At 55.8% G+C, this 56,812-nt stretch carries 53 protein-coding genes; 33 read left to right on the top strand and 20 right to left on the bottom strand.

The features are described from left to right. Positions 1-193: 193 nt before the first annotated feature. The 5 genes from B9A24_RS04875 to B9A24_RS04895 form a co-directional block, all read right to left on the bottom strand. Positions 194-1,474 (bottom strand): M16 family metallopeptidase, encoded by a 1,281-nt coding sequence (locus B9A24_RS04875; protein ID WP_084444058.1) that lies wholly within the window; start codon positions 1,472-1,474, stop codon positions 194-196. An 8-nt stretch (positions 1,475-1,482) separates the two neighbouring features. Then, positions 1,483-2,700: a type IX secretion system outer membrane channel protein PorV gene (porV, locus tag B9A24_RS04880; RefSeq protein ID WP_084444059.1), complete on the bottom strand. Its 1,218-nt coding sequence runs from the start codon at positions 2,698-2,700 to the stop codon at positions 1,483-1,485. A 46-nt stretch (positions 2,701-2,746) separates the two neighbouring features. Then, the gene (gene porU, locus B9A24_RS04885) at positions 2,747-6,703 is read right to left on the bottom strand and encodes a type IX secretion system sortase PorU (RefSeq protein ID WP_084444060.1); all 3,957 of its coding nucleotides are present in this window, start codon (positions 6,701-6,703) and stop codon (positions 2,747-2,749) included. A gap of 117 nt (positions 6,704-6,820) precedes the next feature. Continuing rightward, positions 6,821-7,510 carry a CDP-alcohol phosphatidyltransferase family protein gene (locus B9A24_RS04890; RefSeq protein WP_084444061.1) on the bottom strand — a complete coding sequence of 230 codons (690 nt, stop codon included), beginning with the start codon at positions 7,508-7,510 and terminating at the stop codon, positions 6,821-6,823. A 19-nt stretch (positions 7,511-7,529) separates the two neighbouring features. Beyond that, the gene (locus tag B9A24_RS04895) at positions 7,530-8,165 is read right to left on the bottom strand and encodes an MBL fold metallo-hydrolase (RefSeq protein ID WP_084444062.1); all 636 of its coding nucleotides are present in this window, start codon (positions 8,163-8,165) and stop codon (positions 7,530-7,532) included. Positions 8,166-8,946: 781 nt separating this feature from the next. Between B9A24_RS04895 and B9A24_RS04905 the strand changes: the two genes are divergently transcribed. From B9A24_RS04905 to B9A24_RS04985, 17 genes are all read left to right on the top strand, one after another. Next, on the top strand, positions 8,947-10,047 hold the full coding sequence (locus tag B9A24_RS04905; protein WP_084444064.1) for an NAD(P)/FAD-dependent oxidoreductase: 1,101 nt from the start codon (positions 8,947-8,949) through the stop codon (positions 10,045-10,047). A 47-nt stretch (positions 10,048-10,094) separates the two neighbouring features. Then, complete coding sequence (locus B9A24_RS04910) at positions 10,095-13,358, top strand: PD40 domain-containing protein (RefSeq protein ID WP_159451944.1); 3,264 nt, start codon at positions 10,095-10,097, stop codon at positions 13,356-13,358. Between the two features lie 224 nt (positions 13,359-13,582). Beyond that, complete coding sequence (locus B9A24_RS04915) at positions 13,583-14,224, top strand: heme exporter protein CcmB (protein ID WP_084444066.1); 642 nt, start codon at positions 13,583-13,585, stop codon at positions 14,222-14,224. Positions 14,225-14,385: 161 nt separating this feature from the next. Then, positions 14,386-15,057, top strand: coding sequence for a cytochrome c biogenesis protein (locus B9A24_RS04920; protein WP_084444158.1), 672 nt, complete (start codon positions 14,386-14,388; stop codon positions 15,055-15,057). Next, positions 15,038-15,265, top strand: coding sequence for a CcmD family protein (locus tag B9A24_RS04925; protein WP_200813867.1), 228 nt, complete (start codon positions 15,038-15,040; stop codon positions 15,263-15,265). The genes B9A24_RS04920 and B9A24_RS04925 overlap by 20 nt, the downstream gene beginning before the upstream one ends. 85 nt (positions 15,266-15,350) lie before the next feature. After that, positions 15,351-15,779 carry a cytochrome c maturation protein CcmE domain-containing protein gene (locus B9A24_RS04930; RefSeq protein WP_084444067.1) on the top strand — a complete coding sequence of 143 codons (429 nt, stop codon included), beginning with the start codon at positions 15,351-15,353 and terminating at the stop codon, positions 15,777-15,779. A gap of 105 nt (positions 15,780-15,884) precedes the next feature. Further along, entirely contained in the window at positions 15,885-16,787 is a 903-nt protein-coding gene (locus B9A24_RS04935) for a hypothetical protein (protein ID WP_143434763.1), read from the top strand. Positions 16,788-16,845: 58 nt separating this feature from the next. After that, a complete protein-coding gene (ccsA, locus tag B9A24_RS04940) occupies positions 16,846-19,452 on the top strand; it encodes a cytochrome c biogenesis protein CcsA (RefSeq protein ID WP_084444069.1) in 2,607 nt (868 codons plus the stop codon). 84 nt (positions 19,453-19,536) lie between these two features. Further along, a complete protein-coding gene (locus tag B9A24_RS04945; RefSeq protein WP_084444070.1) occupies positions 19,537-20,373 on the top strand; it encodes a Rossmann-like and DUF2520 domain-containing protein in 837 nt (278 codons plus the stop codon). Between the two features lie 65 nt (positions 20,374-20,438). Beyond that, positions 20,439-20,771, top strand: coding sequence for a 2Fe-2S iron-sulfur cluster-binding protein (locus B9A24_RS04950; RefSeq protein WP_084444071.1), 333 nt, complete (start codon positions 20,439-20,441; stop codon positions 20,769-20,771). 133 nt (positions 20,772-20,904) lie between these two features. Next, the gene (iscX, locus tag B9A24_RS04955) at positions 20,905-21,141 is read left to right on the top strand and encodes a Fe-S cluster assembly protein IscX (RefSeq protein WP_084444072.1); all 237 of its coding nucleotides are present in this window, start codon (positions 20,905-20,907) and stop codon (positions 21,139-21,141) included. Between the two features lie 113 nt (positions 21,142-21,254). After that, entirely contained in the window at positions 21,255-21,758 is a 504-nt protein-coding gene (locus B9A24_RS04960; protein ID WP_084444073.1) for a KdsC family phosphatase, read from the top strand. A gap of 137 nt (positions 21,759-21,895) precedes the next feature. Beyond that, positions 21,896-22,090, top strand: coding sequence for a cold-shock protein (locus tag B9A24_RS04965; protein WP_084444074.1), 195 nt, complete (start codon positions 21,896-21,898; stop codon positions 22,088-22,090). 136 nt (positions 22,091-22,226) lie between these two features. Continuing rightward, positions 22,227-23,144 (top strand): geranylgeranylglycerol-phosphate geranylgeranyltransferase, encoded by a 918-nt coding sequence (locus B9A24_RS04970; RefSeq protein WP_084444075.1) that lies wholly within the window; start codon positions 22,227-22,229, stop codon positions 23,142-23,144. Positions 23,145-23,255: 111 nt separating this feature from the next. After that, complete coding sequence (locus B9A24_RS04975; protein ID WP_084444076.1) at positions 23,256-24,452, top strand: BamA/TamA family outer membrane protein; 1,197 nt, start codon at positions 23,256-23,258, stop codon at positions 24,450-24,452. 208 nt (positions 24,453-24,660) lie between these two features. Next, positions 24,661-25,827 (top strand): BamA/TamA family outer membrane protein, encoded by a 1,167-nt coding sequence (locus B9A24_RS04980; protein ID WP_159451945.1) that lies wholly within the window; start codon positions 24,661-24,663, stop codon positions 25,825-25,827. Positions 25,828-25,962: 135 nt separating this feature from the next. Further along, positions 25,963-27,171: a glycosyltransferase family 2 protein gene (locus B9A24_RS04985; RefSeq protein WP_084444078.1), complete on the top strand. Its 1,209-nt coding sequence runs from the start codon at positions 25,963-25,965 to the stop codon at positions 27,169-27,171. Here B9A24_RS04985 and B9A24_RS04990 read toward each other — a convergent pair. The 6 genes from B9A24_RS04990 to B9A24_RS05010 form a co-directional block, all read right to left on the bottom strand. Continuing rightward, positions 27,168-27,767, bottom strand: coding sequence for a class I SAM-dependent DNA methyltransferase (locus tag B9A24_RS04990; RefSeq protein WP_084444079.1), 600 nt, complete (start codon positions 27,765-27,767; stop codon positions 27,168-27,170). The genes B9A24_RS04985 and B9A24_RS04990 overlap by 4 nt on opposite strands. Then, on the bottom strand, positions 27,764-28,528 hold the full coding sequence (locus tag B9A24_RS04995) for a PIG-L deacetylase family protein (protein ID WP_084444080.1): 765 nt from the start codon (positions 28,526-28,528) through the stop codon (positions 27,764-27,766). The genes B9A24_RS04990 and B9A24_RS04995 overlap by 4 nt, the downstream gene beginning before the upstream one ends. A 17-nt stretch (positions 28,529-28,545) precedes the next feature. Next, on the bottom strand, positions 28,546-29,742 hold the full coding sequence (locus B9A24_RS05000) for an acyl-CoA dehydrogenase family protein (RefSeq protein ID WP_084444081.1): 1,197 nt from the start codon (positions 29,740-29,742) through the stop codon (positions 28,546-28,548). A 116-nt stretch (positions 29,743-29,858) separates the two neighbouring features. After that, the gene (locus B9A24_RS05005) at positions 29,859-30,665 is read right to left on the bottom strand and encodes an outer membrane beta-barrel protein (protein ID WP_159451946.1); all 807 of its coding nucleotides are present in this window, start codon (positions 30,663-30,665) and stop codon (positions 29,859-29,861) included. After that, positions 30,601-30,855 (bottom strand): hypothetical protein, encoded by a 255-nt coding sequence (locus tag B9A24_RS21985; protein ID WP_159451947.1) that lies wholly within the window; start codon positions 30,853-30,855, stop codon positions 30,601-30,603. The genes B9A24_RS05005 and B9A24_RS21985 overlap by 65 nt, the downstream gene beginning before the upstream one ends. Next, complete coding sequence (locus B9A24_RS05010) at positions 30,852-31,118, bottom strand: hypothetical protein (protein WP_143434764.1); 267 nt, start codon at positions 31,116-31,118, stop codon at positions 30,852-30,854. The genes B9A24_RS21985 and B9A24_RS05010 overlap by 4 nt, the downstream gene beginning before the upstream one ends. A gap of 173 nt (positions 31,119-31,291) precedes the next feature. On the opposite strand from B9A24_RS05010, the gene purH reads away from it, so the two are divergent. The 6 genes from purH (at position 31,292) to rodA (ending at position 39,057) form a co-directional block, all read left to right on the top strand. Next, positions 31,292-32,827, top strand: coding sequence for a bifunctional phosphoribosylaminoimidazolecarboxamide formyltransferase/IMP cyclohydrolase (gene purH, locus B9A24_RS05015; RefSeq protein ID WP_084444084.1), 1,536 nt, complete (start codon positions 31,292-31,294; stop codon positions 32,825-32,827). Positions 32,828-33,072: 245 nt separating this feature from the next. Continuing rightward, entirely contained in the window at positions 33,073-34,098 is a 1,026-nt protein-coding gene (locus B9A24_RS05020; protein ID WP_084444085.1) for a rod shape-determining protein, read from the top strand. A gap of 126 nt (positions 34,099-34,224) precedes the next feature. Continuing rightward, positions 34,225-35,139 (top strand): rod shape-determining protein MreC, encoded by a 915-nt coding sequence (mreC, locus tag B9A24_RS05025; RefSeq protein ID WP_084444086.1) that lies wholly within the window; start codon positions 34,225-34,227, stop codon positions 35,137-35,139. Continuing rightward, on the top strand, positions 35,136-35,663 hold the full coding sequence (locus B9A24_RS05030) for a hypothetical protein (RefSeq protein WP_084444087.1): 528 nt from the start codon (positions 35,136-35,138) through the stop codon (positions 35,661-35,663). Before mreC ends, B9A24_RS05030 begins: the two co-directional genes overlap by 4 nt. 141 nt (positions 35,664-35,804) lie before the next feature. Continuing rightward, complete coding sequence (gene mrdA, locus B9A24_RS05035; RefSeq protein WP_234996995.1) at positions 35,805-37,613, top strand: penicillin-binding protein 2; 1,809 nt, start codon at positions 35,805-35,807, stop codon at positions 37,611-37,613. 148 nt (positions 37,614-37,761) lie between these two features. Continuing rightward, the gene (rodA, locus tag B9A24_RS05040) at positions 37,762-39,057 is read left to right on the top strand and encodes a rod shape-determining protein RodA (protein WP_234996997.1); all 1,296 of its coding nucleotides are present in this window, start codon (positions 37,762-37,764) and stop codon (positions 39,055-39,057) included. 97 nt (positions 39,058-39,154) lie between these two features. On the opposite strand, the gene B9A24_RS05045 is transcribed toward rodA, so the two are convergent. Continuing rightward, positions 39,155-40,459 carry a hypothetical protein gene (locus B9A24_RS05045; RefSeq protein WP_084444090.1) on the bottom strand — a complete coding sequence of 435 codons (1,305 nt, stop codon included), beginning with the start codon at positions 40,457-40,459 and terminating at the stop codon, positions 39,155-39,157. A gap of 35 nt (positions 40,460-40,494) precedes the next feature. On the opposite strand from B9A24_RS05045, the gene B9A24_RS05050 reads away from it, so the two are divergent. The 4 genes from B9A24_RS05050 (at position 40,495) to recO (ending at position 44,851) form a co-directional block, all read left to right on the top strand. Next, entirely contained in the window at positions 40,495-40,821 is a 327-nt protein-coding gene (locus B9A24_RS05050; RefSeq protein ID WP_084444091.1) for a 2Fe-2S iron-sulfur cluster-binding protein, read from the top strand. Positions 40,822-40,996: 175 nt separating this feature from the next. Beyond that, positions 40,997-41,626, top strand: coding sequence for a thymidine kinase (locus B9A24_RS05055; RefSeq protein WP_084444092.1), 630 nt, complete (start codon positions 40,997-40,999; stop codon positions 41,624-41,626). A 38-nt stretch (positions 41,627-41,664) separates the two neighbouring features. Then, positions 41,665-44,031: a type IX secretion system anionic LPS delivery protein PorZ gene (gene porZ / locus B9A24_RS05060; RefSeq protein ID WP_084444093.1), complete on the top strand. Its 2,367-nt coding sequence runs from the start codon at positions 41,665-41,667 to the stop codon at positions 44,029-44,031. A 97-nt stretch (positions 44,032-44,128) separates the two neighbouring features. Further along, positions 44,129-44,851 (top strand): DNA repair protein RecO, encoded by a 723-nt coding sequence (gene recO, locus B9A24_RS05065; protein ID WP_084444094.1) that lies wholly within the window; start codon positions 44,129-44,131, stop codon positions 44,849-44,851. A gap of 49 nt (positions 44,852-44,900) precedes the next feature. Here the strand turns inward: recO and B9A24_RS05070 are convergent, their stop codons facing one another. The 5 genes from B9A24_RS05070 to B9A24_RS05090 form a co-directional block, all read right to left on the bottom strand. Then, on the bottom strand, positions 44,901-45,362 hold the full coding sequence (locus B9A24_RS05070) for an FKBP-type peptidyl-prolyl cis-trans isomerase (protein WP_084444095.1): 462 nt from the start codon (positions 45,360-45,362) through the stop codon (positions 44,901-44,903). Beyond that, complete coding sequence (locus B9A24_RS05075) at positions 45,359-45,922, bottom strand: FKBP-type peptidyl-prolyl cis-trans isomerase (RefSeq protein WP_084444096.1); 564 nt, start codon at positions 45,920-45,922, stop codon at positions 45,359-45,361. The genes B9A24_RS05070 and B9A24_RS05075 overlap by 4 nt, the downstream gene beginning before the upstream one ends. A 58-nt stretch (positions 45,923-45,980) precedes the next feature. Next, positions 45,981-46,475, bottom strand: coding sequence for an FKBP-type peptidyl-prolyl cis-trans isomerase (locus tag B9A24_RS05080; protein WP_084444097.1), 495 nt, complete (start codon positions 46,473-46,475; stop codon positions 45,981-45,983). Positions 46,476-46,552: 77 nt separating this feature from the next. Further along, positions 46,553-47,509 carry an FKBP-type peptidyl-prolyl cis-trans isomerase gene (locus tag B9A24_RS05085; RefSeq protein WP_084444098.1) on the bottom strand — a complete coding sequence of 319 codons (957 nt, stop codon included), beginning with the start codon at positions 47,507-47,509 and terminating at the stop codon, positions 46,553-46,555. 37 nt (positions 47,510-47,546) lie between these two features. Beyond that, positions 47,547-48,590, bottom strand: a complete 1,044-nt coding sequence (locus tag B9A24_RS05090) for a DHH family phosphoesterase (RefSeq protein WP_084444099.1) — start codon at positions 48,588-48,590, stop codon at positions 47,547-47,549. A 508-nt stretch (positions 48,591-49,098) separates the two neighbouring features. Between B9A24_RS05090 and B9A24_RS05095 the strand changes: the two genes are divergently transcribed. Next, a complete protein-coding gene (locus tag B9A24_RS05095) occupies positions 49,099-49,518 on the top strand; it encodes a nucleoside-diphosphate kinase (RefSeq protein WP_084444100.1) in 420 nt (139 codons plus the stop codon). Between the two features lie 188 nt (positions 49,519-49,706). Here the strand turns inward: B9A24_RS05095 and B9A24_RS05100 are convergent, their stop codons facing one another. Together B9A24_RS05100 and B9A24_RS05105 are read right to left on the bottom strand one after the other, a co-directional pair. After that, positions 49,707-50,996: a nucleoside permease gene (locus B9A24_RS05100; protein ID WP_084444101.1), complete on the bottom strand. Its 1,290-nt coding sequence runs from the start codon at positions 50,994-50,996 to the stop codon at positions 49,707-49,709. 42 nt (positions 50,997-51,038) lie between these two features. Beyond that, positions 51,039-51,263 carry a hypothetical protein gene (locus B9A24_RS05105; protein ID WP_143434765.1) on the bottom strand — a complete coding sequence of 75 codons (225 nt, stop codon included), beginning with the start codon at positions 51,261-51,263 and terminating at the stop codon, positions 51,039-51,041. Positions 51,264-51,332: 69 nt separating this feature from the next. Between B9A24_RS05105 and B9A24_RS05110 the strand changes: the two genes are divergently transcribed. From B9A24_RS05110 to B9A24_RS05130, 5 genes are all read left to right on the top strand, one after another. Next, a complete protein-coding gene (locus B9A24_RS05110) occupies positions 51,333-51,938 on the top strand; it encodes a hypothetical protein (protein WP_084444103.1) in 606 nt (201 codons plus the stop codon). 42 nt (positions 51,939-51,980) lie between these two features. Beyond that, the gene (locus tag B9A24_RS05115) at positions 51,981-52,574 is read left to right on the top strand and encodes a hypothetical protein (protein WP_143434766.1); all 594 of its coding nucleotides are present in this window, start codon (positions 51,981-51,983) and stop codon (positions 52,572-52,574) included. Continuing rightward, positions 52,558-52,854 carry a winged helix-turn-helix domain-containing protein gene (locus B9A24_RS05120; RefSeq protein WP_234996999.1) on the top strand — a complete coding sequence of 99 codons (297 nt, stop codon included), beginning with the start codon at positions 52,558-52,560 and terminating at the stop codon, positions 52,852-52,854. The genes B9A24_RS05115 and B9A24_RS05120 overlap by 17 nt, the downstream gene beginning before the upstream one ends. A 101-nt stretch (positions 52,855-52,955) precedes the next feature. Beyond that, positions 52,956-53,696 carry a hypothetical protein gene (locus B9A24_RS05125; RefSeq protein ID WP_084444105.1) on the top strand — a complete coding sequence of 247 codons (741 nt, stop codon included), beginning with the start codon at positions 52,956-52,958 and terminating at the stop codon, positions 53,694-53,696. Positions 53,697-53,808: 112 nt separating this feature from the next. After that, the gene (locus B9A24_RS05130; RefSeq protein ID WP_084444106.1) at positions 53,809-55,992 is read left to right on the top strand and encodes a TonB-dependent receptor; all 2,184 of its coding nucleotides are present in this window, start codon (positions 53,809-53,811) and stop codon (positions 55,990-55,992) included. A gap of 187 nt (positions 55,993-56,179) precedes the next feature. Here the strand turns inward: B9A24_RS05130 and B9A24_RS05135 are convergent, their stop codons facing one another. After that, complete coding sequence (locus B9A24_RS05135; protein WP_084444107.1) at positions 56,180-56,785, bottom strand: superoxide dismutase; 606 nt, start codon at positions 56,783-56,785, stop codon at positions 56,180-56,182. Positions 56,786-56,812 lie beyond the last annotated feature (27 nt).

The following is a 56,812-nucleotide window of genomic DNA, read 5'->3' on the forward strand; positions in this document are numbered from 1 at the left end:
GTTTTGGGCTCGCATTGAAGATGCTCGGGCAGGATATCTAGCAATCTTATTTAGTATTACCCTTCATATTACTCAAATAAGCGAATGTATAGTCATATGTAATAAGAGCCCCGGCAGCGTAACGTGTCGGGGCTCTTATTACAACAACTGGGAACTGATGATGGTATAGGTTTAGGAGCTTTGAAGCCAAACTTCATTTAACTGGTCCAGCAACTACCTCTATCATGTTCTCAGGTGATAAGTATGTCTGGGCTAATTGCTGTAGTTCATCTGAACTCACCAAATTAATTTGTCTTAAAAAGTCAGAATAGTGAGTGTTTGGTAGTCCAAGTAACACAACTGTTTTATACTTATCGCATTGCTCGAAGACTGTGCTGAGCTCATTAGCGAACTTTCCCGCCATATAGGTTTTTACGGTTTGTAATTCCTCAATAGGAATAGACTCGTCTTGCAATCGGCGTAATTCATTATGCACCTCTTCGATTGCTGCTTCAGCACTGGCTGCATTGACGTCAGTACCAATGACAAACATGCTTGCATGTTCACGAGGAGCTATACTTGAATAGATGCCATAAGTAAACCCTTTGTCCTCCCTAATATTTTTCATTAAACGAGACCCAAAGTAGCCCCCCAATACCTTGACTAATACTTGTAAATGATGTGCGTCAGGGTGGGTAGGGCTTGGCCACAAGCGTCCGATTCGTAGCGATGCTTGTAGGCTTTGCTCCACAGTGACATAATCGTGTTGTGCAACTGTTAAGATATGAGGTTCATCTTGCTCTGCTGATTCTTGATGATCAGCAGAACCCTGGCCGAAGGCTCGGGCAACGAGTTGTTCGTGCCGGTCTGAAATGTCACCGCAGAGGAATATTTCTGCAGAGCCTATTTGATAAAATGTACGATAAAATGCCTTGACTATGTCGGGGGTAAGCTTCTTAAATGAATTTTCATCGAAGGTTACGCCATAGGGATAGCTATTGCCAAATAGATTATGAGAGAAACGTTCGGCAGCCAAGTAACTGGTTTTTTGCCGCTCAATTCGCACATTTTGAACAGTACGTGATTTTAGTAACTCAAACTCGGTAGTCGGAAAAGTTGCCTCTGTAGCAACATCTTGCACAAGTGGTAAGAGGACTTCAATATGGCGAGTAAGACAATACAGAGTAAGGGCAGTACGATCAAAGCCTTGTTCACACTCAAGTGAAGCGCCATAAAAAGCTACGGTATCGGCAATTTGGCGGGCTGTGCGGCTGCTAGTGCCCTCGAGAAGCATGCGCGCAGCAAGAAGTGATACACCGAGTTGTGGTTCATACCATTTACCAGCCGGAAACACTATCTGTAGCCGGATGACGGGTTGCGCATCGTTGCGCAATATGTGCAGACGAGCGCCATTAGGGAGTGAAAGCACGTCAGCCGCGGGCAGTATTACACTGGCCAGCGGCTGAACGGGAGGAGCGACTTGACGGTCGAGCATAGAAATGGTTAGTTGGTAGGGGAGGCGTCGTTGCCGAAAGCTTCTTCCAGCTTATTAAAGTTAAAGTGTAACGATACCCGAATAGTTTGGGCCAATGGATTCGCGCGGGAGTTTGGTACTAGATAAGCACCATCAATTCCGAATACCTGGAAGCGCCCCCCTAAACCTAAGCTAAGGTAGCGTCGGTCGCCTTTATCAGGGTTTTCATAAAAATACCCTACACGGGCCATCAACAAATCCTTGTACGTGTACTCGAGACCAGTGGAAAGGTTGATTTCTTGTAGCTCTTCTGAAAAGCCACCTGGTGCGTCGCCAAAGGAAGTGGTAATCGCACTAACAACGCCTTGCTGTCTTCTTTTTTCATTTTCTGCGTCGCGGCGTAGTAGATAGGCTTGCTGACTAGCATTGTCTGTAGGTACATTATCCTCATAGTAAGGGCTAGGCACTAATAGTTTAGTACCATCGAGGGTTAGGGTAAGCTTATTATAAGGATCAAGTTCGCGGGTGATGGCCGTTCCCAGCTTTATGTTCATAGGTAGAAAGTCAGCCTGGTTAGCATCGGTATAAGTCATTTTGTTACCGATGTTGGCAATCGAGGCACCCAGCGCCAGGTTATAGGCTCCACCACCGATGCTCAGGTCACGGGTATAATAGGTGCCCAAGTCGACAGCCAGAGCATTTCCAGGCTTGGAATCACCACCGCTAGTGGGCCCAACAAGGTTGGAGCGAATATAGCGTGCAGTCACGCCCACCCCCAGATACTCGCTGAGCTTTTGCCCGTAGGATAAAGCAAAAGCGTACTCCTTTGGGTTAAACTCTCCTTCTGGCTGGTTAGCAGCCGAGCGTAGGGCAATGCTTCCTAAATCGAAGTACAGGAGGGAGGCGGAAATAGCGGCGCGCTGGTTGAGTTTAGAATAGCCGGATAAATAAGCTAAACCCATATCATCAGTGATGGAGCGTAACCACGGCGTGTACGAGGGCGATACGCTGTATTGATTCGGTACGAAGCCTAACTTGCCTGCATTGTAATAAGCTGAGTTAGCGTCGGGGGAAGTTGCTACGCCAGCCTCGCCAAGAGCAGCGCCCCGTGAGTCAGGGCTGATCGTGAGAACTGGAACTGCGGTGGTAATGACTTTCGAGTTAGTAATTTGGGCCGTGGCCACAAAGGACAAACCCAGCAAACCGGGGAGAAGCGCATAGCGCAGTGGCAGCTTCGACAAGAGCATATAATCGGGAAAAGATGGGCTGAAAGATAAACGTGAGGCCAGTAAGTTAATTCAGAAGAACTAGTTTTTCGTATTTGGAAGCAGTAGAGCCATCACGCGGAGAACGGACGCTGACCCGGAAGATGTACACACCACGAGCTAACTGATCATTAAACTCATCTCGTCCATCCCAGGTGACATCGCCAAGGTGCGAACTGCTACCGATGGCTGTCATGCGCAAAGTGCGAACCAATTTACCCGATACCGTAAAGATCTGTACCTGAATATCTAAATCGTCGCCGGTACGGTTGTGATCAAAATGAAAGGCAGTGGAGCCAGAGAATGGATTGGGGTAGTTAAGTACATGATTGAGCGCCAACTTCTCGGTGCGGGCCGCAATAAACTCAATTTCTTTTTCGGCGGAGTTATTAAAGGTATCCCAAGCCTTCACGCGCAACAGATGGGGACCGGGGGTTAAGTCTTTAAATAGATAACGAACTCGCCCGACCTGAAAGCTATCAACCTCGGCTGTATAATAATCGTTTAGAACGACGAGTTGGCTCACATCATTATCCAGCGTGGCCGTTATTTCGTGGCCAATACCAGAGCCCGCCGTGTTAATGCCGTTCTCGTCGCGCAAACGACTGATAAGCGTGGTAGATGTGCCGGTAAGCCCGCCAAATACGAACGATTCCGTGTCCATGAACAAACGAATGTCTGGTGGTATCGTGTCGGTAGCAGCTTTGTCTAAAACGCCCCCCACAACTAAGTTGGTAGCGCCGCTGGCATCGGTTCGCCGAATGGTGTCGGCGGCATAAAGGCTTATTTTACCCTGGCCGAAGCTGTAATTAATATCCTTGGGCACAACGAAGGTGAGCTTGAACTCACCGTTGCGCACGCTGGCCTGCCCATCGTAGATGATATCGCGCTGCACCGCTATCGTAGGCCGGCCATCATTTATTTCATTGCCAAGTAAGGTAACGGCTGCTGGCTTATCAAACACGGTTACCTGTACTTTGCCTATGAAACCAGCATCGATGGTGCCAGCAGCTGTTGTTACATCGCCAGCCAACTCTACGCGTGAGAGGGCGCGGAGTGTATCCGTCGCATTGATTAGCTTCCCATTCAACTGCCGAATAGCCGCCGACTGCTCTGGATAAGCTAAGCGCGCCGAAGGATCACCGAGAAGGGAAAAATTTCGATTATTGTCGCCGGCCTGGCTACCGTTTTTGGTGAGCGCCATGACATCTCCCAAGCGGGGTATACGACCGTTGACAGGCGCAAACACGACGGCAAAGAAGCGCTCATTTAAAAAGCGATTGAACGTAGAGATAACTACGCGGGTAGTCGTCAGCAAGCCAATAGCACCACCCATCACATTGGTGAGCGCAACCTCCCCAGCCGAATCAAATTCGGGGTTATCATAGGTGCCAAAGTCGCAGGTAGCGGTGAGCATAAAGGTAGGGCGCGTCACGTTTTTTAAATTTAAAACGCCCGATTTGGTTAGTATCTGCTCGTCAGCCCATCCCGTTATTCCTCCGTGGCCCGCATAATTAACAAGAAGCGACCCTTGCTCAATGGCTTCCTCGATGGCGCGGCTGGCACCAGGCGAATTTTGCCCCCCGGCACCGGCTACCTGCGGGTACATATCGAGGTAAACCTTGTGCACGTTGTAGGCCGGGCGGCGCGTCAGCAAGTCATTAGCCAACGGCTCGGTAGATGACAATACGTGCTCATTGGCGTCGCCATCATCGGCAACAAAGGTGAGGCGGTTGCGCCACTTGCCATACGCGGCCGGCGAGTCGTAGGTAATAAGCTTATCCACCACCAGCTTGGCCTGAGCAGTAGAGCGAGGCTGATCGGCGGGCGTGCGCACGGGCAGGCGTCCAATACCAATGTCCAGTCCTTCGCTGATGGGGCGGCCGCCTTCATCCCACCGGCCCTCATCGTCATCTAACAGGCCGAAATAATCGTCGGAGGAGTAGGAAAGGGCAGGTGCGCCGGGGCGAGGAAAAACGAGGTTGAATGACTCGCGCGACTCATACACCGGCACGAAGTTCTGATTGATTCTGTCGATGCCTGGCGAACCACTTTCAGATAGGCGCCGCTGTTTCCACCAAGTAGGAACTTTGGTCAGATCGTTAGTAGGGTCTGATTTATAGTCATATGAAGCGTCGCCGAAAAGCAGGAGCATGGCGCGCTTGCCAGTCGGCGTTCGGTCATAAATCATCTTCATAAAGTCGCGGATGGCCGTTACATCCTGACCGCCGGAGCTGAATTCGTTGTAGATCTGCTCAGTAATTACCACGGCTACATTCAGCTTATCGGCTGATCGGGCGGGGTTACGCCGATATTCGGCCAAGCGCTCGGCTTCCGCCAAAAACAGCGGGTGCGTGACGATGATAAAGTCTAGTCGCCCGTCGAGGTTTAGGGCGTGCAGGTTTTGGGGCGCTACCCGGCCAAAGCTGCGCGGCACTTCAAAGCTGCTGCCCGAGAAGGCCACGAACTCGCGCAGAGAATCGGTAGGGGCCACAAGAGTGCCACTGGCATCAAGTGGGCGAGCTATCGGGCGGCGCGGGTTGGTGACATCCCACACCGTAGCGGCAGTTGCATTCGCAAGCGTAAAGCGACTGACTGCCCCCACAGCGATATTCTCAAACGAGCGAAATTCGAGCTGGGGCGCTACGAAGCGCAGCTGCCGCTGGGCGTTCAGCTCCAAATAATCCAGGTAGCCGGCGGCGGAGGGGCTGTTGGCATTATAAGTCAGAGATACCCGCAAATCAGCGGTGCCCGGCGCTGGCGCGGCCGCCGTGAGCAAACTGGTGTTCGCTATTTCAGGAAAGAAATTGGAACTGTAGCCGGCTACCGACTGCGAAGTTACATTTTGCCCCCCAATGCTGATCTGGAAGCTGGAAGCGCTGTTTGACGCGGCCGCTACCGAAGAAGTCAGCTGTACGGACGAGCCAGGTACGAGGTCGGGAATGGTAAACGGAATTTCCTGGCGCCCACCTGACTCAAACTTCTCGCCCAGCCATTGCCGCCCCGATTTAAGTAGGTTAATCAGATCAATTTCGTGAAACTTCCGCTCCGCGAAGGTCGTGATGGTGGCCGTTGGTGCAGCTGTTACGAGCGGAGCTGCAGCTACCCGCTTGCCTGCCACCGAGCCAACGGTTACAAAATAGTAGGCAGTATCGGTGTACAGATGGTAGGAATGGCGGAAGCGGTTAACGGTTGGTGCTTCCCGCTCCCAGGTGTGCGGGCCACGGGCGTAGAACAGCACGTACTCGTTGTCATTGAAGGTGGCGTCGTTGTTGTCGTTGGCCACAAAAATGGCGTTTTCAACCAGGTCGTCGGGCCGATAGGTACTGTTGGGCTGTGGGAGCATGCCTGTAGCGTTGCCGTAAAGCTGGAGGCGGCGCGGGTCCAGCGTCTGCGGATTGAGGCCCATGGCGGCTAAGGCAGCTTTATCCAACTTATACATGCCGCTGGCCGGTACACCGATCTTAAACCATTCACCCTGCCGCAATACCGAGGCGGTGGGGTGCGACCGGCCGCCCCGAGCGGCGGTAGCGGGGGCCGTCACGTAAGCGTACTCGAAAGAGATTAGCCGCTCTGCCTGCCCGGTCTGGGCGTTGCGCCGCACGGGCTGAAGCGTAAGAAAACTCACGGTAGCGCGCAGCTCCGTCGTGGTCCGTAAGCTTAGGGTAGGCTCGGGGGGCAAATTTGCCGCCGTCAGAAGGGCAGCGTCGGCGGCAGGAAAAGGTTCGTAAACGGCACGGCGAAGCTGGCCGCTAGCTACCCGACCAATAAGGCGTAGCGTGTACGTACCGACGCGGTCGGTAGGGGTATAGGTGGCACCCCGAAAAGAAGGTGTGCGGCTGGCTTGCCCGGCCCGCGTGTACACGGTCTCGGAGCCCTGCCACTCCACGGTGGCTTGCACTGTCTGCTCGGTGGCCTGGGCCTGCGCAGTCTTCGCAAAGCCCGCCAACCCCCAAATGAGCAGCAGTAGCCGAAAAAAGCGCATAAACGTGTAAAGCGATAGAAAGCGGATAAGCGGGAAATAAAAACCGTGGGCGAGCCGGCCAACTACATAACTACCAGCAGGTACAAATATTGTGATAAGCAGTTTCACGCCAGCAAATCATCCAAAAGAAGGTCGGAACAAGGACAGCAGCACATACAGCAGAATGATAAGCGGGATGGCCGCTGCCTGCAAAACTACCAGCAGAATCATCGATATGATTAGAAACAGGAAACGCACCGAGTTGTCCTGCCAGCGCAGGTTCTTAAACTTCAACGCGAACAGTGGCAGCTCCGCTACCAGCAAGCCTGACAACAGCAGCGTCAGGCCAAGCAGCCCCCACGGATTCAGGATAAGCGGTGTCAGATGGTAGGTGTCGTAGGTCAGAATAAGGGGTAGAGAAGCCACCACCAGCGTGCAGGCTGGTGTGGGCAAGCCAATGAAAGAGGTAGTCTGGCGGGTGTCGTTGTTGAACTTCGCTAGGCGTAAGGCTGAGAATACCGTCAGGATGAAGCCGGCGTAGGGCAGCCACTCGGGCAGTAAATTTGCCCCCCGGCCCAACAGATAATACAGCATAGCGCCCGGCACCACGCCAAACGAAACCATATCGGCCAACGAATCGAGGTCTTTACCAATGGGCGAGCTGGCGTGCAGCGCGCGGGCCACTAAGCCATCGGCGAAATCAAAAACGGCGGCCAGGCCCACCAAATAAGCGGCCAGCTCCAAATGGCCGGCAAAGACGCTGCAAAGCGCCAGACAGCCCGCAAATAGATTGAGACAAGTAATAGCGTTGGGCAAATGATTCTTCATGCGAAGCAAAGAAACGACGTTAGCGCAAGAATGGATTGGAACGCCGTTCGGTCCCAATAGTAGTAGCCGGCCCATGCCCAGGGTAGACCGTTACCGAATCAGGTAGAGTAAGGAGTTGGGTGCGAATGCTTTCGATGAGCGTATCATAATTTCCCCCCGGCAAATCGGTGCGGCCGATGCTGCCCTGAAATAGCACGTCGCCGCCAATAACGACTTGCGTTGGCTCGTGATAAAACACGACGTGGCCGGGCGCGTGGCCAGGGGCGAAGCGCACCTCCAGGGTGGTTTCGCCGAAGGTGATAGGTTCACCGGGCGTTAAAAACCCAGTAGGCTCAGCCGGGTTATAGTGCGGAAAGCCATAGCTGGGCGCGTAGGTAGGCACGGCCCGCAGAACGCTTAGGTCGGCTTCGTGAATAAGAAAAGAAACCTGAAAGGTGTCGATAATAAATTGATTGCCAAATACATGATCGATGTGGCAATGGGTGTTCAGTAGCAATACAACCTGCAAGCCCTCGGATTCAATAAAGGCTTTCAATGCTTGTTGCTCGGCCTTTTCGTAACAGCCAGGGTCGATGACGACGCATTGCTTGGTCGCATCATGCAGCAGGTAGGTGTTTTCGGAAAAAGCGTTGAACGTGAAACCAGATACGATCATAGAGCTACTAAATGGGAACCGGCGCGGGCCGAATGTACTTGGGAGGGTAAGTTACGAGACGCGGCGCGAAGTTGCGGTGGACGTAGGCGGAGGGCATTAAAACAAGTGAGGTCTGAATAGATTGCTCAGGCTTCACTTGTTTTGAAGTTGAGCGAAAAGCAGACCTTACCCATCAATTTTCATTCACGCCATGGTCCCTGATCTGTTTTTCACCACAATTTGGTATGGGGTGGCTTATCTAACCAGAAATAATAGAGCAAGCCGTATAAGCTGCCCCCAACCCCGAAGCTGATAGCAGTCATAAATTTGTTAGCCTCGCCAGACAAATTTATGATGGGATCGGAGCTGCTCACTAACCCTAATGTGATAATTACCGCGAGCAAGGTTCCTAGTACCATTGATAACCACCATGTGTGGGGTTTAGAGCAGCGAAAAGATATAAAGTGTATCCCGACAAATGGGAAATAGATCCACCAATGATATAATATCATATTAAAAAATATATAAACTGCTTCAGAGTAAACCGCAGAAGTATTAACACGACTGGCCAGCAAAGACGATACTGCCAAGGACAGGGCTATAGCCAGCATAACCTTGAAAAATGTTTTCATACATGCACAAAGCTTAATTGAGTATGGTTAGTTAGTGACTCCTATGCAAGAGTAGTTGCTGCCTATTAAAGTAGTGCCGTTAAATAGTTGCTAGCTCAACACTAACACAAATCTTCAGTATTGAAAGTACTGCTATAATTAAATGGGCTACTGCCTATTTCTACCCCCCAATGACTCCTTACGACTATCTTATCCTCGGTCACGGCCTGGCCGGTGCCACCCTGGCCTACGAGCTGCGGCAGCGTGGCCACGCGGTATTGGTGCTCGACGAACCCCGGCCCGATTCAGCCTCCAACGTAGCCGCTGGGCTGATGAACCCTGTAACCGGCCAGCGTTTTGCTCTCACTTGGCTAGCCGACGAATTGCTACCCGCGGCGGCTGTTTTTTACCGAAAGCTGGAGGCTGAATTTAAGCAGCAGTTCTTCTTCGAAACGCCCATTCTCAAGTTGTTTTCCTCCGTTAAGGAGCAGAACGCCATTCTGGCCCGCAGCGCCGATCAGCCCTGGGGGGCATTTGTCGAGAAAATAAGCACGGATTTACCGCTCATACCTGGGGTGAAAACGGGTCTGGGGGGCATTTTTATTCGCCGCTGCGGTTACGTAGCCGTGCGCGAAATGCTGGCAGCTCTTGCCGCCGCCGGATTGCAGAACGGTTGGCTGCGGCACGAAACTTTTACCTGGAATGAGCTTGTTGTCGACCCGGCCGGCGTGACTTACAAAGGCGCGATACAGGCGCGTCATTTGGTTTGTTGCGAAGGCGCTGCCGCTATGCGGAATCCGTACTTTAGTTGGCTACCAATTATAGCCACCCAAGGAGAGGTTCTGGACGTGCAATGCCAGGGGTTGTCGATGGAACAGGTGCTGAATAAAGGCGGCTACGTGGTGCCGCTCGGCGCTGGGCAGTTTCGGGTAGGCGCTACGTACCGCTGGCCGCCTTTTCCCTTTCCCTTGGGCATCACCGAAGAAGCCCGGACGGAGCTTCGGCAGCGCTTCGCGGAGATGTCTGATCAGCCTTTTCAAGTAGTTGATCAGCGGGCGGGCATACGGCCCGCCGTGCGCGACCGAAAACCCTTGCTGGGCAGGCATCCAGCCTGGCCGGTTTTGAGTATATTTAATGGCTTCGGCTCCAAAGGCGTAATGCTGGCCCCGCGGCTGGCAACCCATTTTGCCAACGTGCTGGAAGGCACCGAAGCGCTTTGGCCCGAGGTCAATATTTCGCGGTATCATTCGTTGTATATTTCCGTACCTACTGAGGTCGGCGTTTCTTCCTGATTTTCTGCCCTTTTGCTTTCTATATGAAGCACCTATCCTTTTCTATAATGCGCCGATTTTGGGTAGTTGGGGCACTGCTGCTGGGCGTACTGCTGGAAGCTGGCGAGGCGCAGGCCCAAACCGCCCAGGAGCAGTTCGGGCGCGTGCGCATCCAGTACAAGAGTTTTGACTGGCAGCTGTTCAGCACCCAGAACTTCAATATCTACTACTACGCCGGCGGCGAAACCACCGCTCGCCGGGCCGCCGAGTACGCCGAAAAGGAGCTGCAGCGCGTTTCTTCCCTTATCGGCTACTACCCGTATTCCAAGACCACGCTCATGCTCTATAACTCCGTGGGCGACCTGCGGCAGAGCAATATTGGCTTGGATAGCGACAAATATCAAACCGGTGGCGAGACCTCGCTGCTGCGCATGAATAAGGTGCAAATCGCCTTCCAGGGCCAGCAAACGTTGTTTAAGCGCGATGTTAGCTCCCAGATTACGCGGGTCCTGCTCAACGACATGATGTATGGCGGCTCGCTGAAGGAAGTTATTCAGAGCACCTACTTATTACAGCTGCCTGAGTGGTTTATTGCCGGAGCATCGTCGTACGCCGCCGAGGGCTGGAGCGTGGAGATGGACGACTACATGCGCGATATGACGCAGCAGTACGAGGGCACCAAAACAGCTCCCTTCTTCCTGCGCAATCCGCAGCTGGCGGGCCAGAGCGTCTGGAATTATATCGCGGAGCGCTACGGCTACACCACCATTCAGAATATTCTGAACCTCACGCGCATTACCCGCGACGTGGAGGTCGGTATCAGCAGCTCGCTGAATGTACCTTATAAGGTCTTTTTGCGTGATTGGCTGGCTTACTACCGCCAGCTGAATGCTCAGCCAGTGGTTCCGCTCGTGCTGCCCGATGAGAAAAACCAGATCGTAAGCAATAACCGGAAAGCGGTGCTCTATTCGCAGCCGGTGCTGAGCCCCAATGGGCAGCGGCTGGCGTACGTGGCTAATGACCGGGGTCGCTACCGGGTGTTCACTGTTAATCGCAATGGCTCCGGGCGGAAAGCTATTCACCGTGGAGGCTATAAAACGCCTGACCAGCAGGTAGAAACCCGGCTGCCGGTGCTGGCCTGGCGCGGCAACGGCCAGGTAGCCATGGCTGAGATGGACAAAGGCTACATGTCGCTGCGCCTGCGCCCTGCCGACGCGGGTGTGCTAAGTAGCGTGGTAGCCAATTTGCGGGAGGCCCTGCCTTTCAACAAAGGAGGCTCGTCCATTTTTCAGCCCTTCTCCCAGGTGCTCGATTTGGCGTATTCGCCCGATGGCAAGTCGTTGGTGTTCAGCGGTACGCGTGGGGGGCAAAATGACTTGTATCTGTTGCGGGCCGGCAACCGCACGCCCGAGCGTATCACCAACGATTTGTTCGACGACGTGCAGCCCATCTTCCTGCCCAATGGCGCAGGTATCGTGTTCAGCTCCAACCGCTGGGCCGATGGATCGGCCGAAGGTAACTTTGCCAGCGTCGTCAATAACTACGACCTGTTCCTGTATCACCTCGATGGGCGCGAGCAGCCGGTTGAGTCATTGGTGAGCACGATTTCCAATGAAGGTCGGCCCCGAGCAGTGTCTGATACCGAGATTCTGTATCTGGGCGAAGAAAGCGGGGTGCGTAGCCTTTACCGCTTCTCGCTTACCACCCGCCAGCGGACGGCCGCGAGTAACTTCTCGACCAACCTCAAGGACTTCGACTTCAACGCTGGTACGGGCGCGCTGGGCTTCGTAGCCGCCGACCGTGCCCGCGACATGGTGTATGTGTACTCCGCGTATGCCTTGCCGGAGAATATGACGTTGGCCAAAACAGCTCGTCAGGAAATTCTGGAAGGGCGGTCGGCTCCGCCGCCACCCGCCCCGGCTCCCACGCCCGTACCCGCGCCGCTGCCGGATTCAACCTCTTCCACTATTGCCGGCCAGCCTGGGGGGCAAATTCCTGCTGATTCGACGGCTACGCCGCCACAACCGCAGGTTGCCCAGAAGGCGGAAGAGCCCATCAACACCAGCAACTACGAGTTTGATGAGGACGCGCCCACTCGGACCAATGCGCGACGGCGCTCGGCCACGGCCGCCAACCTGCCCACGGCGCCCCCGGCCGATGCCTTCGCTCTGACTGGTCCTTACCGTTACAGCCCACAGTTTAGTATCGACAATGTCGTGTCGTCGGTGTATGTAGATCCGTTGCTGGGCTTTGGCCTGATCGGGCAGGCTAATATGACGGACCTATTTGAAAATCAGCGTATTCAGGCGGGTATCTTCGGTCTTACTGATCTGAAGACCAGTAATATATACGCGGAGTACACCGACCTGCGCCGCCGCTACGACTGGAGCATACGCTACCAGAAACAGGCTTACTTCTTCGATCTTACTGGTCTGGGCCGCACCCGCTACGGCCGTCATGAGGTAGCGCCTACTATTGCTTACCCGCTTACGCACAACCTGAGCGTACGGGGCGGGCCGCGCTTCGTGAACGTGAACCGGACGCTGATCAACGTGTTTGATGACTCGCTGGATGTAAACCGTAATTATCTGGGCGCGACCGGCGAGTTGGTGTATGATAATGCCATTGCCACCGGCGTCAATATGCTGCAAGGCACGCGCATGAAGGTGGGCATCATGAAGCTGAATAACCTGGACGACCAAACGCAGAACTTCGGCAAGATCTACGTGGATCTGCGTCATTACCAGAAGATTCACCGGCAGATTATCTGGGCCAACCGCGCCAGCTACGGCCAATTCTTCGGCGACACGCGGCAGCAGTTCCGCCTCGGCGGCATGGATAACTGGCTGAACAGCGATTACCAGGACGACCAGCGCATTCTGCCCTCTACCTATGACCCCACGCAGATGTTTTACCAGCAGTTTGTGACCAATCTGCGCGGTTTTGGCTACAGCAAGCGCGTAGGTCCGAAGTATGTGCTGTTCAACTCTGAGCTGCGGGTGCCCATCATTCAATACATCACACGCAAACCCGTTGAGTCAGGGTTCTTCCGCAACTTACAGTTGACCGCTTTTGCTGATGCCGGCTCGGCTTACTCCGGCCCGAACCCGTTCAACGAAAACAATTCCTTCAACACCCAGATAGTGGGCGGCAATGGCAACGCCTTCTCGGCTACCGTCGTCAACTTCCGCAATCCTTTGCTCGTGGGCTACGGCTTCGGTATTCGGACCACCTTACTAGGCTTTTACGGAAAAGGAGATATCGCCTGGGGTCAGGAAGACTTTAATCAACTGGGACCTAAGCTGTACTTTACGCTCGGCTACGACTTCTAAAGTTGAAGGCTGGAAACCTCGTTTTTAAGCTAAAATACATTGCAAAAAGCCCCCCGGAAATAATCTGGGGGGCTTTTTTTGGCCCTTCATTATTTAGCTGCCCGCATGGCCTACTCCCTAAACATCAAGCCCGAAGCAGTAAAAACCAACAGCCAGCGACTATCTTTGTGGTCCCATTCACTAGTCCCGTGGCCGTGTTGCTCCTTCGTGAGATTTGGTATTTAATGCAGAAGGATTTTCGTCTGGAATGGCGGCAGCGGGCGGCGCTGAATGGCATGCTGCTTTACGTAGGCAGCACCGTATTTGTGTGTTACCTCAGCTTTGCGCTGCGTGGGGGGCAATTACCGGCTCCGGCCTGGAACGCGCTGTTTTGGATCATCCTGCTTTTTACGGCGGTGAACGCGGCCGCTAAAGGCTTCCTGCAGGAAAGTCGGGGCCGTCTGCTTTACTACTATACGCTGGTGCGGCCCCAGGCCGTGATTCTGGCCAAAATCGCCTACAACGCGGTGTTGCTGCTGGGCTTAGCGCTGGTTGGCTTTATGCTATATGCCGTAGTGCTGGGCAATCCGGTGCAGGATATGCTGCTCTTCGTAGGTAACGTTGGGCTCGGCGCGGTAGGCTTTGCTACTACGCTTACGCTGGTGTCGGGTATCGCGGCTAAAGCCACGAATAGCAGCACTCTAATGGCCGTACTCGGCTTCCCCATCATGATTCCGATGCTGCTGCTACTCATCAAAGTTTCCAAAAATGCCCTCGATGGGATGGAGTTTGAGGCTAGCAGCGGCTCGCTGCTCACGCTGTTAGCTCTTAATCTGATTGTGACGGCCGTGTCTTACCTGCTGTTTCCTTTTTTGTGGCGCGGCTGATTTTTTGAAGTGAGAGGTGAGATAGGAGAAGTTAGAAAATTGTCCCCTGAAATCGTCACAAACCATTAGGTCAGCTTGTTAGCACAGAGTTGGCTCCAACCACTCACTTCTCTTGTCTCACCTCTCGCTTCTAAATTCCTCAGGTTTTACCTCTCATGTCTATAAAAAGAAACTGGTGGAAAGTGCTGGCCGTGGTGTTGGTGCTGTACACAGTAGTAGCAGGGTTGCTGGCTCCCGTGCCGCGGCTGGATATCCTGAATGAAAGCATTCGCAACCTTTATTTCCATGTGCCGATGTGGTTCGGCATGACCATCATTCTGACCACTTCGGTCGTCTATTCTATCCGCTACCTGCACACGCCCACGGCCCGCCTGGACACGCTGGCGCACGAGTCAGCTAAGACTGGTATTGTGATGGGGTTGCTGGGTCTGGCTACGGGCAGCTTGTGGGCCCGCTACACTTGGGGTGCCTGGTGGACCTCCGATCCGCGCCTGAATGGGGCCGCTATTGCGATGCTTATCTACGGAGCTTATATTGTATTGCGCTCTTCTTTTACTGATGAGCAGCAGCGGGCACGCATCAGCGCCGTGTACAATATCTTTGCGTTCGCGGCGGCCATTCCGCTGCTTTTCGTACTGCCGCGCCTTACCAATTCGCTGCATCCCGGCGCGGGCGGCAACCCTGGCTTCAGCAACTATGACCTGGATAGCAACATGCGCATGGTATTCTATCCCGCCGTCATTGGCTGGACGCTCATTGGCTTTTGGATTACCCAAGTGAGCAGCCGCCTCGAATTTCTTAAACAGAAGATCTATGAAAAACAGCTGGCGTAATGCCTTTTTGCTCCTGCTGACGCTGCTTGCCTCTGCCCTGCGAGCCGCCGCACAAACCGCTGACACGCCCGAAATGGCGGATACGTTGCGCCAAAATGGCAAAATCTACGTGGTTGTAGCCGTGATTCTGATTGTTGTTATCGGGCTGATCGGCTACCTCATTTCCCTCGACCGCAAAGTGAGCCGGCTGGAGAAGGAGATTCGCTAGAAAAAATACTTATCTAAAATTGCTCCCAAGGATTTTTCACCCGGCTTTAGTTGTTCAGATTAACTGACCCCGCCTCTTTCGCAACATGAAAAAAACTCACATTCTCGCCATCGCCGTAATTGCCATCGCTATTGGTATTATTATGAGCGCGGCCGGCGATGCCAGCGTGTATGTATCCTTCAAAGAGGCTCGTGAGCGGGCCGCTGAGGGCAACAGAACCAAAGTACACGTAGTGGGCCGCCTGCCCCGCGATAATCAGAAGAACATTATGGGCCTGGAGTATAACCCTACGCTCGATCCTAACTACTTTGCCTTCACGCTGGTAGATACGAATCGGATTGCGCAGCGGGTCATCTACTTCAATCCAAAGCCCCAGGATTTTGACAAGTCGGAGCAGGTAGTGATTACCGGCGCCATGCGCAACGACATCTTCGTGGCCGACAAGATTTTGCTCAAGTGCCCCTCTAAATATGTGGAGACCGAAGTGAAAGGCGCGACAGCTGCCGTCAATTAACAATTACTAATGAGCAATGAGCAATTAGGGCGGCAGTTAAGAAAAACGCATTTGTGCTTCTGGTTGCGCGTTTTCGTCATCCAATTGCTCATTGCTCACTGCCTATTGTTAACTGCCAAAGCGCAAGTCGTCAACGATGACATTGAGCAGCGCCTTATGCTGGAAGCTGAGCAAACCTTGACCTCCAACACCACCGACTGCACCGTGCAGTGGGCTTGCGTGAATGAGGCGCTGACGGGCAAACGCATTAAGTACCACAACGATCAGTGGTTTGAGTTTACCCCGAAAGCTGCCGGACGCTATTTCGTAAACATTGGGGGGCAAAAATGCCGCGATACGCGTGGGCTGCAGCTGGTTGTCTTAACTGGTGAGCCATGTCAGCCTAGCACGTATGAGGTAATATCCTGCACCTCTCTGGGAACCCAGGACGATGTGTTTTTAACTCTGTCTGGTCTAAAAGCCGGTCAGCGCTACTTGCTGAACGTGGATGGCTACCTGAACGACTTTTGCTCCTTTGCCCTCACCGTGAGCAGGGTACCAAAAGGTTTGCCGGTGGCTGAACCAACAGATGCTGAGGCAGTTTTCACTCCGACGCAACTCGTAACCGTGAGCTGGACCCTACCCGATTCGATTTCTACTACCCGAAGCCATATTCTGCGGCGCGAAGCGCACCAGACACAGGCTACGGCTGTGGGTGAGCAACCCGTGGTACGCACCGTGTATGGCGGTCAGCAGGCCGATTATGCCATTACCGATACGTTGCCCGGCCCCGGCCGCTACCATTACCAGGTAATAACCGCCGCCACCGATGGGCAGCCGCCGGTGATAGTGAGCAGCCGTTGGGTGACGTGGCTGGGAGCGGCGGCGAAAGACAACGCCTACGAAACCATTGCACAAGCCTTACAGTCATCGGCGGCGAAGGCTACTCCTGGCCGCATAAGTGCTGAGCGGCGAAGGCATCAGGCAAGAATGCAGAAGCTCATCAACGCACGCCGCAAAGCAAACTAACGATTGGGCTCTGATCAGGTAATTTTTGTCAGCCGCCTATACATTATATTCGATAAACATGATTAATACCTTCATCGGCGACCTCGGACACCTAAGTGTCATCATAGCGTTTGTGGCTGCCATTGTAGCGGCGTATGCCTATTACATGGCAACCAGCCGTCGCCCCTTGGGCGAGGACGACGTTGCCTGGCGACGCCTGGGCCGGGGGGCTTTTTTGGTGCACGGCGCGGCGGTACTGTCCATCATTGGCTGCTTGTTCAGCCTGATCTACGGCCACCGCTACGAGTATTATTACGTGTGGAGTCACTCCAGCAACCATTTGCCGGTATACTACATGATTTCCTGCTTCTGGGAAGGGCAGGAGGGGAGTTTCCTGCTCTGGATATTCTGGCAAGTAGTGCTGGGCCTGGCCATCATTCGCTTCAACAGAAAGTGGGAAGCCCCCGTGATGACCGTGTTTGCCGGCGTGCAGCTCTTCCTGACGTCTATGATTCTGGGCGTGGTAATCGGGGAGCTGAAAATCGGCTCGTCGCCGTTTATTCTGCTCCGGGACTTCCTCGTCGATCTACCCGTCTGGAAAACCGACCCCAACTTCATCCCGAAAGACGGTACCGGCCTGAATCCATTGCTCCAGAACTACTGGATGGTGATTCACCCTCCAACGCTTTTCTTAGGTTTTGCGCTTACCCTCGTGCCGTTCGCTTTTGCCATTGCTGGCCTGTGGAAAGGTGAGCTAAGCAAGTGGGTAAAGCCCGCCTTGCCCTGGACCTTGCTCGGTGCGCTGGTGCTGGGCGTGGGTGTGATGATGGGCGCGTACTGGGCCTACGAAACCCTGAACTTTGGCGGCTACTGGAACTGGGACCCGGTTGAAAATGCCGTGTACATTCCCTGGTTAGTGCTGGTGGCTTCCATCCACGGTATGATTCTGTGGAAGCGCAGCCGTTTGGGCTTGCGTACCTCTTTCGTGCTCGTTATTGCCTCTTTCCTGCTCATCCTGTACGCTACCTTCCTCACCCGCAGCGGTGTATTAGGCAACGCATCTGTACACTCCTTCACCGACCTGGGCCTATCTGGCCAGCTGCTGATTTATATGGGCTTCTTTTTCGTGGTGGCCATCAGCATGCTGGTGTGGCGCTGGAAAAGCATCCCGATTTCAGAGAAAGAGCTGACTACCTACAATGCTGAGCTGTGGGTATTTGTAGGAGCTACGGTGTTGTGCCTCGGGGCTTTCCAGGTGCTGGTGACTACCAGTATTCCCGTTTATAATTCTTTCCTGGGCTTCCTGGGTATTAAATCCAACCTGGCCCTACCCGCCGACCAGATTGCCCACTACACCAAGATTCAGCTCTACATCGGCGTAGGCGTAGCCTTGCTCTCGGGTTTGGCGCAGGTGATGTGGTGGCAGAAAAATGACAAGCAAAGCCTGACGAACTCGCTGGCCGTGCCCGGTATCCTGACCTTGTTAGGCGCAGCGCTGGTTATTTTGCTGGTGCGCTACAATAAGCTGCAGATGGAGCCCACCTATATTCTGCTGCTCACGGCGGCGCTGTTTGGGGTGTTGGCCAACCTGGGCATGGTGCTCAGCCTGATCATGCGGCGCGTAAGCATATCGGGTGGAGGTGTGGCCCATATTGGCGTGGCGCTGATGTTGCTCGGCATTCTGGCCTCGGCCGGCTACTCCAATATCATCTCCGCGAACGTGTCGGGCTTGGTGTACTCGCGGGAATTTCCGGAGGAGATAAACCGCGACAACGTGCTTCTCTGGCGCAACGAAGTAGCGCCCATGGGCAAGTACGATGTGAGCTATACCGGCCAGTACTTTGAAGTGCCCGGCCTGCCTGATTACGTCAATAAGGAGCTTATTTATCGCACCGACGATGAGTATAAGGTCATTGCGCGGGGCGACATAAAGGGCAACGGCAAGACCTATTACAAGACCGGCGATACGCTCGAAATCCGGCCCGAGAACACTTACTACCGCGTCGAGTACAAGGACCGCGAAACGCAGGAGGCTTTTACGCTTTATCCGCGGGCGCAGGTGAATGAGGAGATGGGCTTATTGGCCTCACCGGCGCTCAAGCAGTTCGTCGACCACGATATCTATTCCCACATCAGCACCGTGCCCGACCCAAGCAAGGAAAAAGACTGGACCGAGGTAAAAGAACACGAAATTACCGTAGGCGACACCATTTTCCTGAATGACTACTTTGCTGTGCTCCGCGCCATTGAGCCTGCTCATCAAACAGCTGGTTTGGGCCTGAAGCCCGGTGACTTGGCCATTCAGGGCGACTTTATCGTGTACGGCGAGAAGAAGCAATACCATGTGCACCCCATGTTCGTGGTGCGCAACCGGCTCATCGGCCGCGTGCCCGATGAGGTCGAAGACCTGGGTTTGCGTCTGTCGTTTGTGAATGTTGATCCTGAGAAGGGCAAGTTCACCTTCGGCGTGAGCACCACGGCCAAGGACTATATTATCCTGAAAGCCGTGGAAAAGCCCTTTATTAACTTACTCTGGAGCGGCACCTTGCTCATGACTATCGGTTTTGGGATGGCCTTCGTGAAGCGCCGCCGCGAGCTGCGCGAAAAAGCCCCCCAGTCTGCTCCCGCAGGCGCAAGCACTATTAAGAAGACTCCCGCGCCGCGTCGCGCGGAATCGGTAGCGTAAGACAATATTTGAATAAACAGAAACCCCCTCAGATTTTGTCTGGGGGGCTTTTTTGTAAAGTCAATAACCACTTTCTTACGCCCGATGAGTACCCTTCAGCCAACATTTGCTCCCCAGCGTGTCGCCTTGCTTGGCGCGGGCCGTGTGGCTACCCAATTAGGCCCTGCGCTGGTGCAAGCCGGCCACCAGGTTGTCTCGGTTTGGAGCCGGACCACAGCCAGCGCCCAACGCTTAGCCGCCCAGCTGCCTAGCGCTATTATCAGTCCCAGCCTCGATTTTTCCTCCCAGCCGCTCGCAGATATTTATCTGCTATCAGTGCCTGATGCGGCGGTGCCAGAGGTATTAGCCGCTGCTAACTTTCCGGCTGGGTCCTTGGTGGTGCACACTGCTGGCGCTTTGCCGTTGGCTCTTTTTGAAGCTTATCCTAACGTGCGGGGGGGCGTTTTTTATCCGCTGCAAACCTTCAGTCCTGGCCGCCTGATCGAGTGGGCCGCCGTGCCGCTCTGCGTTGAAGCTGCCGATGAAGCCGGGCAAGCAGTGTTGATGGCCCTGGCACACAGTCTGAGCGATCTGGTGCGGCCGGTGGCTACGCTTCAGCGTCAGCGTCTGCACGTAGCGGCCGTATTTGCCGGCAACTTCACCAATCACCTGTTGGGCATAAGTCACACCTTGCTAGCTGAGGTAAACCTACCTTTTGAGCTACTAGCGCCCTTACTGCGCGAAACCGTAGAAAAAGCGCTGGCCGCGCCGCCTTTCAGCGTGCAAACCGGGCCCGCCGCCCGCCGCGACGCGCCAACGCTGGCTCGTCACCAGGCGGAGCTAACTGCTCACCCCACTTGGTTAACTTTGTATAAGGCGCTGAGCGACAGTATACAGCAGCAATTGCCCCCCGCCGCGCCAAACAACGAGGCAGGGTTGTAGCTTTGATTCGGGACCGGTGGTGCGTACCTTCGTGCCCGCAATTTGCCCCCCACGAACCCTACTTTGTGAATACCATTAACATCACCTTCCAGTTTCAGGATGGCCAGCCCGCGCAGACTCATGTGGCAGCCGAGGGCGAGTCGGTGCTGGACGTGGCCCTCAACAACGACATTCAGCTTCAGCACAACTGCGGCGGTGTGTGCGGTTGCAGCACCTGCCATATATACGTACTGCAAGGCGACGATGAATTGCCTGAAATTTCTGATAAGGAAGAGGACTTCATCGACCGCGCCGTAAACCCGCGCATCAACTCCCGGCTGGCCTGCCAGTGCGTCGTGCAGGCCGGGGGCAACGATCTGGTCGTCCTTATGCCTCCCCAGGATTTTCTGGGTCACTAAGGCCTGGGTTGGAAGCTGGAAATCAAAGCGCCAGCAAGTTAAAAACTGCGTTAAGTCAATTATAACTAGCTTCTTATCTTCTCAGTTCGCAACCTTTCGCCCATCCACTTTCTGAACTTTCCAACGCCCACATATGAATCATTTCGAGCCCCCCATTCAGTGGAGCGACCACGAAGACATTGCTATTGCTCTCTATGAAAAGTTTGGCGATGATTTTTCGGAAGCAAAAATCTACCGCATCCGCTTCACCGAATTGCTGGAATGGGTGCTCACATTGCCTAACTTCGAGGGCACCCGCGAACAGGCCAACGAAGGCCACTTGGAGCAGATTCAGGCCAAGTGGGTATACGAGTGGCGTGATAATCAATAGATACTTGTATGGTTAGATGGCTGGAGGTTAAATAGCTGCTTGTTCTTGTTTTAGCAACTCGTTAAACAAGCAGCCATTTAACCTCCAGCCATTTAGCCATTTTTATTTCCACAATGGATACAACCATTACTCCGTTTGATCTGCTTGCTATTCGGGCCTTTATCCTCGACGTAGACGGCGTGCTTACCGATGGCACCCTACTAGCCCTGAACTCGGGCGAGCAAGCGCGGGCTTTTCACATCCGCGACGGTTATGCCATTCGGTACGCACTGACCAAAGGCTACCGTATCGTGGTTATTTCGGGCAGAGAGGAGGGAGGCGTTCGTAAGCGCCTGGAGTCGTTGGACGTCCAAGACATATATTTAGGCGTGGATGATAAGATGAAGATTTTTAACACCTACATCAATCTGCACCGCCTCGACCCGGCCCACATTGCCTACATGGGCGACGACCGTCCCGACGTGGAAGTAATGCGTCGGTGCGCCATAGCCGCCTGCCCCGCCGACGCCGCCGCCGACGTGCGCGAAATCAGCAACTACGTGTCGGGGCTGCCCGGCGGCCACGGTGCCGTCCGGGAGTTGATTGAAGCGGTAATGCGGGCACAACAAACCTGGTAGTGTCTAGTAATGCAGGCGTTACGGTTGAGTGAGCGGGTGGTTCATTAATTTGGGCTAGGGTCTGGGGCGAGTTGTGTTTTTCCAAAATCCATTTATATTTACTCCATCATCCATTCAACCCATTTTTTTATTTTTTCATGAAAACAGGAACCGTAAAATTCTTTAATGAGTCGAAGGGCTACGGCTTCATTACAGATGACAATACGAAGGAGGATTTCTTCGTGCACATTACCGGCCTTAACGGGGGCCAAGTCCAGCAAAACGACCGCGTAGAGTTCGAAACGCAGGAAGGCCGCAAAGGAGTAAACGCGGTAAATGTAAAGCGCGTGTAGGTTTTTCTACCTGAATTTTACTTTTCAGAAAGCCTCTCCCTCCTTGGAGAGGCTTTCTTTTTGCGTGTTTGGGGAAGATATTTGCCAGCTTACTCCATGGGGGGCATTTTTATCGGGGTCCTCTGGTTTTCTATCTATGCAGTCTCCCGTCGTGTCCGCCGCATTTACATCCGCACCAGGGCCCACCGAGCCGCGGGGGTGGCGTCCGATACTACGGCTGGTGCGCCTGCCCAACCTGCTGCTCATGGGGTTGTGTCTGCTGCTGGTAAGGGCCTGTCTATTGCAGTCGCCTCAACCACTGTTCACCGTCTCGTTTGGCCTGCTGATTCTGGCTTCGCTGTGCGTAGCCGCTGCTGGCTATATCATCAACGATTACTACGACGTCAAGATTGACAGTATTAACCGGCCTGGACTCTTGGTAGTCGGGCGCGTTATCAACCGTCGCCATGCGATGATGGCGCACCTGGTGCTAACGGGTATAGGCGTGTTGATAGCGGGAGCTTTGTCGCCGCTGCTGGGGCTGGTGTACTTGGGCTCGGCGCTGCTGCTGTGGGGCTATTCGGCCCGCTTTAAGCGATTGCCGCTGGTGGGCAATGTGAGCATCGCCACGCTTACGGGCGCTTTGGTGCTGCTGCCCGAACTACAACTGCGTACTGGCCATACGGTGGTGTGGGTGTACGCCCTGGCTGCTTTTCTGCTCACGGTAGTGCGCGAAATTATTAAGGACGTGGAAGATATGCGCGGTGATGCCGCCCACAAATGCCTCACACTTCCCATTGTGTGGGGAGTAGTGCGCACCAAATGGGTCGCCGGGTTTTTCCTGCTCAACCTACTGGTGCTGACAGGAGCTGCCAGTGTGCAGGCCTTGTTTTTGGGACAGGCCCGCGGGCTGGGCTTATGGTTATTGCTGACCGTCTGGGTGCCACTGCTGGGGCTGGCATGGCGTCTGGTACGCGCCGATAGAAGGCTGCATTTTACGACGCTAAGTGCTTGGTGTAAGTGGATTATGCTCGCGGGTGTGCTTTCTATGCTATGGGGAGCGGGCGGCAACTAAAACAGTTTAGTAGGCTAAGCCGTTAGCGATGAAAACTGAATGACATTTACTACCTTTTAAGTGGGTTTGTGCTGAAGCTCGGTTTATCCATATTTTCTACCAAGCCATTTTATGCGCTTCCTCTATTCGCTGCTGACTCTAAGTGTGTTGGTAGCCCCCGGCGCCTTCGCCCAAGTAACCCCCACGCCCGACTCAACCACCAGTTCTCCGGCACCCGGCCTTAGCCAGCCGCGCAAATTAGCCAGCGACAAGCCCAGCTTTATTCCGGTGCCCATTGCGTTTTATCAGCAGGAAACGGGCTTTGCGGCGGGGGCTGCCATTTTGCCTGTGTGGCGCTTTGGCACTGATACCACGGTGCGCAAATCCAACGCCCGCCTTATTGCCTGGTATTCTCAGGAAAAGCAGAGCACCATTCAGCTCACGCACACCATTTTTACGCCCGGCGAGAAGCTGTTTTTATCCGGTGAACTCAGCCGCTACGATCAAAAGCTGTTTTACTACGGCGTGGGTAACGACAACCGCGAGCAGGCCGAGTCGGATCTGGCGTTTAAGCTGATTGTGTTTGACGAGAAAGTAATGCCGCGCATCGCGCCGAACCTGTTTGTGGGCCTGCGCTACCGCCTCACCAGCCTCACCGACATCACGGCCTCTAATAACGCCGAAGATGGTGGCGCTAATTACTTCCTGCGCGACCCGCGCATCGACCCCCGCGAACGACAAAACACCTTAATTTCCGGCATCGGCCCCTCGCTGCTTTATGACGGTCGCGACAACGTGCTGGCTACCTATAGCGGCAATTTTGTGGATGCCCATGTGCTGGTGAATGGTAGCGCGCTGGGCAGCGACTTTAAATTTACGCGCTACCAGCTGGATGCCCGCCACTTCCAGCCTTTGTTCGGCTCCAATAACACGATTTTGGCCCTGCAATACCTCACCCAGCTGCATACCGGCGACGTGCCGTTTCGGGAATTGGGCGGTCTGGGGGCCAATTTGGGCGGTGCTATCTACAACAACGCCGGCCTGATGCGTGGCCTCTACGAAACGCGATTCCGCGACCGGCAGATGATGACCTTCCAGGCCGAAGTTCGCCAGAAACTGTTCTGGCGCATCGATGCCGCGGCTTTCCTGAGCGCCGGGCAGGTAGGCTACAAGCTTTCTGATTATACCTTCGATGGTACCAAGTTCGCTGGGGGCGGCGGCCTGCGCTTCCGCTTCAACCGTCGCGACCGCCTCAACGTCCGCCTCGACTACGCCGGTGGCACTGATACGGCACCTAGCATTTATTTCGCGGTGGGAGAGGCATTTTAGGCTAAATGCTCCGATCAGCTATTGAAAAAAGCCCCCCAACTGCTCGACGGCTGGGGGGCTTTTGCTTCAGTGTAATTCAAATGAAAGCAAACTACCGCTAGGCAGTAAAATGCAACCGCCAGGAAGTTGCGGTGCGAAATCCAACTTCATCGTGCAACGCGTATCTTCCGGCACTACGGCTTGCTCTGGCCGTTTTTTTGCTCTGGATATGCGCTTTTTCTACCTCTGTCTGTTGGCCGGTCTGGTTGCTAGTTCCGCCACCGCCCAAACCACACCAGCAACTCCTGATTCTGTTGTAGTTACCGCTGAAAAAGCCCCCCAGCCCAAGCGCGACAAGCCCAGCTTTATACCCTTTCCCATCGTTTTCTCCCAGCCCGAAACCGGCTTGGGCTACGGCGCGGCCGTGCTGCCGGTGTGGCGCTTCGGCACCGATACCACGGTGCGCAAGTCCAACGCCCGCCTCATTGCCTGGCGCACCCAGAAAAAGCAGAGCCTAGTGCAGCTCTCGCACACCATTTTTACGCCCGGCGAGCGGTTTTTGCTCAGTGGTGAGCTGAGTTATTACTACAAATTCCCCATCAATTACTACGGCTTCGGCCCGAGTACGGATATTGATGATGAGTCGGTGATTGAGTATAAAGTGCTGATCTTCAATCAGCGGGTACTCAAGAAAATAGCCCCAAATCTGTTTGCTGGCTTTCAATACCGCCTCACCGACCTGCGCGACGTGCAGGTAAATGCTGATATCAACGAGGGTAGCCCCACAGAGGAGCGCCCCAGTCGCCTGTATGAGCGCGACGCCCGCGAGCGGCAAAATACGCTGATTTCCGGCCTGGGCCCATCCGTCCTCTACGACGGCCGCGACAACGTGCTCAGCACGTTTCGGGGCAACTACCTGGAGTTGAGCAGCTATTTCAACGGCGGCGTGCTGGGTAGCGATTTTCGCTTCAGCCGCTTCCTGCTCGATGCCCGCCACTTTCAGTCCCTTACCAAGGACAACAAAACCATTCTAGCCACCCAGCTCGTGGGCCAGTTTCACGCGGGCCGCGTGCCTTTCCGCGAACTGGCCAACTTGGGGGGCGACAAGATATTGCGGGGCTATTACGAAGGCCGCTACCGCGACCGGCAACTGGTAGCTTTGCAGGCGGAGGTGCGCCGCCATCTGTTTTGGCGCTTCAACGGCGTAGTGTTCGGCGGCGTGGGGCAGGTCGGAAATACGATTTCCTCGTTCGACGAAGGTGGACTAAAGGTGACGGGTGGCGCTGGACTGCGCTTTCAATTCAACCGCCAGGACCGCCTCAACGTCCGCTTCGATTATGGGGTCGGAGGGGGCGGCTCTTCCGGCTTCTACTTCAGCATCGGCGAAGCATTTTAAGCTACCTGACCAAGAAACCGGATTATGGTACTTTCGTGTAATTTATACGTCTGAATATCAGTGAAATAGGTTGAAAAAATGTTTTTCAGACTACGCATAAAAAACCGCATCTTGTCTGGCTCGTAAGTCCGACGGATGGAGTATAGCTCACCCGCCCTTTTTCACGCCGCCCAGGAGGCCACGGCTGCTCCTCCACTTATCCGGCTAGTAGCGGTGCCGCCCGCCGCCGAACTGCTTATCTCGGTTATAATTCCTGCCAAAGATGAAGCAGAAAACCTGCCTTTCGCTTTGGCTGCTTTGGCTGCCCAAACCGACTTGCAGGGCCGGCCACTATCAGCGTGCAGCTATGAGGTGATCGTGCTGGCCAATAACTGCCATGACCAGACCGCAGCCGTGGCGCGCGCATTTGCCCGACTTCATCCCCAGCTTATCCTGCACGTAGCTACCGTCATGCTGCCCCCCGCCGAGGCGCATGTAGGCGGTGCCCGCCGCTTGCTCATGGACGAAGCTTGCCAGCGGCTGGAGGCCGTGGGGCAGCCGATGGGCCTGATTGCCAGCACCGACGCCGATACGCAGGTCGGTACGACTTGGCTCGCGGCTATTATGGCTGAAGCCGCCGCCGGGGTGGAGGCGGTTGGGGGCCGCATTCTGACCACCTCATCCGTAAGCTCTGGCTCCCCGGTACGTCGCTACCACCTGCGCGATGCTGCTTATCAGCTATTACGCGCCCAGTTAGAAGATCTGCTCGATCCTGATGCGGCCGACCCCTGGCCACGTCACCACCAACACTTTGGCGCGAGCCTGGCGCTTACGGCTCGTGCTTACCGGCGCGTGGGCGGACTGCCGGCCGTCAGCTTTCTGGAAGATGAAGCCCTCGTGCGGGCCCTGCGCCGCCATGATATCAGCGTGCGCCACAGTCCGCAGGTGCGCGTGCTCACCTCCGATCGGCAGCAAGGTAGGGTGGCTGTGGGGCTTTCGTGGCAGCTACGCTTGTGGGCAACGATGGGCGAAGAGCAGCAGGAGCCTCTGGTAGAAAGCGGCCCGTGCTTGGTTGCTTTATGGCAGGCCCGCCAAACATTGCGCACCCATTGGCAGGCTAGCCGCACTAGTCTGCCCGCGGCCATTGGAAATCATGGCTTTAGTAATGAGTTGGCCGCTACGCTGCATGTGCCGGTAGTCGGGCTGATTAAAGCGTTTTACCGCCTCTCCACCTTCGGCGAGCTGTGGGAATGGGTACAGACGCAGCAACACAAAACCACGCGGTGGGTGCGCCATTGGCCACTGGTGCCTTTGAGCCAGGCCCGCGCTGAGCTACGCCAGCTGGTGCGGCAGCTGGGGGGCTAAATTTTCTCCAGCAAGTCCAGCCGGTACTGCTCATAGCGTTGGCCGTGCAGATGGCGTAAGGGGCCGTTAGCCAGAGTTTTTTGTAGAAAAAAAGTATGCACCTCGTCGCCGGTGAGCGGGTAGTCATGCACCGGCGGGGTCCAATGCACGAGCAATAATTGCCCCCCAGCCGCTAGGCCCGCCACGATTTGGTCAGTGGCCCGCGCCAAATCGGCCGGCGACCAGTAGTAGCCGACTTCAGATACTACAATCAAATTGAACGCGGCTGGCACCGGAAATTCTTCGGGCACGCGCAGCAGCTGGAACTCTACCCGCGGCAAGTGCGCGCACCGTTGGCGGGCACGCTGCAAAGGCGCTTCCGCGACATCTACCGCCAATAAGTGCTCACACCGGGCCGCCAACTGCTCAGTGAGTACACCCAGGGAGCAGCCAATTTCGAAGGCCCGCGCATACTGAGACTGGGGCAGAGCGGCCAGGGTCGTGGCGTATTTTTCCCGCTCGTAGTCGCTGGTTTCAAATCCCCACGGGTCTTCGTTGGCCCGATACACATCGTCGAAGTAAGTCGGAGGCAAGCTGTTGGGTTGATTTGGGTTCATAACAAGGCAGAATTACTCTCTGATTTCACTTCGAGGTATACTTCAAACGGCTGGGCAAAGTGCGCCAGCATAGCCGGCGAAAGTTGAAAACCAGTGGGGTCGTCGTCAATCAGATTGGTAAGCTGGGAGCGATGGGCAGCAATGGCTTGCTGTTTTTGATCCAGAACCGAAGTGATATCCAGGCACCAGCCTTCCACCTCGCCGGGTTGAGGCAAATCGGGGGGCGCGGCCCGCTCCCATGCCCACACTACGTATTCTAAGAGGCGAGGTGGGGCGGCTAGTTGGGCTAATGCGGCGCGCACGAGCTGACTGGTAGCGCGATGGTCGGGATGCGGGTCGCGCCGCCAGGGAGCTACTATTGTAGTAGGGGAGAATTGACTGATATATATCCGCAACTGCTCCGCAGCCTCTTCAAAGCCTGCTGCGCCCGCAGTTGGTACGTTGCCATCGGGCAAGCCCAGGTAGTGCGGGGCCTTTAGTATGCCCAAGGCAACTAATGCCGCTTCAAACTCCGCCTCCCGCAAATGCCGACGAGCCGCTGGCGGGTATTTCTGCGAATTAGGGTGCGACATAGTGCCATCAGTTACCAGAATGGCCATAACTGGCACTCGTGCTTGGCACAAAAGGGCAAGCAAGCCGCCACAACCGAGGGATTCATCATCGGGGTGGGGAGCAATAACTACCGTCGGGCCGAGCTGGGGGGCAAATTCGGCCGGGCGCAGCGGCAGCTTAACAAAAGAGAACGGTGAGGTTTCTAACATACCCGACGCGGCTTGAGTTAGCGGTGCCAGAGCTGGTGAGCGGGCTCCGTTTGAGTTAATGCAAATCGGCCGGCGTCAGCTATGGCCGCATCGGGGGCGGGCTGGCGCAGGTAGTGGGTCAGGTCGCGGTGGAGGCGTTCGAATGGCTCGGGCCGGAGCAGGCCGCGGGCCCCTACGCAACGCTCCGCTATTTGCAGCACGCGCAGGCAGATATCCTCCATAGCCGTGCGCACCAGGTTGGCATACGCCACGGTGGCCGTGGCCTCCGAAGCGGCCGTGGGGCGCGAGGCGTGGTCGGCCGCGCCGCGCAGCCACAGGTTGCCGCTTTCTACAAGCCCCGCCAGCTCACCCAGGCGCATTTGCTGATAAGGGTCGTCGGTGCGGTTAAGCTGTTGCAGAAAACGTCTGGTTTCATTGAAAACGGCCTCCGCCGCGCCCAGCTGCACCGCCGCAAACCGGATAGCACCCCCGCTGAAATCGGGCTGGCGGTAGTAGTCGCCGGGCTTGCCTACGAATTCCTCGGCGCTGATTTCCAGCCCCGTCAAATCGATCCGAAAGCTGGCCGTAGCCCGCATGCCCAGCGGCTGCCAGAAGCTGGCGTCGAGCGTGGGGGACAGTTCATCGGCAGGTAAAATAAACATCTGCCAGCCGCCGTCGGGCAAAGCGCCCGTGATAAGGGGGCGCGTTACGTGACCGGCTCCCGAGCCAAACGTTTTGCTGCCCATCAGCCGAAAACGCCCCCCAGCTAGCGGCTCCAAACGCACGCCGTCGTCGGCCTGCGTATTCCAGACGCCGAATAGGTGGCCGGCGTGGGCATCAGCTGCCCAGCGGGTGGTCTGTTTGGGTCGGGCGTAGCGCTGCATCAGCTGCAAGGCATTGACGTGGCCTTCGTACACCCGACCAACCGCTAAGTTGCCGCGCCCGATGTGTTTAAGGGTTCGAAGCAGCGTCAGCGTGTGGGCGGGCAGGTGCAAATCGGTGCCGCCCAGCGCTTTGCTTAGAGGTGCCGTGAGCAGGCCCGCATCGCGCAGCCACTCAAATTCTGCCACTGGAAACCCGCCTTCCTGGTCCGATGCCGGCGCCTGCGCCGCCAGGCGGGGCGCTAGCTGGGCTGCCGCTTCCTCACTGGCTTCGGCCGAAGTACCAGTGTAAATCGTTAGTGTGTCGGCCGAAGCGACAGATATGGTAAGCAGCGGAGGAAATGAAATAGCCATGTGTATAGTAGTTGAATAAACTCTACTATAATTGGTGGCAATGTGTTCAGGTTAAACCTGCTTTTGCCGGAAATCAGCGGCTTGGTACTGAAAAAAGCCCCCCAAATAGGCTTCACTCAAAACTCCATGCCCAGCATGGCACCCAGCGTACGATAGTGCACGGCCCCCATATAAGGAGTCTCGAAGATCTCGCGTCCACTATCGTAGTATACTTCCAGTAGGGGCGCCCGCCGACCTTTGCTCAGTAGAACACCGGCCCCAAAATGCCCGCCAAGGGATACCGCGAAGCTTCGGCCCGCCACCGATTGGCTTTTCTGCCGCTGGTCGATGACGCCCGGCTCGGTGCCCATAGGAGGCGTATACACGGTGGCTGGCAGGCCGAGCAGGGTTTCTCGGGCTAGATGCCCGCCTACTAGCGCGCCCCCGAACAGGTAGGGCTGCAAGCGACCCTGCCCCACGGTATAGCGCAGCACCAGCGGGGCCTGAATGGACGTAAACTCTATCGTAGAGGCCAGGGGGAGCTGCTCGCCCGCGTTCCGAAACCCATTCGGCACAGTACTGGTCTGCGAAAAGGTGCTCTTTTTGTGGGCATATTGCAGGCCCGATTCCAAGGATATTGCGCGCTTGGTAGCTAGGCGCACCTGTAGGGCGGCTGCCAGGCCGGACGTAGCTTGTGCCTGCTGCTCGTTGAGCCGGGCGTTCTGGTCGTAGGAAACCGTATTCAGCCCGGCTCCTACTCGCAGGCTCATCACCACCCGGCTCCGATCATCCTCCTTCACCGCGGGGCGCAGATCCTGCGCTGGCCGGCTCGTCTGGCACTGCTGATTGTAGCGTAGCACGGCCTCCACCAAATGCGCTTCATCGAAGCGCGTGATGGTCTTGGCGCTGACGGCCGGACAGGCGCTGAATACGTTTTTTAGCAACCCCCAAGAGCGGCATGGTGCCATGCAGATCAATGTAGTAGAAAGCCGTGATGTAGCGCTGCATGCTAAGCGGATCGGGGGTGCGCAGTAACTCATAATCGAGGCGGTATAAGTTGGCACCGCCAGTAATAAGGTGCTCCAGAAAAACGCGGAGGGTGTCGCGGGTACCTAACAGTACAGGCCTGCTCACGTAGGTTTTGCCCCCACCAAGCCGAAGCCTCGCAGTTGCTCGGGCTGATACCGCTGGCTGGGCGCGCCGACTGCGGCCCGAAAGCCGATACCCTGCGCCGACACAAACTTGGCGAGCGGCTCCACGAAACCGCGCACGGTATCGCCCCGCAGGGGAATGATGTAGCCGGGCTGTAAGCGGTTCGTGCTTTGGGCCAAACCCCGCTGCTGGCAAAGCAGAAAAAGCAGGCAAAAAAGGGTAGCGTGTTTCGGTAGGCTGAACATATAATTGGGTAGGAATTCAACCGGCAAGCTAGGCACATTCAGCCAGAAACCAGGCAGGCTTTTACCGCAGGCAGCGCCCACAAAACCGGAACAGAATGGCGGCCGGCTAGCTTAGGCGCGGTTCGGGTACTACCTTCGTCCCACCATTCTTTCAGCCCCAAACTCTTTCTGCCATGTCGCTCCAACCCATTCGCTCCGCGCTTATTTCTGTTTATTACAAAGACCGTTTGGAGCCCTTGGTAGCGGTGCTGAAGCAGCACGGCGTGAAGCTGTATTCTACGGGCGGAACACAGCAGTTTTTGGAGGAACAAGGCGCTGAGGTAACGCCCGTAGAAAGCTTGACCGGGTTTCCGGCCGTGTTCGGTGGCCGCGTCAAAACCCTGCATCCGAAAGTGTTCGGCGGTATTTTGCAGCGTCGCCACGAGGCTGGTGATACCCAGGAAGCCGAGCAGCACGAAATTCCGCCCATCGATCTGGTAGTAGTGGACCTGTACCCGTTTGAGGAAACCGTGAACTCGGGCGCGCCGGAGGCCGACGTGATTGAGAAGATTGACATAGGGGGCATTTCCCTGCTTCGGGCCGCTGCCAAAAACTTCCGCGACGTGCTGGTGGTCAGCGGCCGCGACCAGTACGAAGCCGTAACGGAGCTGCTCACTGAGAAAAACGGCGCTACCGATCTGGCAGACCGTCGCCAATACGCCGCTGCCGCCTTTGCCACCACCTCGCACTGCGACACCCAGATTTTCAATTACGTGAGCCAAGGAACCGACCTGCCGGGCAAATCTTTGCGCGTAAGTCAGCAGCCGGCCACGCCCCTGCGCTACGGCGAAAACCCGCACCAGACGGGCACCTTCTACGGCGACCTGTCGGCTCTTTTTGATCAACTGCATGGCAAGCAGCTTAGCTACAACAACTTAGTAGACGTTGATGCCGCCGTGGCCCTCATGGCTGAATTTGAAGATGGCCAGCCCGCCTGCGCTATTCTCAAGCACACCAATGCCTGCGGCGTAGCCCAGGCCGACACGCCCCACGATGCCTATGTGCAGGCCTTAGCCTGCGACCCGGTGTCGGCCTTTGGGGGCGTTATTATTGTGAATAAGCCTGTTGACGAAGCCACGGCTGATGAGTTGAATAAGCTGTTCTTCGAGGTGCTCATTGCGCCCGAGTTTGGCGAGGCCGCGCTGCCCATCCTGCAAAGCAAGAAAAACCGCATTCTGCTGCGCCAGAAACCAGTAAATTTGCCCCCTAAGCAAATCAAAACTCTCCTCAACGGCATCGTGGAGCAGGATTTTGACCGCCAGACGGAAACGGCTGCTGACTTCAAGGTCGTTACCAAATCAGCCCCGACGGCCGAAGAAACAGAGGCGTTGGTATTCGCGGCCAAAGTCTGCAAGCACACCAAGAGCAATACCATCGTGCTGGCGCGGCCGGGCCAGTTGCTGGCTTCCGGCGTGGGCCAAACGTCGCGGGTAGACGCCCTCAAACAGGCCATCGAGAAGGCCAAAGCTTTTGGCTTCGACCTGCACGGCGCGGTCATGGCCTCTGACGCCTTCTTCCCCTTCCCTGACTGCGTGGAAATTGCTGGCCAGGCGGGCATTCGGGCCGTGGTGCAGCCCGGTGGCTCCATCAAAGATCAGGACAGCATTGCCGCCTGCGACCAACTCGGCCTGGCCATGGTCATGACGGGCGTGCGGCATTTTAAGCATTAAAGCCTTGAAATATAGACTGTCACGCAGCATTTTCTGCGTGACAGTCTAATTAGGCATCACTATACTATTAGTAATGCTGGGGGGCATTTTTGCCACAATTCTTACGCTCTTTTTTCGTTAGAGGGCCTGTTTAACTACGGAGTGTCGTAATTTTTACTGGTAGCGCTTCCGTCAAACTTACGTACTTTTGCCCCCTATTTGCGTGGCGCAACCCGCGCATTATCTTCTAATTGCCGTAAAAATCAATGGGTTTTTTTAACTTCCTCACCAGCGATATCGCCATTGACCTGGGAACGGCCAATACCCTCATCATTCACAACGACAAAATCGTGGTGGATGAGCCGAGCATCATCGCCAAAGACCGCACAACCAATAAAGTAATTGCCGTGGGCCGGCAAGCGCAGCAAATGCACGAAAAGACCCACGACAACATTCGCACCATTCGGCCTTTGAAGGACGGCGTAATTGCTGACTTTCACGCCGCTGAGGAAATGATTAAGGGCATGATTAAGATGATTGACACGCGCAATCGTCTGTTTCAGCCCTCGCACCGCATGGTTATCTGCATTCCCTCGGGTATTACAGAAGTAGAAAAACGTGCCGTACGTGACTCCGCCGAGCACGCCGGTGCTAAAGAAGTCTGGATGATTCAGGAGCCAATGGCGGCCGCTATCGGTATTGGTATCGACGTGGAGCAGCCCGTTGGTTCCATGATCATTGACATCGGTGGCGGCACGACCGAAATCGCGGTTATTGCCCTGTCGGGCATCGTCTGCGACCAGTCCATCAAGACGGCCGGTGACGTATTCAATCAGGATATTCTGGACTATATGCGCCGTCAGCATAATCTGCTGATTGGTGAGCGCTCCGCCGAGAAAATTAAAATCGAAGTAGGTGCCGCCCTCACCGAGTTGGACGTTACGCCTCCCGACTACGAAATCCGGGGCCGTGACCTGATGACGGGTATTCCGAAGGTGATTAAAGTGACTTCTTCCGAAATCGCTATTGCCTTGGATAAGTCGGTGGCCAAAATTGAGGAAGCGGTACTTAAAGCTTTGGAAATAAGCCCCCCGGAGCTGTCTGCCGACATTTACGATAACGGCATTCACCTGACAGGTGGCGGCGCACTGCTCCGTGGCTTGGATAAACGCCTGGCGGCTAAAACCAAGCTCGCGATTCACATTGCCGAAGACCCATTGCGCGCCGTGGTGCGCGGTACGGGCGCTACGATTAAGAATCTACAAGGCTTCCGTAGTGTTCTGCTCTCGTAAGTAGCTAAATAAGTAAATGGCTGGAGGTTAAGTGGTTGCTTGTTCTGCTTTTTGAACAGCAAGTCATTTAGTCTCCAGCCTTTTGCTACTGTAAGCTCAACCATTTAATTATTCGCTTCTTTTCTCGTGCGTAATCTTTTCACCTTCATCTTCCGCTACCGGGGCATCCTGGTGTTCGGGCTATTGGAGGTGTTGAGTTTATATCTACTGATCCGAAACAGCTCGTACCAGCGGGCCGCTTTCTTCAATTCAGCCAATGCCTACGCAGGGCGAGTACTGGAAATGCGCACCCAGGTGCTGGATTATTTTCGGTTAGTTGACGTGAATCGGGGCTTGGTAGCTGAGAATGCGGCCTTGCGCCAGCAGCTTTACCGCCCCGACCTGGCGGGCCGCCTGCCCGATAGCCTCGCACCCGCTGAGCCCCTGCGCCCGGCCCGCCGCGACTCCATCTTGCTGGGTTTGCGCCAATTGCTCGCCACCGACCCTGATTACCCGCTCATCCCGGCGCGTGTGATAAGCAACACCCGCCGACGGATTGATAACTATCTGACTATCAACGCCGGCACCCGCGACGGTGTGCGGCCGGGGATGGGTCTTCTTTCCGCCGATGGCGTAGTAGGCCGGGTCAAAGTTGCCAGTGAGCATTATGCCACGGCCACGTCAGTGCTACATTCCAAAACGGTTATTTCAGCCAAAATAAAGCGCGACGGTACGGAAGGCGGCATTAAGTGGCTAGGCGACGACGCGGCCCACGTACTTCTAGACCAGATTCCGCGGCAGAATGAGCTAGTGCGGGGCGACACCATCCTGACTTCCGGCTACAACGCTGTCTTTCCGGAAGGGGTAATGATTGGTACGATCGACGCGTTCAGCAAAGAGCCAGACAAGGATTTCTGGACCATACGGGTGCGTCTGGCCGTGGATTTTTCGCGCCTGACCTACGTGTACGTGGTGAATAGCCGCTCCAAAGCGGAGCGCGACACGCTGCAAGTCCGGGCGGGGGCCAAACCAGAGGAAGAAGAGGAGATTCAGAAGCCATGAGAGCAGCCGGCGGATTTGTACTACACCTGATTTTGCTGGTTCTGTACGTGCTGCTGCATGTGCTGGTGGCCAGCAAGCTGGTGCTATTTGATCTGGGCTGGTGCTTTTTTTACCTGGGCTTTTTGTTGTTTTTGCCCATCACTACGCCCATTGTAGTGCAACTGCTCCTGGGTTTTGGGGTGGGCATTACTATGGATATCTTCTACGATACCGGCGGAGTACATGCTGCCGCTGCGGTACTGCTTATGTACCTGCGTCCCTGGGTATTGCGTCTGCTTACGCCCCGCGATGGCTACGATGCCGCCGACGCGGTGAACGTGCACCAGATGGGGTGGCAGTGGTTCTTCGTGTACATGGCTTTGCTGGTAAGTATTCATCACCTCGCTTTTTTTCTACTTGAACTGGGCAGTTTTCAGATTATTGGTGTTGCGCTGATAAAAGTGGCAGTGAGCACCTTATTCACGAGCATCACGCTGCTGATTGTGCAGCTGCTGTTTTTTCCATCGCGACGAAGCAATAGGTAGGTTGTGGGGTGGGCCACTTGTCTAATAGATAGGCTGGACAGTGAGCCTCTGTGTTGTGTACCTTTGCAAACCCAGATAGTAGGCTGGGGGGCATTTTATCCAGTTTCTTTCGCTTTGCAATACCTTGAAGGTCGTAAGTATGTGATACAGACCATTTTCGTGGTCGTAGCCCTACTGTTTGCGGCGCGCTTATTTTACATTCAGGTGCTCGACGGCAGCTACAAACTGGCTGCTGACCGCAATACCTTGCAGCGCATCGTACAGGTGCCTTATCGTGGGTTGGTATACGACCGCAACGGGCAGCTGATGGTGCAAAACACGCCGGTGTATGACTTGATGGTGATACCGCGCGAGGTAAAACAGCTGGATACTGCCTACTTCTGCCAGCTTCTTCAGCTGCCCATTGAGGAGTTTCGCCTTGCTATGACGGCCGCGAAGAATTATTCGCGGGTCAAGGCCTCACCTCTGATTCAAAACCTAAGCACGCCCGAGCTGGCCGCTATTCAGGATAACCTGATTGATTTTCCGGGATTCAGCATCAAGGCCCACATGGCCCGCTCCTACAAAACCGAAAATCTGGCGCATGCTTTGGGCTACGTAGGAGCCATTACGCCTAAACTGCTGGAAAGCCCCAAATACGCCAAGTACATAGCGGGTGATAATCTGGGAATCACGGGGTTAGAGTCCTTCTATGAGAAGGTCCTGATGGGCCAGCGCGGGGTGCAGTATCGCATGGTGAACGTGCGGGGCATTGAGAAAGGCGCTTTTCGGGGCGGCGAATTCGACACGCTTTCCGTGGCTGGGCTGGATTTGCACACCAGTATCGACAGCGAATTGCAAGCCTACGGCGAACTGCTCATGGCCAACAAGCGCGGCTCCATCGTAGCTCTCGACCCCAAAACGGGTGAAATCCTTGCTTTCGTGTCAGCTCCCTACTTCGAGCCAGCGCGGCTCAGTGGCAAAGGCATGGGCAACCGCTACATGGACCTGCTCAACAACCCCGAGCGGCCCCTGTTCAACCGGCCGCTGATGGCAACTTATCCGCCGGGCTCAGTATTTAAGCTGGTAAACGAGCTGGTAGCTCTCCAAATGGGTGTAGTGACGCCTTACACTAGTTTTCCCTGCAACCAACGGTTAGTGAAATGCACTCACCGCCACGAGGCACCGACTAATGTGGGCATCGCCATTAAGCAGAGCTGCAACCCGTATTTCTACCAGGTAATGCGTACGACCATCATGCGCGGCCGCTCCAGCAACCCTAAGGAAGACGCCCGCCTGGGCCTGGCTGAGTGGCGGCGGCAGGTCATGTCGTTTGGGCTAGGGCAACAGCTAGGGGTGGATCTGGGTTCGGAGCGCAAGGGCTCCATTCCATCGCCGGAGCTGTATGACAAGATGTACGGCCGCCACGGCTGGAACTTCCGCACGATCTACTCCTTGAGCATTGGTCAAGGAGAAATAGGCATTACGGGCCTGCAAATGGCTAATATCATGGCTACTATTGCCAACCGTGGCTATTATTACACGCCTCATTTCGTGCGTGGCATTGGTCAGAGCGGCCCCTTGCCTGAGTATCAGCAGCGGCATCATACCAATATTGTCCCTCAGCACTTTGATGCTATTATTCCGGGTATGCAAGCCGTGGTAGACGGCCGTGGGGGAACGGGTAATTTGGCTAGTCTGGCCCAGTTCGGGATTTCGGTGGCCGGCAAAACCGGCACCGTGCAAAATGCCCACGGCCCCGACCACGCGACTTTCGCCGCCTTTGCTCCCGCCGAAGATCCCCAAATCGCCATTGCCGTGTTTATCGAAAATGCCGGTTTCGGTGGCACCTCCGCGGCTCCCATGGCTTCGCTGATGATCGAGAAATACCTGCGCCGCAAAGTGGAGCGCACGCAATGGGAAACCTGGTTACAGGGCGATGCCTCCAAGTTTATTAAGAAAAAGCATTGAGCTTTATGCCAAAAAGGCGGTCACGTTGACGACAGGAAGCATCTCGCGTGTTGACTCTCAATTATTAATCTAACGAAGCAAGCGAGATGCTTCCTGTCGTCAGCCTGACGTGCTATTAGCCAGCCTCAACTTATAACACCCCTCACCAGTGCCTTCTTCACCCGCCAGATACAGTCGCAGTCTTGATTGGGTAACCATCGGCATCTATGCTTTGATGGTGGGCCTGGGCTGGCTGAGTGTGTACGCGGCCAGCTACTCGCCTGACGCACCATCCGTTGGCTTCGCTGGGCAGAGCTTTCAGGAGCTGATGGCCTTCAACTGGTTTAAGCAGATTATCTGGATCGGGACGGCCGTAGTGCTGATGGTTATTCTGGTAGTGGTCGATTATAAGGCCTACGACACGTTTGCCTACGGCTTTTACGCCATTGTGGTCGTGTTGCTGCTAGTCACGCTCTTCGTGGCCCGACCTATTGCGGGGTCGCGGTCGTGGCTGGAGCTGGGGCCGGTGCGCCTGCAACCAGCGGAGTTTGCCAAGTTTGCCACCGCACTGGCCGTGTCGCGCTACATGGCCGGCATCAACCTGCGCCATCAGAACTGGCGCGACCAGGCGGTGCTGGCGGGCCTCACGCTGCTGCCGCCGCTGCTTATTATTGCCTCCAACGAGACCGGCCAGGCGCTCGTGTTTGGCGCGTTTCTGCTGGCCTACTTCCGCGAGGGCATGTCGCCCCTCATCCTCATTGTACTCGCCGCCGCGGGCATCATTTTGATTCTAGCTTTGCTAATTCCCAAGCTCTGGCTCATCGGCGGGATTACCCTCATTCTGGGGGGCATTTTTCTGGTCAATTCGCGGGTGATGCGCCACCACTTGCCGTTGGCCCTGAGCGTGTGGGCGGTGGTGGTCGGAATGGTGTTTGGAGTCGATTTCTTTTTTAATAACGTGCTTCAGCCCCACCAGCGTAAGCGTATTGAAGTCCTTATCAACCCATCGGCCGATCCTCTGGGCGTGGGCTGGAACGTGACCCAATCCAAGATTGCCATCGGCTCAGGTGGTTTGATGGGCAAAGGTTTCCTGGAAGGCACCCAAACCAAGTTCGACTTCGTGCCCGAGCAAAGCACCGACTTCATCTTCTGCACCGTAGGCGAAGAGTGGGGCTGGATGGGCAGCCTGGTAGTTATCATCCTGTTTATGGCCCTGCTGATGCGCCTGGTGTATGTGGCCGAGCGTCAGAAATCAGTATTTGGGCGCACGTATGGCTACTGCGTGGCCAGTATTTTCTTCTTCCACTTCGCCGTCAATGTAGGCATGACCATTGGCCTGGCACCGGTGGTGGGCATCCCGCTGCCGCTGTTCAGCTACGGCGGCTCCTCGCTCTGGTCGTTTACCATTCTGCTGTTTATAATGCTGGCAATTGACGCCTACCGCAAGCAGGATCTAGTGCGCTGATATAGGCCAGGAGTAGCCTTGTAAAAGGCAGCTGAAGACATAAAAAAACCCCCCAGTAATTTTCGAAGAATTGCTGGGGGTTTTTTTTATGTCTTCTCTAAGCAAACTTCCGGTCGATGAGCTTCAATAGCTTGCCCACATGCTCCTCCTTGCGCGTCCAGTCGTATTTAGACGCTAAGTCCTGAGTCACGTAACGTTTGGCCGATTCAGGATCATTGAACGTGTCGAGGTGCTGAATAGCAGTATGATACTCCATATTTTCTCCGTTAAACAGCTCATTGATAAAGCCAAAACGCTGATTAATAGAAATAGCCTCGCGCAACGATTCCACTCTGGGGGGCTTTTCGGCCAGCGTGGCCCCCGCTTTTTCCGGGCGAAGTGTTTCACTTAGCGAAGTGGCAGCAGGGCGGTCCGCTTTTAGCTTTTCGTAGAGAGGTACGCTGGTCGGGCCTGCTTCTGTGAGCGGACGGCGAGGCGCGACTATTGGTTCATGGGCCGGCTTGGGTTCCGGCGACGGTTCTAGTGTTGGCGTAGGCACGAAAGCTGGTGTGGCCACGAAAGTAGGCGTAGCTACCGATGGCTGGGGGGCATTTTGAACAGGAGTGGGTGTCGGGGCTACTGCAGCTGGAGCAACTACTGGCTCCGTAGTGTTTGCCGGCTCGGCAGTGCGCGCAGGCTCAGCAACTCGTGCAGGTTCTGGCTCACGCGCAGGCTGCGGCTGAACCGGGCGGGGCGCTTCCGCAATGGGTGCCGCAGGCGCACGCACAGGACCATCGGCCCACAAATCAGCCTCCGTGAGTGGGAGCAAAGCGCTGAACTCCGCCACCAGCCGTTCCATGAGCTGATGGCTTTTATACGTAGCCTCCTGGTGCAGCCGGAAGCGTTCCAGCAGAAAGTCGCGCTCCAATGGCGCATCTGGTGATAAACTGTCGATAAACTCCGCGAACAGGTCCTTATTAAGGTCCAGATAGCGCAGCGCATCCCGCAGCTGGGCAGCCGTGGCGGTAGGCTGCCCGCCGAGGAGCTTCTCCTCAAACGTCAGCACCGGGTCGGCCACCACGCCGAGCGTATCGGCGACGGCGCGGGCCAGCAGAGGCTCAAAAGCCCCCCGGTTCAACCGAATACGTCGGGAAAGCGTGTTCATAAACTGGGTGAGCGCCTGCCGCACGTCGGGGGCCTCAAAATCGAAGTAAGGGCTGCGCAGACGGGCCATTTCGGCCGTCCATTGCGCCAGCAATTGCTGCACCACCAACAGGTTTACCTGCCGGATAGGTGTGAAGCGCAGCACCGCAGGGCCATCGAGGGTAGCGGTGGGCTGGGGGCCAAAATGCTGGTCGCAGAGGTGAGCGGCCAGCCGGCGGCCGTAGTGTTCGCGCTTGGCGTGGCTATATTTGTCCTTCATTTCAAATCCTGATTCAATCGGCAATTTAAGGAAAGATGCCTAGTCTGACCGTGCGAAACTTGCCGGGAGCCATACTGGAGGTGCCCGCCGGCTCTACCCTGCTGGCTGCGCTGCACGCCGCCGGCCACGACTGGATGCACGCCTGTGGGGGCAAAGGCCGCTGCACCACCTGCCGTTTGGAGGTGCTTAGCGGCGCGGAAAACCTAACGCCCGATACAGAGGCAGAATTGCGTTACCGCCGCGCCGGCCGCCTGCTGCCCCACGAGCGACTCACATGTCAAACCCGCTTGCCTCAGGGCGAACTTATAGCCCGCGTGCCCGAAGCCACCAAACTGCCGCACGTAATTTATAGCTCTGATTAGTGCTTAATTCTGTTCTGTAATGAGCGGAAGAGTGAACTTAGTGCCAGACAGGCGTATAGCACTGCGCGGAACAGATTTCCCCGTCGCGGTTCTTGAAGCTCCCCGCCGAAACCCTTACTTTAGAGGTTTAAAGTAAAGTCAAGCCACCCCTCACTGGCTACTCACAGCAGGCCCTATGTTTCTAGAACCCCGCGTCGGCACCAACCGCGAGGCCCCCCGCCGGGGCTGGATTGAAGTGGTGTGCGGCTCCATGTTTTCAGGCAAAACCGAAGAGCTTATTCGCCGCCTCAACCGGGCCACCATTGCCCGGCAGCGGGTCGAAATCTTCAAGCCCGCCCTCGATACCCGCTACCACGCCCACGATGTCGTATCGCACAACGCGAACAGCATTCGCTCGACGCCCGTGGCGTTGGCCCAGGAGATTCTGCTCATGACCAGCGGCTGCGACGTAGTCGGCATCGACGAAGCCCAGTTTTTTGATGAGTCGCTGATAGAAGTGTGCGTGCAGCTCGCCAACCGCGGCACCCGCGTCATCGTGGCTGGCCTCGATATGGATTATGCCGGCAAGCCCTTCGGCCCCGTCCCCGCCCTGATGGCGGTGGCCGAATATGTTACCAAAGTGCACGCGGTGTGCGTGTGCTGCGGCGAATTGGCTTCGTATTCCTTCCGTATCGCTGCCTCCGAGGACAAGATTTTGCTGGGTGAAACCGACTCGTATGAGGCGCGTTGCCGCCCTTGCTTTATAGAGGGCATGAAGGAAAAAAGCCCCCCGGCGCGGGTTGCGGCGCGGCACGAGACCCTGTAGCACCAGGCTCCAGCTCGGTGTTAACTCTATTTTCGCCCATGACTTATCTGCTGCGTACCTGCCGTTGGTTCGGCCTTGTTGCTGTCTGGCTTTTCAGCCTACCCTCGGCCGTCGCACAGGGGCCTGTAGGTTTTGGCGACTGGCAGCTGCATTTGCCCACTAACCAGGCCAAAGCCCTGGCCGATGCGGACAAGCGGGTATACGTAGCCACCGAAAACTCTTTTTTCTATTTCGATAAAGAGCTAAACACCACCCGCCTGCTTTCCCGCCGCGACGGCCTCAATGATGTGGGCGTCAGCACCGTGGCCTACGATTCGGTCAGCCAGCAGCTGCTTGTGGCTTACAACAACGGCAACCTGGACGTACTGCGCGCCAACGGCTCCATTCAGAATGTGACCGATATTCTGCGGGCCGAGATTACCCAGGCTAAAACCGTCAATCATATCAATTTCAGCGGGCCTCGGGCCTATCTGGCGTGTAGTTTTGGCTTAGTTGTATTTGATATGACGCGCCTGGAAGTGCGTGATACCTACGTCAATATCGGGCCGGCCGGGCAGGCGGTGCAGGTGTACGCCAGCGCTGTGCTCCGCGACTCAGTGTATGCCGCTACCTCGGCGGGCCTGCTGCGGGGGCGGCTTACGGATAACCTCGCCAACTTCCGCAACTGGACCACCGATCTGCCCGCTCGAACCGGGAATCCGTTTCGCACACTGGCCACCCAGGCCGGGCAGGTGTATGCTGGCGCTAATGGCGACCAGCTCTACCGTTTCAGGGGGGGCAGTGGGGCTGGTCGGGGCTGGCAGCCGGTGGCAGGCTTCGCTGGGGGGCAATTTCGGCAGCTCACGCCCTCGCGAGCTGGTTTACTGGTAGTTGGGCTGGATAACCTGTCTGTGCTCGACAAGCCGGGCGGCACGATTCGCACCTATCGTAATGCACTGCTACGTGATACGCGGGCGGCGGTTCGCTCCCGTGATGGTGCGTTCTACGTGGCTGATTTTCAAAATGGCTTAGTGAAAACAACCGATGGCCAACAGTTTGAGAACTTTGTAACGAACGCGCCAGCTAGCGCCCGTGCTTTCAGTGTGTACAGCGACGCGCGCACGGGTATCACAGACGTATTCAGTGGTGGCTTTTCTGACCGGTTTATGCAAAACGGCTCTTTTGGCGGTTTTTATGAGTACAAGGAAGGGCAGTGGACCAATATTACCCCCCAGACCCTGCCCGACCGCACCCAATATCCCAATTTTCAGGACCCCAGCCACGGCGTACGCACCCCCGATGGCACACTCTACATTGGCAGCTACGGTAATGGCGTGCTGGAGTGGAAGGGGCCTGGCAGCTTCCGGCTCTTCACCGATGGCAGCGGCAACAATCCGCTGAAGACGGCCCTGGCACCGCCTAAGTTTTCCAACTTCGACCCTAACTACACCCGCATCACCGACCTGACGACTGATGCTGAGGGAAATGTGTGGGTGGTGAACCGGCATGAGTTTGCTGGTGTGCCCGGCGTGCACGTCTTCAACCCCGTAGCGACCACTTGGCGCTCATTGCCTTATTTCGCCGGAGTTGAGAACCTCAACGGCATTGTGCTCGATGATAATGGCTACGTTTGGCTGTCCACGTCGCGCCAGCCCACGGGCAACGGCGTTATCGCCTACGACGAAACGACGCGCACGCCCCGCTATTTCTCTACGGCCAACGGCCTGCCCTCCAATGACATCTATGATATGGTGAAGGACCGCCAGGGCAGTATCTGGGTAGCGACCAGCGCCGGCGTGGCCTTCCTCACCGACCCTGGCCAGACCTTCGCGCCCAGTTCTGAGGCGGTGTTTCAAAAACCTTTTATTCTGCGTGGTCCACCAACTAGTCGGGGTTTTCCGGCACTGAGTAGCGATGTAGTGCGCGCCGTGGCCGTGGATGGAGCCAACCGCAAGTGGTTCGGTACTGACCGCGGTCTGTGGCTGTTCAGCGAAAGTGTCGATGAAGCCCTGTTCAATTTCACCACTGATAATAGCCCCCTGCCCTCCAACCGCATTCTGGATGTGGCCGTGAACGACCGTACCGGCGAAGTATTCGTCGTAACCGACGCTGGAGTCGTGTCTTACCGTGGCTCAGCTACCGTTACGGAAGGCAAGCCTGCCTGCGCTAAAGTATTCCCCAATCCCGTGCGCACCGATTTTACGGGGCAGGTGGGTATTTCGGGTCTGGCGAATAACGCGGTCGTCAAAATCACAGATGTGACGGGCAAGCTCGTGTATCAGACCCGCGCCAACGGCGGCACCCTCACCTGGAACCTAGCCGACTACAACGGCCGCAAAGTGCAGTCAGGCGTGTACATGGTTCTCTCCTCCGATGCTGATGGCAAAAACGCCTGTATCAGCAAAATAGCGGTGGTAGCGCGGTGATTTATTGCCGTGTTTCGGTGTTAAAAAGCTGCCTGACCATTTATTATTCGTAGCTCGTCTATCCACCCAGAAGAGTAGCAAAAACCAATACATCCTAATGCTTGTAAAAACGCGTGGCTTGGTTCTGAGCTACATTAAGTACCGCGAAACCAGCATCATTGCGCGGGTGTATACCGAGCGGTTGGGCCTGCAAACCTATATCGTGAACGGGGTGCGCAAGGCCAAGCCACCGGGACGCATTGCGTTATTTCAACCCTTCACGCTGCTCGATCTGGTGGCGTACACCTCGCGCACGGGCGGTATCACGCGCTTATCGGAGTTTCGGTGCGCCGAGCAGTTTGCCAGCATTCCCTACGATGTGCGCAAGGGCAGCGTCGTGCTGTTTTTGTCGGAAGTCGTGAGCCGGACTGTGTTTGAGGAAGAAGAAAACGAGCCTCTGTTCACGTTTCTGCACGATTCTATTCTGGCTTTCGACAAGCAAACTGCTGGCTACGAAAACTTCGCGCTCGTTTTTCTGCTTCAGCTGGCAGCCTATCTGGGCTTCGGTATTCTGTCGGGTGAGCAGGTAACAACCCAGGTTGCCTTCGCGGGCGAGGCCAGCAACCCCGCCAGCAGCAGCAGCGCCCCCACGATACTGCGCTTCCGCGAGTTCGACCACTACTTCGATGAGCTGCTCCGCGACCCTGCTACGGCTACCGTGCCCAATGGCCGCGTCCGCCGCGAGCTGTTGGCTGTGCTCATTCGCTATTATCAGCTCCACATCGAAAAGCTCGGCGACATTCGGTCGCTGGCCGTGCTTTCGGAGGTACTGGGAGAATAGCATCAGGTTTTTTCACAAAAAAGTCCCCCAGCGTCGCTGGGGGACTTTTTTATTTATGCACTTTCACCATTTCCAATTCAAATATCAGATCGGTCTTCGGTGGAACAATGTAGCGGTTATCATCGTCGGGGTTGCGGGCACCTTTGGCCCCGTAGGCCAGCGCGGCCGGTATCCAGACGCGGGCCCGACTACCAGCGGGCAATAGCTGCAATACTTCGTCCCAGCCCTTAATCACCTCGCCACGACCTACGCGGCAGCGCAACGGGCGGCCATCCGTAGCCGAAGAGTCGAAAAGCTTGCCATTGGGCAGAAAGCCGGTATAATGAACTGTTACCCGGTCGCCGGCACTAGCTGTAGCACCCTTGCCAGGCTGATGAATGTAATAGCGCACGCCCGAGGTAGTACGAATGGTGTCGGTCAGGCTTTGTGCCTGGCTGCGGCCAGCTCCGGCAATAAGCAGCACAAGCAGCACAATTCGCCACCAACGAAAGTGTCCGGGGGGCTTTTTCACCGGATATCGGTGATTTCGACGTCGAAAATAAGCACTTGATTAGGCAAAATGTCATACGAGCCAGCTGCATTAGGTTTGCCAGTTGGTCCATAAGCCAGATACGACGGGATAATCAGTGTTTTGCGGTCACCTTTCTTCATCTCCACAAAAGCCTGATCCCAACCTTTAATTACCTCACCACTCCCGATCAGAAACTCGCCGCAGTCACATTGAATACGGCGGTCGAAGGAGCTGTCGAACACGACGCCATTTTCCAGAAGCGTGCCCCGATACTTCACCGCAACCCGGTTACCCGCCTTTACCTGCGGGCCGGTGCCATTTACGATGGGCACCATAAACAGGCCCGAAGGCAGGCGGGTGAACTCCGTAATGTTGTTTTTGACGAGGTAAGCCTGAATCTTAGTCTCGTCGATTACTTTATATTCGTCTTCCTTCTTACGCAGTTCTTTGGCGAATTTCTCCGTTGTCGTGTCGCCGCAGGCTGCCAGAAAGGGGCCAATAGCCAACAACAGCAAGAAGAAGCGGTTGAGCAAAGGGTATGTAAAAAAAGTCTTCATCATCGTATCACCTTGTTTGTAGGATAAGCCCGTCAGGCTTATAACGTAGTACCGCGCCTGATTATTTAACGCTTACCAGCTCCACATCGAAGCGGAGCACGGCATTGGGTGGAATAACTCCTCCGGCACCGTTGGCACCATAGCCCAGCGACGATGGAATCAGCAGCGTCGCTTTGCCTCCCTGGTTCATCAAGGCAATGCCTTCGTCCCAGCCAGCAATAACCTGCCGTACACCCAGTTGAAATTCGATTGGCTTGCCGCGCTTTACGGAGTTGTCAAACTCCTGTCCATTGAGCAAGGTGCCTACGTAGTGCACGGACACCGTCTGGCCGGGCTTGGCCTTTGCGCCCGTGCCTTCCACTGTCGGCACATAGTAGAGCCCGGACTCCTGGCGCTGAGCGCCAACGATAGTATTCTGCGCTATGTATTCCTGGATGATTTTTTCATCCTTCTTTACATAGTCTGTTTCTTTTTCGCAGGCCGTGAGCAATGGCACACTGGCTAATAGAAAAACGGCTAATCGGGAGAGGATAGAGCGTTTGAGCAACTGAATCATGGAAGGCAAAAAATAGAAGATAAAAAAAGCCGTCGTGGCCGGCCCGCAGGCCCGCGCACGACGGCTGGGGGGCTTTTTTACTTTACGTCAACCAGTTCCACATCGAAGCGGAGCACGGCATCGGCCGGAATGTCGGCACCAGCACCACGCTGGCCATAGCCGAGCGTGGAAGGAATAAGCAGCGTCGCCTGGCTGCCCTTGTTGAGCAGGGCAATGCCCTGATCCCAACCCGGAATCACCTGGCCTACGCCCAACGGAAACTCAATCGGCTTACCACCTTGCTTCTCCGACGAGTCGAATACTTTACCATCGAGCAGCGAGCCTTTGTAGGTCACGGCCACGGTCTGACCCTGCTTGGGCTTCGCGCCGGTGCCAGCCTTATTTACTACGTAGTAGATGCCGGAAGGAGATTTCTCCGCTTTCAGGTTATTTTTCTTGATGTAGTCCTGCAGGATGACATCATCTTTCTTAATCTGCACTTCGGCGTAAGCCATCATCTTTTTCTGCTGCTCCTCCATCATCTTCTGCTGGTCGGCCATAGCCTCCTGCTCGCTTTGGAGCTTATCGGCCTTCACGAACATGGTCATCGTGTTGCCGGCTTTCTTCATGAAAGGCGGCACCGGCGCGCGGAAGGATTTAGCAAAAATGGTATCCACGTTGAAGCGGAATACGGCGCTGTCGCCGGGCTGAAGCATAGAAAGCGCTTCTTCCAGGCCACCTTTGGTTTTCAGCTCTTCCAGCTTGATGCGCATTGGAACGCCCATCTGGGCCTTGCGCGAGTTGAACAGGATAGAGTCTTTCGCGGTGCGATATTCTACGTTGAGGGCCAGAATCTTGCCCAAGCGGTCCTTATAAGTCGGGTCGCCGGTGGGGGCTACTTCCCGCTCGGTGTACTTGCCACCTTCGCTCTTGAAAAGTTTGTACTCAAAGCCGGATTTGGCCTTTGTGAAATCACCGCCGCCCTTGTTGCAGGAAGCGAGGCCCAAAATGCCGGCGGCAAGCGCCAAGCTCAGGAAATTGCGTTGAAAAAGCATGAAAAGGAAAAGAAGGTGAGGATAAATTCGGGGCAAGTTACGCCGCGGGCGGCGCAACCGCTAGCGGGGCCGTCACGAGCTGTGTCTGATACTGAGGCAATAAACTTAGGAAGCGTTGCACGGTCGCATCCAAAGGTTCGTAGCTAATGCCACCTGATGCGTTGAGGTGGCCGCCGCCCTGAAAGTTCTGGCGGGCAAATTCGTTCACCGAAAAGTCCCCCACCGAGCGGAAAGATATTTTAACCGCTGATCCACGGTCAATCAATACGGCCGCAAAGACCACGCCTTCAATGCTTAAGGCAAAATTAACGAGACCTTCCGTGTCGCCGGTCTTGGACTGGTATTGGCGCAGCTCGTCCTGGGTAATGGCGATATAAGCCGTGTTGTATTCGGGCAGCACCACCAGTTTATCCTTCAGCACGAAGCCCAGAAAGCGCAGGCGCATTTCGGAGTGCGAGTCGTAGATGCGGCGGTGCACGGAGCTCAGGTCAATGCCGGCGTCGAGCAATTCGGCAATGATCAGGTGCACGTTGCGCGAGGTGCTGGGGTGGCGAAACGAGCCCGTATCGGTCATGATGCCCGCGTAGAGGCTCTCGCCAATGCCCACGTCAATCATGTCCTGGTCGCCCAAATCGCGGATTACCTCAAACACCAGCTCGGCCGTAGCGGCGGCTTTGGGATTGGAGAAATCGAGATCAGCAAAGTTCTCGGGCTCCAGATGGTGGTCGATAAGTACCTTGGTGCCGGGGGCGTTGCGGATGTAGGTGCCGAGCTCATTGATGCGGCCCAGACAGCTGAAATCGAGGCAGAAAATAACTTCAGCCGTACCAATTATCTCACGTACCTGCGCATCATTGCGGCGCGAATCGTATACGATAACATCCTCATTGCCTGGCATCCAGGCCAAAAAGTCGGGATAATCGGAGGGCGTGACGACGGTTACGTGGTGCCCTTTTTTGCGGAGGTAACCGGCCAGCCCCAAGGAGGAGCCAAGCGCGTCGGCGTCGGGTTTGTGGTGGGTGGTGATAAAAATCTGCCGGGGCTGCGCGAGCAGCTCCTTCAGAGCGGAGATTGTGGACATTGCCTACTGATAGGTGGCTGAAATTCGGTGGTTTAGGCCGGAAGCAAGGCGGCAAAATTCGGAAATAATCCGCAAATAATTTTTGCTCTAACAACGGCCGCTTGGGATTAGGTTCGGTAAGTGGGTAGGAGGTAGTAAAGTGGTGGAAGAAAAGAGAATAGCAGAGCGCCACGCAAGAGTGACATAGAATCTTATGCTGAGGAATCCAAGCACCTCTCCGAGTAGTAACCAGGGCTTTTTCAACGAGCGGTAGAGATGCTGCGATTCCTCAGCATGAAAATAGCGCCACAACGACTGCACGCGAGATGCTTCGCTGCGCTCTACATGACAGTCTCTACATGATAGTCTTAAGCAGTCGGGGGGCTTTTTTCGTGTTGTTTGCGCCTTACCAGCTTCTTACTACCCAACCCTACCAACTTTAGGCTACTTTTGCCGCCGCATTCGCCTAACGATTTGCGCATCGCAAGCATTCCACATTTCCCAACATCACTTTACCATAAATAATAGAATGGCCACTAACCGCACATTCACGATGATTAAGCCCGACGCGGTGCAGGAAAACCACATTGGTGGCATCCTGCACATGATCGAAGAGGGTGGCTTCCGCATCGTTTCGCTCAAGAAAGTACGCCTGACGCCTGAGCGCGCCGGCAAATTCTACGAAGTTCATAAGGAGCGCCCCTTCTACCAGGATCTGGTAAAATACATGTCGTCGGGCCCCATCGTGGCGGCTATTCTGGAGAAAGACAACGCCGTTGCCGATTTTCGCACGCTGATTGGTGCTACTAACCCAGCCCAGGCCGAAGAAGGCACCATCCGGAAGAAGTACGCCAAGAGCATCGAGGCCAACGCCGTGCACGGCTCCGACTCCGACGAGAACGCACAGATTGAAGGCGACTTCTATTTCAGCGCCGACGAGCAGTTCTAAGCTTCTGTCGTACTGAGCGAAGCAAGGACTCTGCATGAAGAGTCCTGACGATTTTAACTCAGATTACTCGCTTCACTCGGAATGACAACAAAAAACCCGCTCTGCATCGCGCAGAGCGGGTTTTTAATTATACTAAGAATAGACTATTTTTATACCGTTTTTATACTTTAGGGAAGATTCGCTCCCGATTACAACTCGCTGGCGGCAAGTAACGGCCCAGATTGCTCCACTTCTTCTTCAGCCATCGGGTTGTGCTTGTGCCTGAACAGGATGAGAAACAGCACAGCGACGACCAGGGCGTAGCCGGCAAAAGACAGCCAGATGCCTTGCCAGTTCTTAGTAATGCCGTCGGGGGCAGTGAAATACTTTTCGATAACGAGGCCGCTCACCAGACTGCCGAAAACGGCGCCGAAGCCGTTAGTCATCATCATAAATAAGCCCTGCGCACTGGCCCGGATAGACGGGGCGGTCTGTGTCTCGACGAATAGTGAGCCGGAAATATTGAAGAAGTCGAAGGCCATACCGTACACGATGCACGAGAGGATAATCATCCACAGCCCGTCGATGGGGTTGCTGTAGGCGAGCAGCCCGAAGCGCAGCACCCAGGCCACCATGCTGAATAACATGACTTGCTTGATGCCGAAGCGGCGCAGAAAGAAAGGAATAGCCAGAATAAACAGCGTTTCGGAAATCTGCGAGATGGACAGGATGATAGCTGGATGCTGTACCGTGAACGTGTCCTGGTAGGCCGGTACCTTATCGAAGTCGTGCAGGAAGGTGTCACCGTAGGCGTTGGTGAGCTGCAAGGCCGCGCCCAGCAACAGAGCGAACAGGAAGAACGTGAGCATCTTGGTGTCGCGCAGCAACGCGAAGGACTTCAGGCCCAGTACATCAACTAGTGAGCGGCTGGGCGTGTCTTTGGCAAGGGGCGGGCACTTGGGCAGCGTGAAAGAGTACAAACCCAGCAGGATGGCCGCGCCGGCAGCCACGTAAAACTGGTTGGCCGACTTCTCAAACCCCAGCAAGCTAACTGCCTGCATGGCTACAATGAAGCCGATGGTGCCCCACACCCGGATGGGCGGGTAATCCTTAACTACATCGAGGCCCTGGCGCTTGAGCACCGAGTACGATACGGCAATGGACAAAGCCAGCGTGGGCATGTAGAAAATCATGTTCAGCAGCATCACCCAAAACATGGTGCCGGGGTCATTCACTAAGGGCACCGTGAACAGCACAATGCCGCCCAGGATGTGCAGGCCGCCGTACAGTTTCTCGGCATTCACATACTTATCGGCGATGATGCCCATAATGGAAGGCATGAAGATGGAGGCAATGCCCATCGTCGAGAAAATGGCCCCGAACTGCGCCCCCGACCATTGCTTGGTCTGAAACCAGTACGCCCCGATGGTTATCAGCCACGAACCCCAGATAAAAAACTGTAAAAAGCTCAGGATAATGAGACGAAGCTTGGTACTCATGTAGGGGCAGGTTAAAAGAAGGAAATTTTCGGTGTGAGACGGCTAAGCGGCTTCGCGCCGCCAGAAGACGTAGCGTGCATGGCTGAGCACCGCCAGGAGCCACGAGGCCAGAACCAGGCTAATGAGCCGGACTTCGAAAAAGAAGTGAGAAAGGCAGAAAAAAAGAACAACCCGGCCACTTGCGCAGACCGGGCATTCAAAGATAGAAAAAAACAAAAACGAAGCGGGCGGAAATAGGTCTGCTTTAGGGAATAAAAAAGTTTGCATTATAATTTGGTTTATAATGCAAAGTAGTTTACGTTTGTCATATTCAATCATCACTAGCTGCTCCAACCCATGAAAACGCTCGCCAGCTTCGCCACCCCTGCTACCGTTAGCAACTTTGTTAGCTCCGCCGCCGCTATTCCTAGCCAGGTAGTAGAACTGGCTGATTTGCGTTCATATGCCTTCACGTATATGCTCCGCGGCTCTGTGGTGCTGGTGGCGGCGCTCAGCGAAGTAATGTTGGAGATTGGCGGATTTGCCGCGCCCTGGCTGCCCTGGATGGTGCTGATGCCGTTGATGGCCATTGTGCTGAGCGTGCGGAGCCGGCGGGAGCGGAAGCTGCGCCCGGCCAGCACGGCCCTCGCCGCCAAAACCATGCGTCTGCTGCAGAAAAGCTTCGTTGTTATCATGCTCATTGCTATTATCTGCGCCATGCAGTTTGGTTGGGTAAACGCTCACCCCATCCTCCTGCTCTTCAATGGACTGGCAGCGGTGGTTGCTGGTCGGGTATTAAGCTTCCGGCCGCTGGTGCTAGGGGGCATTTCTTCGGTGGTTTTGGGCGTGGCAATCATCTTTATGCCGGCTCACATCCAATTGATCGTCATTGCCGCGGCTATGCTGGTGAGCTATGTGGTTCCGGGTTACTTGCTGAACGCCCAAGGCCGCGTGGCTGCTTAGTTTGCGCACTGCTCTTTCCTCTGTCTTTCAACTTTACTTTTTATGGAACCCTTAGAAAACCCAATGTCGCCGGCCGATAGCCTGCGCCTTATTCAGACCATGATTCACACGGCCAAGCAGGACCTCAGCGACCACTCGTTTGAGCTGCTGCTGTGGGGTTGGTTGGTGTTTGCTGCCGCCACAAGCCATTATGGCCTGCTGAAAATTGGCTACGACAAGCCGTGGCTGGCCTGGCCGGTGCTCATGAGCCTGGGTACGGTAGCTGCCTTCGTAAATGGAGCCCGCCGGGGCCGCCGTGAGCGGGTGCGCACTGCCCAGCGCGACTTCATGACCTTCCTCTGGGCCGGCTTTGGCGTACTGATGCTGATGCTCATTGGCGTGGGTACCGTCGTGGGCTGGAAGACTGCGTATCCGCTTATCATTGCATTGTATGGTCTGGGCACGTTTGCCACGGGCGGGGCGCTGCGGTTCCGGCCGCTTATCTGGGGCGGGGCGGCCTGCTGGCTGCTGGCTACGGTCGCGTTTCGCGTGTCGTTCGAGACGCAGCTGCTGCTGGTAGCGGCCGCCGTGCTGGTGGCGTACATCGTGCCAGGCCATTTGTTAAAAAACCAATACCACCGTGGCCGCACCCTTTGAAGACCTCGACCCGCTCCTGCACTCCCAGCTTCGATTGGCGATTATGTCCCTGTTGCTGAGCGTACGGGAGGCGGAGTTCAACTTCCTGAAAGAGAAGACCGGAGCTACGGCCGGTAACCTGAGCACCCAGATCAGTAAGCTCAAAGACGCCGGCTACCTCACCATGACCAAGGAGTTCAGCGGCAGCTATCCGCTCACGCGCTGTGCCATCACGCCCCAGGGCGTCTCGGCCTTCGAGAACTACGTGCAAAGCCTGCAACGCTACCTCAAGCCCGAGTAAGTCTCCTTTCCTTTTCGCTGTTTTTACCCTTTCTGGCCACTTTTTTGGGCTGGTCGGGCCGTGCCTTGTCTTTTTTTGTCCACTATTTTTTCTCTACAACTATGAAAAAGTACCTGCTTCTGCTCGCGTTTGTGTTGTTGGTAATGCCTGGCCAGCTGTTGGCGCAGGCTGGGGGGCAAAATCAGTCGGCGGCTTCCGTGCTGACTAACATTCAACAGAAAATAACCTGGCGTACCCCCGCCGACTCGCTCCGACAAGTGGCGGCGGCCCTGGATGAGCTGCGGGCCAAAAGCCCCAATGCCTACCTGAGCTACTGGGGCGCGTTTGCTCAATACCACCTGTACTTCCGGGCCACTCAGGATAAGAAAACCGCTGAGAAAGCCCTGCAAATCGGCATTGCCCTGCTGGAAGAGGTGTCCACCAAAACCGCCGAGCACTATGCGCTGCTTTCCCTGCTGCAAGGTCTGAACCTGGAGTTCGCCAGCTTCCTGACCATTCCTTTTAAGGCGAATGCCGTGAAGGAAAACACCGAAAAGGCGCTGGCTCTGGCCCCCAACAACCTGCGCGCTCACTACGCCCGCGGCATCAACGACTTTTACACACCCTCCCAATACGGCGGCGGCAAAGTAGCGGCTGACCACTTCAAAAAAGCTATTGCCCTGCCCGAAAAAACTGACCCCAACCCCTATGCTCCCGACTGGGGTAAGGCCGACGCCTACAGCTACCTGGCCCAGACCTACAAAAAAGCCGGCCAAACGGAGCTAGCCAAACAGTACGCCACCGAAGGACTCGCTAAGTATCCGAACCACGGGCAGCTGAAAAGCCTGGTAGCCAAGCTGTAACGCGAAGCGGCGCTTCGCCTCGCATTAGAGCCGGCTAAAAAGCCCCCCAGCGTCATCGTTCAACGAGCGAAGCACCGCTTCGCGGTACTCCCAACGCTTAACCTCCCTTCCCATGTCACGTCTTTTCGCTTCTCAGGCCCGTCTTATGGTGCTGGCTCTAGCCTTGCTGTGCGCTTTCAGTAGCCCGGCGGCGGCGCAAAACCGCCTCGTATTGCGCGGCACCGTCACCGACCGCAACACCGGGGAAAAGCTGCTCGGGGCCACGGTGCGCCTAAGCAGCCTGCCCACTACCGCCACAGCCACCGACCTCGACGGCCGCTTCGAGCTGCCCACGGTGCTGGCTCAGGGCGATACGCTGATCGTGACGTATATCGGCTACGCGCCGTATCGGCAGTTTCTAGGGGCTGGGGGGCAAAATCAGGCGGAGATACTGGTGCGGCTGCGGCCCCAGGCCAATCAGCAGCTGGGGCAGGTGGAGGTGACGGCCAAGCGGCCTATTGCGGAGGAGTTTATTGTGCGCGAGCTGGATTATCTGAAAATAGTAACCAACCCGGCCGCCGCCGCCGACCCGCTGCTGGCCGTGCGCACCCTGCCCGCCGCCTCCAACACGGATGAGTCGGCCAGCATCAGTCTGCGCGGCTCCGACCCGGCCCAAACGGGTATTTACCTGAATAATGTGCCGATTTATGATGCCGTAAAATTTGCCCAGCTCAGCGGCATCGGCACGTTCAGCATCTTCAATGTGGATCTGGTGAAGTCGGTGCTGGTGTTTCCCTCCAATCCGCCCCTGGAGTACGGCAATGCCGGCGCGGGCCTCATCAGTCTCACCACCGACGATAAGCCACGGCCGCGCTTTTTGCAGGGCTCGTTGGGGCTGGCCAATTCGGGGGTGATGGCGGGCGCGCCGGTGGGGGAGAAGGGCATGCTGAAAGTGTACGGCAACTACCAGACGGGTGAGTTCATCAAAGCCGTAAATCCGGAGTCGTTCCGAAAGCTTTCAAAATTCGGCAACCGGGACTTTGGGGGGCATTTTTCGACCAGCCTGGGGCAATACGGCACGCTGAAGCTGTTTGCCTACGGGATCAGCGAGCAGTACGCCTATCAGTTTCAAAGCCCCTCCCTGAATGACACTTACCGCTACCGCAAAAACCGCGGTTTTGGCATAGCCAGCTACGAAAAAGCCTGGGCCGGCGCCGACCTCAGCCTGAGCCTGGGCGCCGGCCGCAGCCGCGCCACCGACGGCGTGGGCAACTACCGCGCCGCCCGCCGCAACGCCGACTACTACGGCAGCCTCAACTACCGCCGCTACTGGTCCGATGCCCTTTCTACCCGCGTGGGCCTGAGCTACGACGAGCGCACCATTCGCGTTGGGGGGCAATTTCCGGCTTTGCCCTACGCCATGAGCGAAACGGCCCCGGCCTACGCCGCTACCATTCGGCAGCAGCGCACGCTCTGGGAGGCCTACCAGTATACCAAGTGGAAGCACCAGCGCTGGGTGGTAGGCGTGGGCCTGCGCACCACCGTGCCGCCCCGCCAGCAGTCCGCTTACCTCAGCGGGCAGCTCAACCTGCGCTACGACCTGAGTCCGCGCCAATTTCTGAACCTCTCGGGCGGGCAGTACACGTCTTTTTCCTCGCCTGATGCCGCGTATTACCCCTTTCTGCGCTACTGCACCCGCCAGGTGGCCCTCGACTATGCCTACACCTCCGACGAGCTGAACCTGTCGGCGGCGGTGTACGCCAAAAACGAAAGCTCCTTGCTCGACAGCCGCGTGTACGGGGTGGAAGTATACGCCCAGCGCACGTTTTTCAAGAAGCTAAGCGCCGATATTTCCCTGGCCAGCATCCGGTCACGCCTGCAAACGACTAACCCGGAGGTCGCGGCGCTGGCCCTAAATCAGCGGCAGTATAACCTGCCGTTTATTGTGAAGAACAACCTGAAGTTTGGCTTTAAAGGCGGCGAAATCGGCAGCTTTACCCAGTACCGCTCGGGTGCGCCCTACACGCCCGTCTTGGGTGCCCAACTTGACCCCGAATCCGGGTTTTTTGCCCCCCAGTACACTATCGAGGCTGGCACCGGCCGCTTGCCCAACTACTTCCGTACCGACCTGACAGCCAGTAAATTCATTCGCAGCCGCCAGAATCAAAATACGCTCGTGCTCTACGCGGTGCTGAGCAACGTGCTGAACACCCGCAACGTGAGCAGCTACTCGTATTCCGCCGATTACACCCAGGCTAACCCGGAGTATTTCCAGCGCCGCTTCCTATACTTCGGCGCCGTCGTGACTTTGCAGTAGAGACGCAATAGTTGGAGTCTCGTCGTTAGCTTCGCTGACCTGCGGTTGCTGCGGTTGTTAGTTCTGAATGACGCGGTGCCTGTCGTTCAACGACGAGACGCAATATTTTGCGTCTCTACAACCTGCCAGTAAACAAAAAGTCCCCCTGCAACTACGCAGGGGGACTTTTTTATAAAAAAACAGAAGCTTAAGCGGCTTGGAGACGCTTGTTTACTTCGTCCCAATTGATGAGGTTGTAAAAGGCAGCGATATAGTCGGGGCGCTTGTTCTGGTATTTGAGGTAGTAAGAATGCTCCCACACGTCGAGGCCGAGTACGGGCGTGCCTTTGCAGCCGGCGTCGGGCATGAGCGGGTTATCCTGGTTGGGCGTGGAGCAGATTTGCAGCGAGCCATCAGACTGCTTGCACAGCCAAGCCCAGCCCGAGCCGAAGCGCGTGGTAGCGGCTTTGGTGAATTCTTCCTTGAACTTCTCGTAGCTGCCAAACGACTGCGTGATGGCCTCTCCGATAGCGCCCGTAGGCTCACCGCCGCCATTCGGTGTCAGGATTTGCCAGAACAACGAGTGGTTCCAGTGACCACCACCATTGTTGCGAACCGGGGCCGGAGCGGCGGCAATGTTTTGCAAAATGTCTTCGATGGACTGGCTTTCCATCTCCGTGCCCTGCACGGCGTTGTTCAGGTTGGTGACGTAGGCCTGGTGGTGCTTGGTATGGTGAATTTCCATCGTTTGCGCGTCGAAATGGGGTTCGAGGGCGTCGTAGGCGTAGGGCAGTTGGGGCAGTTCGAAGGCCATGGGAAAGAAAGGTTTGGAGGTGAAAGA

Source organism: Hymenobacter roseosalivarius DSM 11622, assembly GCF_900176135.1.
Classification (GTDB): Bacteria; Bacteroidota; Bacteroidia; order Cytophagales; family Hymenobacteraceae; genus Hymenobacter; species Hymenobacter roseosalivarius.

What these genes read in the sequence shown, in the direction of transcription:
- B9A24_RS04875 (WP_084444058.1), bottom strand. Translation starts at nt 1,474, where the DNA reads ATGCTCGACCGTCAAGTCGCTCCTCCCGTTCAGCCGCTGGCCAGTGTA.
- porV (WP_084444059.1), bottom strand. Translation starts at nt 2,700, where the DNA reads ATGCTCTTGTCGAAGCTGCCACTGCGCTATGCGCTTCTCCCCGGTTTG.
- porU (WP_084444060.1), bottom strand. Translation starts at nt 6,703, where the DNA reads ATGCGCTTTTTTCGGCTACTGCTGCTCATTTGGGGGTTGGCGGGCTTT.
- B9A24_RS04890 (WP_084444061.1), bottom strand. Translation starts at nt 7,510, where the DNA reads ATGAAGAATCATTTGCCCAACGCTATTACTTGTCTCAATCTATTTGCG.
- B9A24_RS04895 (WP_084444062.1), bottom strand. Translation starts at nt 8,165, where the DNA reads ATGATCGTATCTGGTTTCACGTTCAACGCTTTTTCCGAAAACACCTAC.
- B9A24_RS04905 (WP_084444064.1), top strand. Translation starts at nt 8,947, where the DNA reads ATGACTCCTTACGACTATCTTATCCTCGGTCACGGCCTGGCCGGTGCC.
- B9A24_RS04910 (WP_159451944.1), top strand. Translation starts at nt 10,095, where the DNA reads ATGCGCCGATTTTGGGTAGTTGGGGCACTGCTGCTGGGCGTACTGCTG.
- B9A24_RS04915 (WP_084444066.1), top strand. Translation starts at nt 13,583, where the DNA reads ATGCAGAAGGATTTTCGTCTGGAATGGCGGCAGCGGGCGGCGCTGAAT.
- B9A24_RS04925 (WP_200813867.1), top strand. Translation starts at nt 15,038, where the DNA reads ATGAAAAACAGCTGGCGTAATGCCTTTTTGCTCCTGCTGACGCTGCTT.
- B9A24_RS04930 (WP_084444067.1), top strand. Translation starts at nt 15,351, where the DNA reads ATGAAAAAAACTCACATTCTCGCCATCGCCGTAATTGCCATCGCTATT.
- ccsA (WP_084444069.1), top strand. Translation starts at nt 16,846, where the DNA reads ATGATTAATACCTTCATCGGCGACCTCGGACACCTAAGTGTCATCATA.
- B9A24_RS04945 (WP_084444070.1), top strand. Translation starts at nt 19,537, where the DNA reads ATGAGTACCCTTCAGCCAACATTTGCTCCCCAGCGTGTCGCCTTGCTT.
- iscX (WP_084444072.1), top strand. Translation starts at nt 20,905, where the DNA reads ATGAATCATTTCGAGCCCCCCATTCAGTGGAGCGACCACGAAGACATT.
- B9A24_RS04960 (WP_084444073.1), top strand. Translation starts at nt 21,255, where the DNA reads ATGGATACAACCATTACTCCGTTTGATCTGCTTGCTATTCGGGCCTTT.
- B9A24_RS04965 (WP_084444074.1), top strand. Translation starts at nt 21,896, where the DNA reads ATGAAAACAGGAACCGTAAAATTCTTTAATGAGTCGAAGGGCTACGGC.
- B9A24_RS04970 (WP_084444075.1), top strand. Translation starts at nt 22,227, where the DNA reads ATGCAGTCTCCCGTCGTGTCCGCCGCATTTACATCCGCACCAGGGCCC.
- B9A24_RS04975 (WP_084444076.1), top strand. Translation starts at nt 23,256, where the DNA reads ATGCGCTTCCTCTATTCGCTGCTGACTCTAAGTGTGTTGGTAGCCCCC.
- B9A24_RS04980 (WP_159451945.1), top strand. Translation starts at nt 24,661, where the DNA reads ATGCGCTTTTTCTACCTCTGTCTGTTGGCCGGTCTGGTTGCTAGTTCC.
- B9A24_RS04985 (WP_084444078.1), top strand. Translation starts at nt 25,963, where the DNA reads ATGGAGTATAGCTCACCCGCCCTTTTTCACGCCGCCCAGGAGGCCACG.
- B9A24_RS04990 (WP_084444079.1), bottom strand. Translation starts at nt 27,767, where the DNA reads ATGAACCCAAATCAACCCAACAGCTTGCCTCCGACTTACTTCGACGAT.
- B9A24_RS04995 (WP_084444080.1), bottom strand. Translation starts at nt 28,528, where the DNA reads ATGTTAGAAACCTCACCGTTCTCTTTTGTTAAGCTGCCGCTGCGCCCG.
- B9A24_RS05000 (WP_084444081.1), bottom strand. Translation starts at nt 29,742, where the DNA reads ATGGCTATTTCATTTCCTCCGCTGCTTACCATATCTGTCGCTTCGGCC.
- B9A24_RS05010 (WP_143434764.1), bottom strand. Translation starts at nt 31,118, where the DNA reads ATGTTCAGCCTACCGAAACACGCTACCCTTTTTTGCCTGCTTTTTCTG.
- purH (WP_084444084.1), top strand. Translation starts at nt 31,292, where the DNA reads ATGTCGCTCCAACCCATTCGCTCCGCGCTTATTTCTGTTTATTACAAA.
- B9A24_RS05020 (WP_084444085.1), top strand. Translation starts at nt 33,073, where the DNA reads ATGGGTTTTTTTAACTTCCTCACCAGCGATATCGCCATTGACCTGGGA.
- B9A24_RS05030 (WP_084444087.1), top strand. Translation starts at nt 35,136, where the DNA reads ATGAGAGCAGCCGGCGGATTTGTACTACACCTGATTTTGCTGGTTCTG.
- B9A24_RS05045 (WP_084444090.1), bottom strand. Translation starts at nt 40,459, where the DNA reads ATGAAGGACAAATATAGCCACGCCAAGCGCGAACACTACGGCCGCCGG.
- B9A24_RS05050 (WP_084444091.1), top strand. Translation starts at nt 40,495, where the DNA reads ATGCCTAGTCTGACCGTGCGAAACTTGCCGGGAGCCATACTGGAGGTG.
- B9A24_RS05055 (WP_084444092.1), top strand. Translation starts at nt 40,997, where the DNA reads ATGTTTCTAGAACCCCGCGTCGGCACCAACCGCGAGGCCCCCCGCCGG.
- porZ (WP_084444093.1), top strand. Translation starts at nt 41,665, where the DNA reads ATGACTTATCTGCTGCGTACCTGCCGTTGGTTCGGCCTTGTTGCTGTC.
- recO (WP_084444094.1), top strand. Translation starts at nt 44,129, where the DNA reads ATGCTTGTAAAAACGCGTGGCTTGGTTCTGAGCTACATTAAGTACCGC.
- B9A24_RS05075 (WP_084444096.1), bottom strand. Translation starts at nt 45,922, where the DNA reads ATGATGAAGACTTTTTTTACATACCCTTTGCTCAACCGCTTCTTCTTG.
- B9A24_RS05080 (WP_084444097.1), bottom strand. Translation starts at nt 46,475, where the DNA reads ATGATTCAGTTGCTCAAACGCTCTATCCTCTCCCGATTAGCCGTTTTT.
- B9A24_RS05085 (WP_084444098.1), bottom strand. Translation starts at nt 47,509, where the DNA reads ATGCTTTTTCAACGCAATTTCCTGAGCTTGGCGCTTGCCGCCGGCATT.
- B9A24_RS05090 (WP_084444099.1), bottom strand. Translation starts at nt 48,590, where the DNA reads ATGTCCACAATCTCCGCTCTGAAGGAGCTGCTCGCGCAGCCCCGGCAG.
- B9A24_RS05095 (WP_084444100.1), top strand. Translation starts at nt 49,099, where the DNA reads ATGGCCACTAACCGCACATTCACGATGATTAAGCCCGACGCGGTGCAG.
- B9A24_RS05100 (WP_084444101.1), bottom strand. Translation starts at nt 50,996, where the DNA reads ATGAGTACCAAGCTTCGTCTCATTATCCTGAGCTTTTTACAGTTTTTT.
- B9A24_RS05105 (WP_143434765.1), bottom strand. Translation starts at nt 51,263, where the DNA reads ATGCAAACTTTTTTATTCCCTAAAGCAGACCTATTTCCGCCCGCTTCG.
- B9A24_RS05110 (WP_084444103.1), top strand. Translation starts at nt 51,333, where the DNA reads ATGAAAACGCTCGCCAGCTTCGCCACCCCTGCTACCGTTAGCAACTTT.
- B9A24_RS05115 (WP_143434766.1), top strand. Translation starts at nt 51,981, where the DNA reads ATGGAACCCTTAGAAAACCCAATGTCGCCGGCCGATAGCCTGCGCCTT.
- B9A24_RS05125 (WP_084444105.1), top strand. Translation starts at nt 52,956, where the DNA reads ATGAAAAAGTACCTGCTTCTGCTCGCGTTTGTGTTGTTGGTAATGCCT.
- B9A24_RS05130 (WP_084444106.1), top strand. Translation starts at nt 53,809, where the DNA reads ATGTCACGTCTTTTCGCTTCTCAGGCCCGTCTTATGGTGCTGGCTCTA.
- B9A24_RS05135 (WP_084444107.1), bottom strand. Translation starts at nt 56,785, where the DNA reads ATGGCCTTCGAACTGCCCCAACTGCCCTACGCCTACGACGCCCTCGAA.